Below are 57,671 nucleotides of genomic sequence, written 5' to 3'. Positions count from 1 at the left end.
ACGAAATTCGTAAACGCCCGCCCGCCCGCGACGTGTCGGAAATTATTCGTACCATGCCCGGCGTTAACCTGACCGGCAACTCCACCAGCGGCCAGCGCGGCAACAATCGCCAGATTGATATTCGCGGCATGGGCCCGGAAAACACCCTGATCCTGATTGACGGCAAGCCCGTGACCAGCCGCAACTCCGTACGTCTGGGCTGGCGCGGCGAGCGCGATACCCGCGGCGATACCTCATGGGTACCGCCGGAGCTGATCGAACGTATTGAAGTCATTCGCGGCCCGGCGGCCGCGCGCTACGGCAACGGCGCGGCGGGCGGCGTGGTCAATATCATCACCAAGAAGAGCGACGGCGAATGGCACGGTTCATGGAATACCTACATGAACGCCCCGGAGCATAAAGACGAAGGCTCGACTAAACGCACCAACTTTAGCCTCAGTGGCCCGCTGGGCGGCGATTTCAGCTTCCGCCTGCTGGGCAACCTCGACAAAACCCAGGCCGATGCCTGGGATATCAACGACGGACATCAGTCCGAGCGTACCGGCGCCTATGCCAATACCATGCCTGCCGGGCGCGAAGGGGTGAAAAATAAGAACATTAACGGCGTCGTGCGCTGGGATTTCGCCCCGATGCAGTCGCTGGAGTTTGAATCCGGCTACAGCCGTCAGGGCAACCTCTACGCGGGCGATACGCAGAACACCAATACCAACGATCTGGTGAAAGAGAACTACGGTAAAGAGACGAACCGCCTCTATCGCCAGACTTACTCCGTCACCTGGAACGGCGGCTGGGATAACGGCGTGACCACCAGCAACTGGGCCCAGTACGAACGTACCCGTAACTCGCGTAAAGGCGAAGGTCTGGCGGGCGGCACGGAAGGTATCTTCAACAGCAACCAGTTCAGCGATATCGACCTCGCCGACGTGATGCTGCACAGCGAAGTCAACATTCCTCTGGATCTGGTGTTCAACCAGAACCTGACGCTGGGCACCGAGTGGAATCAGCAGCGGATGAAGGATCTGGCGTCAAATACCCAGACCTTTATGGGCGGCGATATCGACGGCTATGACAGCACCGGCCGTAGCCCGTACTCGAAGGCCGAGATCTTCTCCCTGTTTGCCGAAGATAACGTGGAGCTGACCGACACCACCATGCTGACGCCGGCGCTGCGTTTCGATCATCACACGATCGTCGGCAACAACTGGAGCCCGTCGCTGAACCTGTCTCAGGGTCTGTGGGATGACTTCACGTTAAAAATGGGCATCGCCCGCGCCTACAAAGCGCCGAGCCTGTACCAAACTAACCCGAACTATATTCTCTATAGTAAAGGCCAGGGCTGCTACGCCAGCGGTAACGGCACCGGTTGCTACATGATGGGTAACGATGACCTGAAAGCCGAAACCAGCATCAACAAAGAGATTGGCCTTGAGTTTAAGCGCGACGGCTGGCTGGCGGGGGTGACCTGGTTCCGCAACGACTACCGCGATAAAATCGAAGCGGGCTACGCGCCGATTGCAAAAACGTCGAAAGGTAACGTCAAAACCGATATCTATCAGTGGGAAAACGTGCCGAAAGCGGTGGTTGAAGGTCTGGAAGGCACCCTGAACGTGCCGGTCAGCGAAACGGTGAACTGGACCAATAACATCACTTATATGCTGCAAAGTAAAAACAAGGAAACCGGCGATCGTCTGTCGATTATTCCGGAATACACCCTGAACTCTACCCTGAGCTGGCAGATTCAGCAGGATATTTCCGTACAGTCGACCTTCACCTGGTACGGCAAGCAGCAGCCGAAGAAATATAACTACAAAGGTCAACCGGCGGAGGGTTCTGAAACGGACGAAGTCAGCCCGTACAGCATCGTTGGCCTGAGCGCCACCTGGGATGTGACCAAAAACGTCAGCCTGACCGGCGGCGTGGATAACGTCTTCGACAAGCGCCACTGGCGCGCGGGTAATGCGCAAACCACCGGTAGCCTGACCGATGTTTCTTATATGGCTGGCGCGGGCGCCAATACCTATAACGAATCAGGCCGCACCTGGTATATGAGCGTCAATACCCACTTCTGATTGTCTACCGTTCCCCCGCCCTCTTCCCATAGAGGGCGGAAGGGAGAATCTGTTAACATTGCCTGATGCACATCCAACACTCGATCATTCAACTTGCCGGTCACTCGCTGCAGCGGGTGGATTTCGACCCGTTGACCTTCCAGCCTGAAGACCTCCTCTGGCTCCCGCATCATGCCCGGTTAAGCGGCTGCGTCCGCAAGCGGCAGTCCGAGCATCTCGCCGGGCGTATCGCCGCGGTTTACGCGCTGCGGGAAGTGGGTGAAAAAGAGGTGCCTGCCATTGGTGACCAACGCCAGCCCCTGTGGCCCGCGCCGTGGTACGGCAGCATCAGCCACTGCGAACGCAGCGCGCTGGCGGTTGTCTCCGCCGGGCCGGTCGGCGTTGATATCGAACGAGTCATGGCGCCTTCGCTGGCGGCGGAACTGGAAAGCAGCATCATCAATAGCGCGGAAAAAAGACGGCTGGACGCCAGCGGCCTGCCGCCTGAGCTGGCGCTGACGCTGGCGTTTTCGGCAAAAGAGAGCGCGTTTAAGGCCAGCCATTCGGCGATCCAGGCCAGGATAGGTTTCAGCGACTTTGAGGTTACATATATAAAGGAAGGAAACCTGCGGCTTCGGCTCTCCGCCGGGGAGTATCAGCTACAGTGGATTAAGGCAGGGGACTGCGTCATCACGCTCTGCGCGCCATAAAAGACGCGCCGCTGCGACAACCGGAGACGGATGGCAACCCGCTTTCAGCACCATAGCCGCATTTCTGCCGGGCGGCGGCTACCGCCTTGCCCGGCCTACGAATACCGCGCTACCCTCTCGCTGCACATTTGTTGCAGGCCCGGTATCACCGGGCACGCGCTTGCCACTCGCTGATATCAGCGCATTTTCTGCGCCAGTTCGGCGACGGATGCGGCATCGAAACCGTGATGTTTACGCAGCCAGCCGCGGTCCGCCGCCGCCGCATACTCGCCATCCGGGATCCCCAGACGTTTGAGCGGGATTCCCGCGCCGGCTTCGGCCAGCACTTCCGCCACCAGGCTCCCAAGGCCGCCGTTGACGTTATGCTCCTCCACCGTAATCACCGTCTTGCACGGCTTCAGGGCCGCCAGCAGCGCGGCGGTATCGCAAGGGCGAATAGACGGCACGCTCACCACTTTGGCCTGAATCCCCGCATCGGCCAGCATCTGCGCGGCATCGACGATTTCGTGCACCGTCGATCCGGTAGCGACCAGCGCGATATCTTCGCCTTCCCGCAACGTGATGACCGCTCCCGGCACAAAGCGATAGCTTTCGTCATACAGTTCCGGCAGCGCCTTACCGTCAAGACGAACATAGACCGGCCCCTGATAGCCGATGGCGTAATCGATAATCTGTCGACATTCGCGCGGCGAAGACGGGGCGAAAATCTGGATATTGCCGAAGCCGCGCATCACCGCCAGGTCGTCAATCGCGTGATGGGTGCTGGCCAGCGGTCCGTAACTGGCGCCGGCGTTAAGGCCAAATAGCTTAACGTTGGTGTTGTTGTAGCAAACGTCGACCTTAATCTGCTCATTAGCGCGGGAAATCAGGAACGGCGCGGCGTTACAGGTGACCGCCACTTTCCCCCCCAGCGCCAGACCCGCCGCCGTCCCGACCATGCTCTGCTCGGCGATGCCCACGTTCACCAGACGACCGGGGAACTGCTTAATAAACGGCGCGATTTTGGCCGTTGAGGTGGAGTCAGCGACGACCGGCACCAGATCGACGCCGCGGTCAACCGCATCAATAAAGGCCTGAACCATCACGCTCGCCAGGTGTTCTGCATTACTCATCTTTCAGTTCCTCCAGTGCCAGTGCAATCTCTTCGCCTTTCGGTACCCGGTGGTGCCACTCCGGACGCCCCTGGATAAAGGAAATACCGGCGCCTTTCGTGGTGTTGGCGATAACGACGTTCGGTTTACCTTCCTGCTTCAGCCCTTCCAGGGTCGCGACAACCGAGGCCATGTCGTTGCCCTGGCATTCGGTGACCGTCATCCCGAAGGCCTTCCATTTGTCGGCCAGCGGATCGGTATTCATAATTTCGCGCGTCGGCCCCGCCAGTTGGAGATTGTTCTTGTCATTAATAATGATCAGATTATCAAGGCCGTAGTGCGCCGCGGCTAGCGCCGCTTCCCAGTTACTGCCCTCCGCCAGTTCGCCATCGCCGGTAATTAAAAAGATGCGGCGGGAGCTGTTGCTTTTTTTCGCCGCCAGCGCCAGCCCCACCGCAACAGGCAAACCGTGGCCCAGCGCGCCGGTGTTGAGCTCAATGCCCGGCGTTTTCTGACGAACCGGATGACCGGGAAGATGGGAATTGGCATGCTGATAGGTGTCCAGCCAGTCAACCGGGAAGAAGCCCGCCTCGGCCAGCACGCAGTAGTAGCAGCCCACCGCATGGCCTTTCGACTGGATGTAAATATCGCGCTGATCGTCAGCAAGACGCTCCGGCGCGACGTTCAGAATGCGGAAATAGAGCGCGGTGAGCAGTTCAACCTGCGACAGGTCGGCGCCGGTGTGCCCGCCCGCAGGGCTGTTGGCGTTCAATCTGACGATATGGCGACGTACGGCGCGGGCTTTGCGCTCGAGTGCCTGGACATCATAGCTATAGGGATTCATTTAATACCTCTGAATTTATTTTCAACTTGGAATATTTATTCCGTCAGGGACTAAAAAAACCAGACATCCCCAGGCAACGCATCGTAAGACTTACGCCGCTGCATCATACTCAGGAACATTCTGCCTCCTTACCACCGGGCATGACGTCACCCGGGCACTTTTCAGTTGACCTGAAACCGCCATGAATATATATTCACTAACGACTCTTTATTCAATTATGCAGCTACTGTTCTGTTTTTGTCCATCGCTGATTTTGAGGATTGGCGAAAGTTAGATATCCATCACACTTAACTGTCTTTTCTTTTCGCGTATGATAATGAGCTCTAACATAATGGCTGCACGTAAATGATTTTCGGGGAAATATATGGCTAAGCAGGATGAACAACGGCTATTAGTTAAGATTGCCACGCTCTACTATCTTGAAGGACGAAAGCAGTCCGATATCGCTCAACTTCTCTCGCTTTCTCAGTCATTTATCTCCCGAGCGATCGCCCGCTGCCAAAAAGAGGGCGTGGTCAAAATCAGCGTTGTTCAGCCATCGAATATTTTCCTCAATCTTGAAAAAGGCCTCGAGGATCGCTACGGAATTAAACAGGCCATCGTCGTGGATACCGAAGACGACGCCAACGATCACACCATCAAGCGCGCCATCGGTTCCGCCGCCGCCCACTATCTGGAAACGCGATTGCGGCCGAAAGATCTGATCGGCGTCTCTTCGTGGAGTTCGACTATCCGCGCAATGGTTGATGAGGTTCACGCGCAAAACCTGAAGGCCAACGGCGTGATTCAACTGCTTGGCGGCGTGGGCCCAAATGGTAACGTGCAGGCGACTATCCTGACCCAGACCCTGGCGCAGCATCTGAACTGTGAAGCCTGGCTACTCCCTTCCCAGAGCATTGAAGGCTCCACTGAGGAGAAAAATCGCCTCGTGGCCAGCAAAGATGTCGCCGACGTCATTGCCCGCTTCGACGAAGTCGATATCGCCATCGTCGGAATTGGCATCCTTGAGCCTTCGCAGCTGCTCAAAACTTCCGGTAACTACTATCACGAAGATATGCTCCAGGTGCTGGCGGAACGCGGCGCCGTGGGCGACATTTGCCTGCACTACTACGATAAAAACGGCAAGGCGGTGTTGCGCGATGATGAAGATCCTGTGATCGGCATGGCGCTGGAGAAGGTGAAGAAGTGCCCTAACGTGGTGGCCCTTGCCGGTGGCAGCGAGAAGGTGGCGGCTATCAAAGGCGCGCTTTCGGGCGGTTATATCGATGTTCTGATCACCGATTATCCAACGGCCAGGCTGCTTATCGCCGGGTAATTTCCTCACTCAAACACTTTCCCACAGCCTTTACGCTCTCCTTCAGGCGTAAAGGCTTAGGCAATAAATTTTTATATTTCAATCGTATATAACCATCCAACCGCGCTCTTTTCCTCCGACATCCGGAAGCTTCACCAAACGGATAAGTGTGATTGCCAGCACAATTGATAACTTTTCCGGTAGCCCGACGGGAAGTTTCTGGCTAAGGTAACAAATAAATAATCACTATCGAATATATATTCAGTGATTAAAAAAGTGAAAACGAATTGTCACATCATGGCCTGCTAAGAAGCAATGCGATAAAGAGGAATACCGACTTCCCCCTCCGCGCCAGGACGAAGTGTGACTCAGGAGACTACCTAATGCAGGCAACACGTAAAGAGTTCATCATTGCGCTGGACGAAGGCACCACCAATGCCAAAGCCGTCGTACTCGATAGCCGCGGCCAGGTCGTGGTGAAATTCTCTCAGCCGCTGGCGATCCAGACGCCGCGTGAAGGCTGGGTCGAGCAGTCGGGAGAAGTCCTGGTTGACGCTTCGCTGGCGGTTATCGCGAAAGCGGTAGCGCACGTTGGCGCAGAAAACGTCGCGGCATTAGCCATCAGCAACCAGCGCGAGACCGCGATCGGCTGGTATCGCCAGAGCGGTAAGCCAATTAACGCCGCGATCACCTGGCAGTGCAGCCGCAGCGCCGCGTTTTGCGATGAACTGCGCCACAGCGATAAAGAGCAGCAAATCAAGGCCGTGACCGGCCTGCCGATCGCGCCTCTGTTTTCGGCCTCGAAAATGCGCTGGCTGCTGGAATCTCTTCCTGAGGGGCCCGCGCTGGCTGAGCGCGGAGAAATCTGCCTCGGCACTATCGACAGCTGGCTGCTGTGGAACTTAACCCAGGGCGATGCGTTCTACTGCGATTACTCCAATGCCGCGCGTACCCAGCTGCTGAACCTGCAAACCGGCCAGTGGGACGACGACATGTTGGCGCTGTTCCAGATCCCGCGCGCCGCGCTGCCGGAGATCAAGCCCTCCAGCGGATTGTTTGGCTATACCCGGGGGTTGAACGCTATCCCAGACGGTATTCCGGTGATGGCGATGGTCGGGGATTCCCACGCCGCGCTGTTTGGCCACGCGCTGGGCGAACTCGGCTGCGTGAAAGCCACCTACGGTACGGGGTCATCGGTGATGGCGCCGGTAAAATCCGCACAGTGCGATATCGACGCGCTGGCCACCACCATCGCCTGGCACGACGGCGACAGCATCACCTACGGACTCGAAGGTAATATTCCGCATACCGGCGATGCCGTAGCGTGGATGGCGGACAGCACCGGCTTGAGCGAACTTTCCGATGCTGAACTGGCGCATGAACTCAACACCCTGCCCACCTCCGTGGACTCCACGCTGGGCGTCTATTTTGTGCCGGCGTTAACCGGCCTGGGCGCCCCGTGGTGGGATGACAGCGCCCGCGGCGTGATTTGCGGCCTGAGCCGCGGCGTCAAGCGCGCCCATCTGATTCGCGCCGCGCTGGAATCCATTACCTATCAAATTGCCGATGTTGTGGTGGCGATGCGCCAGCAGGACGACTTCCACTTAACGGCGCTGATGGTCGACGGCGGCCCGACTAAGAACGACTGGTTAATGCAGTATCAGGCTGACCTGCTTGGCTGCCCGGTGATGCGCAGCGACGTTGCCGAGCTGTCGGCGATTGGCGCGGCCCTCCTTGCGCGCAAGGCCCTGAATCCGGGAACGGTCACCGACCTGAAAGCCTTTTTAACCGAACACAGCGAATTTATCCCCGATATGGCCCGCCACCAGCGCCTGCAGAAAAGATGGCAGGAGTGGCGCCATGCGGTGAACAGAACATTATGGAAACCGGCAACGTCCGCCTGACGCCCACCAGGGAATCGAACGCGTGACGCACCTTAGAGCCTATTCCCGTAGGCGTTATTGGCGCAGGCAGTTTGAATACGGACAGCGCTTCGATCCCGGAGCGTACACGTAGTACGTGAGGATTAACTCGCGATGCTCGCCCTCCGGGCCGCCCTGAAGGGCGTTCAAAATGGCCAGTAAAATAGCCCTAATGGATAGGCTCTTAATTATCAACAAAAGGAGACCCCCGGCCCATAAACTCGATTTGCAGGCCTTACGTTGTTTCACCGTACCCGACAATAACAACCAAGAGAGAAAATTGTCATGAAATTACGTTTAACGCTTTTAACCGCAGCCACCCTGACCGCCTTTTCTTTCGCTGCCCAGGCGGCAGAAAAAGGCACCATTATGATCATGGTTAACTCGCTGGATAACCCCTATTACGCCTCTGAAGCCAAGGGCGCCAGCGAAAAAGCCAAAGAGCTGGGCTACCAGACCACCATTTTGTCGCATGGCGAAGATGTCAAAAAACAGAATGAGCTGATCGATACCGCCATCGGTAAAAAAGTTCAGGGCATTATTCTGGATAACGCCGATTCCACCGCCAGCGTCGCCGCCATTGAAAAAGCGAAGAAAGCGGGTATTCCGGTGGTTTTAATCAATCGCGAAATTCCTGTCGATGATATCGCGCTGGAGCAAATTACCCACAATAACTTCCAGGCCGGTTCTGAAGTCGCCAACGTATTTGTCGAGAAAATGGCGGAGAAAGGAAAATATGCCGAACTGACCTGTAACCTTGCGGATAATAACTGCGTGACCCGCTCTAAATCTTTCCACCAGGTGATTGACCAGTACCCGGATATGGTCAGCGTCGCTAAACAGGACGCGAAGGGCACCTTAATCGACGGCAAGCGCATTATGGACAGTATTCTGCAGGCGCACCCCGATGTTAAAGGCGTAATTTGCGGCAACGGTCCCGTTGCTCTCGGCGCCATTGCCGCGCTGAAAGCGGCGAATCGTAACGATGTGGTGGTGGTCGGTATCGATGGCAGCAACGATGAACGCGACGCGGTAAAAGCCGGCACCCTGCAGGCCACCGTGATGCTTCAGGCACAGGCCATCGCCGCTCAGGGGGTGACCGACCTCGATAACTACCTGCAAAAAGGTGAAAAACCGGCCAAGCAGCGCGTGATGTTCCGCGGCATTCTGATTACTCAGGACAATGCAGACAAAGTGCAGGACTTCAATATCAAATCCTGATTTCGGGTTGTTGCGCCCCGTCCGGGGCGCACAGGAGCGTATTATGTATAAAAAAATCTCGCTGATGCTGGTCGTTCTCGCGCTCGGAGGCTGTCGTATCGTCTCTCAGCAGGAGCTGGCCGATCTTAAATCTCCGCCCAATCCGCATATGGCGGATATCGATCGGACATGGCAAGACCAGCTGGTTCCCCAGGTTGTGGCTAAAGCTCGCCCCGTTGCCGAGCTTATGACCGCCCTGCGCGCGGCGAAAGATATTGATAGCGCCTGCAAAGCGTTAGGCTATCGCGCTCAGGACGAAAACCCCTGCGTGTTTTACGTCAAAGTCGAAGGCAATATCAGCAAAATTGATTCCGCTTCGCGCAGCGGAAAAATGACGATTGAGGATACCCACGGCGGCAACGTGGTGGTGCAAATTGGCCCGACGCTGCGCGGCACATTATTACGCGACGGCTATCAGGGCGCCAGCTATCAGGACTTTAACGATCAGGTGCTGTTTGGCGAATATAGCCGGAAGATTAACGAACACGCGGTAAAAATGATCCAGACGGCGCAAGTGAAAACCGGCGAAGCGGTACAGGTGTACGGCGTGTTCTCGGCCTGGGATATTCCACATAATATTCCTGATATTACGCCAGCAAAAATTGTTCGTTTGGGAGGACAATAACATGCAGCGGCAAGAACTCGTCAATTCCCAACCAGTCGACTCTGAAGTTATTATCGAAACCCGCGAATTATCCCGTGTTTATCCGGGCGTCGTCGCCTTAGATAACGTGAATTACCGGGTCTATCGAAATAAAGTAAACGTTCTGATCGGTGAAAATGGTGCGGGTAAATCCACCATGATGAAAATGCTTGCTGGCGTTGAAACACCCTCGTCCGGTCAAATTATTCTTGATGGCGCTCCGGTGACCCTTAGCTCGACGCACCAGGCGGAAAAGCAGGGAATCAGCATCATATTTCAGGAGTTAAATTTATTCCCGAATATGAACGTCATGGATAATATTTTTATGGCTAACGAATTCTTTCAAAAAGGGAAAATTAACGAAAAATATCAATATGAGTTAGCCAAATCATTACTGGAAAGGCTGGAGCTTGATGTCGATCCCTACACCCAACTCGGCGAATTAGGCATCGGCCATCAGCAACTGGTAGAAATTGCGCGCGCGCTTTCAAAAGACACCCGGGTATTAATTATGGATGAACCCACTTCCGCGCTCAGCCAGTCGGAAGTCAAAATCCTGTTTAACGTCATTGAGCAGCTTAAACGTCGCGGCGTCACCATTATCTATATTTCCCACCGTCTGGAAGAGCTAATGGAAATTGGCGACCACATCACCATTTTCCGCGACGGGCGCTTTATCAGCGAGCGCGAGGTCAGCGACGCCAGTATTCCGTGGATTATCGAACAGATGGTCGGCGATAAGAAAAAACATTTCGACTACCGGCCGGCGCCGAAAGGCGAAGCGGTGCTTGCGGTTGAAGGTCTGACGGCGCTTCATTCCAGCGGCGGCTATAAGCTCAACGATGTGACCTTTACCTTAAGTAAGGGAGAGGTGATCGGCATCTATGGCCTGCTCGGCGCCGGACGCACGGAGCTGTTTAAAGGCCTGGTCGGTCTGATGCCCTGCCAGAGCGGGAACGTCCATCTCAACGGCGAAAATATCGACAAGGCGCCGTTCCAGGCGCGGCTTAAAAAAGGGCTGGCGCTGGTGCCCGAAGACCGTCAGGGCGAAGGCGTGGTGCAGATGATGTCGATTCAATCGAATATGACCCTCTCTGATTTCAGCCTGCAGGGCTTTCGCCGGGCGTGGAAGTGGCTCAATCCACAGAAAGAAATCGCCTGCGTCAAAGAGATGATTCGCGAACTGGCGATCAAGGTCAGCGACCCCGATCTGCCTATCACCTCGCTCAGCGGCGGCAACCAACAAAAAGTGGTGCTCGGCAAAGCGCTGATGACGAAGCCGGAGGTGGTGTTTCTCGACGAGCCCACTCGCGGTATCGACGTCGGCGCGAAAACCGACGTATATCACCTGATCGGCAAAATGGCCCAGCAGGGTCTGGCAGTGATGTTCTCTTCATCGGAGCTGGATGAAGTGATGGCGCTGGCGGATCGCATCCTGGTCATGGCCGACGGCCGGATTACTGCCGATTTACCGCGTCATGCGGTGACCCGCGAAAAATTAATCGCGGCTTCAACACCTCAAGATTAATCAGGCTGGAACCCATCATGAACCAGAAATATATGATTTATATGTACCTGCTGAAGGCCAGAACGTTTATCGCTCTGCTGCTGGTTATCGCGTTCTTCAGCGTGATGGTACCGAATTTCCTGACCACATCTAACCTGCTGATTATGACCCAGCACGTGGCCATCACCGGCCTGCTGGCCATCGGCATGACGCTGGTTATCCTGACGGGCGGTATCGACCTCTCCGTCGGCGCCGTCGCCGGCATCTGCGGCATGGTGGCCGGGGCGCTGTTAACCAGCGGCCTGCCCTTATGGAACGGCAGCGTTATCTTCTTCAACGTACCGGAAGTGATCCTCTGCGTGGCGCTCTTCGGCGTGCTGGTCGGCTTTGTGAACGGCGCGGTCATCACCCGCTTCGGCGTCGCGCCCTTTATCTGCACCCTGGGCATGATGTATGTCGCCAGAGGCTCGGCGCTCTTGTTCAACGACGGCAGCACCTACCCGAACCTTAACGGCATGGAAGCGCTGGGCAACACCGGTTTTTCCACCCTCGGATCCGGGACGCTGATGGGCATTTATCTGCCAATCTGGCTGATGATCGGCTTCCTGCTGCTGGGCTACTGGCTGACCACCAAAACCCCGCTGGGCCGCTATATCTATGCCATCGGCGGTAACGAATCCGCCGCTCGTCTGGCCGGCGTGCCTATCGTTAAGGCAAAAATCTTCGTCTACGCCTTCTCCGGCCTGTGCTCGGCGTTCGTCGGCCTTATCGTCGCCTCCCAGCTACAAACCGCGCACCCGATGACCGGCAATATGTTCGAAATGGATGCCATCGGCGCCACCGTGCTCGGCGGAACCGCGCTGGCGGGCGGTCGCGGTCGGGTGACCGGCTCAATCATCGGCGCGTTCGTCATCGTCTTCCTCGCCGACGGCATGGTGATGATGGGCGTCAGCGACTTCTGGCAGATGGTCATTAAGGGCGTGGTTATCGTCACCGCCGTCGTCGTCGACCAGTTCCAGCAAAAACTGCAGAACAAAGTCATCCTGATGCGTCGTCATGAGGAGAAGCTGGCTGCGGCAGGAGCCACCAGTTAATCACGTCTTTATTACCCCGCCGGACGCTCTGCCGTCCGGCCTCTATAAGGGATGAAAAATATGCAAAGAAATTTCACAAATAAAACGGTGGTTATCACCGGGGCCTGCCGCGGAATTGGCGCCGGTATTGCCGAGCGCTTTGCTCGCGACGGCGCGAATCTGGTGATGGTCTCTAACGCCGAGCGCGTCCACGAAACGGCGGAAACCTTACGCCAGCGCTATCAGGCCGATATCCTGTCGTTACAGGTTGATGTCACCGATGAAGCGCAGGTGCAGTCGCTTTACGAGCAGGCGGCGGCACGTTTCGGCGCCATCGACGTCTCTATCCAGAACGCGGGGGTGATCACCATCGACTATTACGATCGCATGCCAAAAGCCGACTTTGAAAAAGTGCTGGCAGTTAACACCACCGGCGTCTGGCTGTGCTGCCGCGAGGCCGCCAAATATATGGTCAAACAGAACCACGGCAGCCTGATCAACACCTCTTCCGGCCAGGGCCGCCAGGGGTTTATCTACACCCCGCACTATGCCGCCAGCAAAATGGGCGTGATCGGCATCACCCAGAGCCTGGCCCACGAGCTGGCGCCGTGGAATATCACCGTCAACGCCTTCTGTCCGGGCATTATCGAGAGCGAGATGTGGGACTACAACGATCGCGTCTGGGGCGAAATCCTCAGCACCGAGCAGAAGCGCTACGGTAAAGGCGAGCTGATGGCGGAGTGGGTCGAAGGCATTCCGATGAAGCGCGCCGGCAAACCGGAAGACGTTGCCGGGCTGGTGGCATTCCTGGCTTCCGATGATGCGCGTTATCTCACCGGGCAGACCATCAATATCGACGGCGGCTTGATTATGTCGTAGTTGGGCTGTTTCCTCGAGTTGCGGCTGACGCCTTACCCGGGCTACAGATCGGCACGGTTTGGTCACCTGGCGTGCCGCAGGATATTTATTCAGAGAGTGATAACTATGATCGCAAAAGATTTTGCCCAACAGCTATTTAATCTGCAGGACCGCGTGGCCTTTGTAACCGGCGCGGGCAGCGGCATCGGCCAAATGATTGCTTACGGACTCGCCAGCGCGGGCGCTCGGGTCGTCTGCTTCGATCTCCGCGAAGATGGCGGCCTTGCCGAAACCGTAAAAAATATCGAAGCCATCGGCGGCGAGGCCTGTTTCTACACCGGCGATGTGCGCCAGCTTAGCGACCTACGCGCTGGGGTGGCGTTGGCAAAAAGCCGCTTTGGCCGCCTTGATATCGCCGTCAACGCCGCCGGTATCGCCAACGCCAATCCGGCGCTGGAGATGGAAACCGAGCAGTGGCAGCGGGTGATCGATATTAACCTCACCGGCGTATGGAACTCCTGTAAAGCGGAAGCCGAACTGATGCAGGAAACGGGCGGCGGTTCGATTATTAATATCGCCTCGATGTCCGGCATTATCGTTAACCGCGGCCTCGATCAGGCCCATTACAACTGCTCCAAGGCGGGCGTGATCCACCTGTCAAAAAGCCTGGCGATGGAGTGGATTGGCAAAGGGATTCGGGTCAACTCCATCAGCCCCGGCTATACCGCCACGCCGATGAACACCCGGCCTGAGATGGTTCATCAGACTCGCGAATTCGAAAGCCAGACGCCGATCCAGCGTATGGCGAAGGTTGAGGAGATGGCCGGCCCGGCGCTGTTCCTCGCCAGCGATGCCGCATCGTTCTGTACCGGCGTTGACCTGGTGGTTGATGGTGGTTTTGTCTGCTGGTAGAACGGACCGAATACCGGTATGGATGTCAATATACTGGCAGCGACCGGCGAAGCAGTATGCAGGGTGGCGGCGCGATTGTTTTAACCGGTCGATGTTCTCTCGCCGTCCATCCTGCCCCATAAGCAGAAAAAAGGTGCCTTAAGGTGCCTTACCCAGCCTGCGGATAAGCGGGGATAGCTCCCCGCATACCGGCTACTTCTTCGTTTCGTAAGCGAGAACGGCCTTAAACTCCATACTACGTTCTTTGATGCTCAGCTCGCACAGCGAGTCGCGCCCCATTAACGTCAATCCCAGCGCTGTCAGACACAGCACGATGATTGCCACCAGGGCGTATTTTGTCAGCATCTCGTTGCCTCCATGCGAAGAAGAGGCTATTATCCAGCGTGCTAGGTTTGGATTGTAGGCCTCAGGTTGATGGGAACATCTCCTGAGGCTTCGTCTTTCTGAATCCTCACCTAAGCCTGAACGCAGAAAGCCTCAGGCACCCGCCGTCATCATACGCTTCCCTGCGCAATTCACTGTATATTTAACCAGCTAAATCCCTTTTTCAGAAAACGTTTAGACGGCCTACATTCCGGGGAAGGTCACGCTGTTGCCCGGCGCTTCGCGATGCAGGTGAATAAAGTTCAAATGACGCTCGTACTGGTCAAGAATATCGGTAATGACCTGTTCTTTGCTGTAGTCCATCAGGTCGTTGCCCTGACTCCCTTCCAGCAGGAAGGTCTCCAGACGATAGTAGGTCGACTTCCCGCTGCGCGCCCGGTAGGTAAAGCCGGGAATGGCGTACTGCTGCGGCCAGATCTGATAAACAAAGTTCTGCTCATCGCCCATATGCACCAGCAGGTCAAGATGGCCAAGGCTGTCTCCCTCTTCCGGCGGCAGGCTTTTCAGCTCGACGTAAGCGCCGCGCAGCTTCAGCTCCTGCGCCACCTCTTCCATCGCCGGGAAGCACACCGTCTCCATCATCTGGCGGGTATAGCGCGTGCCGGGGTAGTTCATCAGCCGCGACAGGCGCTTCTTCCAGCTCAGGCGATCCTGCACGCCGAGCGGTCGCGGGGCGGTGTCGCGGTTGGCGCTCTCGCGGCGATAATCCTCAACCTTCAGCGACTTATATAACCCCGCCATCACGAAGAAGATCACGAAGCTAAACGGCAGCCCCATAATCACCGTTGCGTTCTGCAGGGCGGAAATGCCGTTAGTCATCAGCATCCCCAGGGTCAGCAGGCCGATAACCACCGACCAGAAGATGCGCAGCCAGTTTGGCGCATCGCTGTTGATATCCTTCAGCTTCGAGGTGAAGTTACCCAGCACCAGCGCCCCGGAATCCGCGGAGGTCACATAGAACAGCAGGCCGGTAATGGTTGCCACCGAAGCGCTAAAGGTAAACGCCGGATACTGCGCCAGCAGGTTATAGAAGCCGCGCTCCGGGTGGGCGACCGCCTCGGCGGCGAAGGCCGCGTTGCCGTGGATGATTTCATACAGCGCGCTATTGCCGAACACCGACAGCCACAGCAGGGTAAAGGTGAACGGGATAATCAGCGTTCCCACCACAAACTGACGAATGGTGCGTCCACGTGAAATACGCGCCAGGAACAGGCCGACAAACGGCGACCACGCCACCCACCACGCCCAGAAGAACAGGGTCCAGTTATTCATCCACTCTACCGGCCGATCGAAGGCGAAGCTATTAAGGGTCATGCCCATAAAACGATTCACATAGTCGCCAACGTTGAGCACCAGCGCGTTGAGCAGAAACTCGGTGTCGCCCATAAACAGGATGAACAGGATCAGCCCGAGGGCCAGCACCACGTTAAGCTCGGAAAGAATACGGATGCCTTTATCCACCCCAGAGGTCACCGAGATAGTGGCGATGATCACCGACAGTACGATCAGCGCCGCTTTCGCCCCCAGCGAATCCGGAATATCAAACAGCACGTTGAGGCCGTAGTTTAGCTGCACCACACCAATCCCGAGGGTGGTGGCGATACCGAAGATGGTGCCGATAACGGCGGCGATATCCACGCTGTGGCCAATCGGACCATTAATCTTCTTGCCGAAGATCGGATAGAGCGCGGAGCGGATGGTCAGGGGTAAATTATAACGATAGCTAAAGTATCCCAGCGCCATCCCCATCAGGGCATACATCGACCATCCGGTCAGCCCGTAGTGAAACAGCGTCCACACCATCGCCTGGCGCGCCGCCTCCATGGTCTGCCCCGCCCCTTCCGGCGGCTGCATATACTGGGTCACCGGCTCGGCGACGGAGAAGAACATCAGGTCGATGCCGATACCGGCGGCGAACAGCATTGCCGCCCAGCTGAGCATGCTAAATTCCGGCTTCGAGTGTTCCGGCCCGAGCTTCACCGAACCGAAACGCGAGCAGGCGATGCACACCACAAACACAATATAGAGCGTCGCGGCCAGCAAATAGTACCAGCCGAAGGTGCGGGAAACCCAGTTCAGGGTACGGCCAATCCAGGCCGCGGAAAAATCGCTGAAGAAAAGAGTCATCAGGGAAAACAACAAAATCAGTCCGGCGGAAGTGTAAAAAACCACCGGATTGATTTTGTCCTTTTCTCTGCTCGGTGAAAGGTCTGTCATCCATTCTCCTTACTGTTTTTGCAACTATTAAAACAAAAATCCGCAACAATTAAGACACATTTTATATTGAACGTCCAATCAAAAACCGCTTTAATAGATAAACAAAGCTGATGAATGGAGTCTACGAAATGCCCAAACTGGGGATGCAACCGATACGGCAGCGGCAGCTGATTGACGCCACCCTGGCCGCCATCAATGAAGTGGGAATGCACGATGCCACCGTCGCGCAGATCGCCCGACGGGCTGGCGTATCGACCGGCATCATCAGCCACTATTTCAAGGATAAGAACGGGTTGCTGGAAGCGACGATGCGCGATATCACCGGCCAGCTGCGCCAGGCGGTGTTGAGCCGCCTGCACGCCCTGCCCGACGCCGGCCCGCAGGAACGCCTACGCGCCATCGTGGCGGGCAACTTCGACGACAGCCAGATAAGCAGCGCGGCGATGAAGGCCTGGCTCGCCTTTTGGGCCAGCAGCATGCATCAGCCGATGCTCTATCGCCTGCAGCAGGTCAGCAGCCGACGACTGCTGTCGAATATCGTCTATGAATTCCAGCGCGCCCTGCCGCGCGAAGAGGCGCAGGAGGCCGGATACGGTCTCGCCGCGCTGATCGACGGGCTGTGGCTACGCGCGGCGCTGAGCGGTAAACCGCTGGATAAAGCCCGCGCCGAAACGCTCGCCGAGCACTTCATCAGCCAATACCTGCCACCGACTTCTCAATAATGGAGGACCCATGTCCCGAATGGCCGAACAGCAGCTTTACATCGACGGTGGTTATGTATCCGCCACCAGCGGTAAAACCTTCGAGACGATTAACCCCGCCAACGGGGAAGTGCTGGCGACCGTCCAGGCCGCCGGGCGCGAAGATGTCGACCGGGCGGTAAAAAGCGCCCAAAAAGGGCAAAAAATCTGGGCGGCGATGAGCGCCATGGAACGTTCGCGCATTTTGCGTAAAGCGGTAGATATTCTGCGCGCTCGCAACGACGAACTGGCGCGTCTGGAAACCCTCGATACCGGCAAACCTCTGAGCGAAACCGCCGCCGTCGATATCGTCACCGGCGCGGATGTGCTGGAGTACTACGCGGGCCTGATCCCGGCGCTGGAAGGCAGCCAAATCCCGCTGCGCGACAGCGCATTTGTCTATACCCGCCGGGAACCGCTGGGCGTGGTCGCCGGGATCGGCGCCTGGAACTACCCGATCCAGATCGCGTTGTGGAAATCGGCCCCGGCGCTGGCGGCCGGTAACGCGATGATCTTTAAACCGAGTGAAGTTACCCCGCTCACCGCTCTGAAGCTGGCGGAGATCTACCGCGAAGCGGGCCTGCCGGCAGGCGTGTTTAATGTGCTACCGGGCACGGGCGCCGAAACCGGTCAGTATCTCACCGAGCACCCGGACATCGCCAAAATCTCCTTTACCGGCGGCGTCGCCAGCGGCAAAAAAGTGATGGCTAACGCCGCCGCTTCTTCACTGAAAGAAGTAACCATGGAGCTGGGCGGCAAATCACCGCTGATCGTCTGCGAAGACGCCAGCCTCGACCTCGCCGCCGACATCGCGATGATGGCTAACTTCTACAGTTCAGGCCAGGTCTGCACCAACGGCACCCGGGTATTCGTTCCGGCACGCCTGAAAGCGGCGTTTGAAGAGAAAATCCTCGCGCGCGTGGCGCGTATCCGCCCCGGCGATCTGTTCGCTGAAGGCACCAACTTCGGGCCGCTGGTGAGCTTTCCGCATCGCGATAACGTGCTGCGCTACATCGAGACCGGTAAGCAAGAAGGCGCGCGCCTGCTCTGCGGCGGCGAAGCGCTGAAAGGCGAAGGCTTCGACCACGGCGCGTGGGTCGCCCCGACGGTGTTTACCGACTGCGATGACCAGATGACCATCGTTCGCGAAGAGATCTTCGGCCCGGTGATGTCGATTCTGAGCTACGACGATGAAGAAGAGGCCCTCCGCCGCGCCAACGCCACCGAATATGGCCTCGCCGCCGGCGTCGTCACCCCGGATTTAAACCGCGCCCATCGCCTGATTCATCGGCTGGAGGCCGGGATCTGCTGGATCAACACCTGGGGCGAATCCCCGGCGGAGATGCCGGTCGGCGGCTACAAGCACTCCGGCATTGGCCGCGAAAACGGCGTGCAGACGCTGCACAGCTACACCCAGATAAAATCCATCCAGGTTGAGATGGGTCAGTTTCAATCCATATTTTAACCAGGAGGTCATTTTTGCAGTTTGACTACATTATTATTGGTGCCGGTTCCGCCGGCAACGTACTGGCGACACGACTGACGGAAGATCCCGATACCACCGTCCTGCTGCTGGAAGCGGGCGGCCCGGATTACCGTTTCGACTTCCGCACCCAGATGCCCGCCGCGCTGGCCTTTCCCCTCCACGGTCGGCGCTATAACTGGGCCTACGAGACCGAGCCTGAACCGCATATGAACAATCGCCGCATGGAGTGCGGACGCGGAAAGGGCCTCGGCGGATCCTCGTTAATTAACGGCATGTGCTATATCCGCGGCAACGCCATGGATCTCGACAACTGGGCCTCGGCGCCGGGGCTGGAGCACTGGAGCTACCTCGACTGCCTGCCCTACTACCGCAAAGCGGAAACCCGCGATATCGGCGCCAACGACTACCACGGCGGCGACGGCCCGGTCAGCGTCACCACGCCAAAGCTGGGCAATAATCCGCTGTTCCACGCGATGATTGAAGCCGGCGTACAGGCCGGCTACCCCCGCACCGACGATCTCAACGGCTATCAGCAGGAAGGGTTTGGCCCGATGGATCGTACCGTGACGCCGCAGGGACGCCGCGCCAGTACCGCGCGCGGCTATCTCGACCAGGCCCGCGCGCGTCCCAATCTGACTATTCGCACCCACGCGCTGACCGATCATATTATTTTTGCCGGCAAGCGCGCCGTCGGCGTCGAATGGCTGGAGGGCGACAGCGCCGCGCCGTCAAAAGCCACCGCCAATAAAGAAGTGCTGCTCTGCGCGGGCGCTATCGCCTCGCCGCAGATCCTGCAGCGCTCCGGCGTCGGCAACCCGGAACTGTTGCGCCAGTTCGATATTCCGCTGGTTCACGCCCTACCCGGCGTCGGCGAGAACCTGCAGGATCATCTGGAGATGTACCTGCAGTACGAATGTAAAGAGCCGGTGTCGCTCTACCCGGCGCTGAAGTGGTGGAATCAGCCGAAAATCGGCGCCGAGTGGCTGTTCGGCGGGACCGGCATCGGCGCCAGCAACCAGTTTGAAGCGGGCGGATTTATCCGCAGCCGCGAGGCGTTTGCGTGGCCGAATATTCAGTACCATTTCCTGCCGGTGGCGATTAACTACAACGGTTCAAACGCGGTAAAAGAGCACGGATTCCAGTGCCACGTCGGTTCCATGCGCTCCCCGAGCCGCGGGCACGTGCGTCTGAAATCGCGCGACCCGCACCAGCATCCGGCGATCCTGTTCAACTATATGTCGCATGAACAGGACTGGCAGGAGTTCCGCGACGCCATTCGCATCACCCGTGAAATCATGAGCCAGCCGGCGCTCGATAACTATCGCGGCCGGGAGATCAGTCCGGGCATTGAGTGCCAGAGCGATGCCGAACTGGATGAGTTCGTGCGCAACCATGCGGAAACCGCCTTCCACCCCTGCGGTACCTGTAAAATGGGCTACGACGAGATGGCGGTGGTCGATGGCGAAGGTCGGGTTCACGGGCTGGAAGGCCTGCGCGTGGTCGACGCCTCGATTATGCCGCAGATTATTACCGGCAACCTTAACGCGACCACGATTATGATTGGCGAAAAAATGGCCGATGCCATTCGCGGCCGCCAGTCGCTGCCGCGCAGTACCGCGACTTATTATGTCGCCGGGGATGCGCCGGTTCGCCGCTAAACGATCTATGCTGGGTGGCGGCGTCGCCTCACCCGGCCTGACCGCGATTTTCCCGGATTGCGCTACGCTTATTCGGGCGACTCATCGGCGCACGGCCTGAATTCAACGAAAATCTTCCAGCCGCTTTATCTGCCGTCCACCAGCATCAAAGTTCTCCGGCGCCAGCCACGCCCGCAGCGCCGCATCGCGCGCGGGCCATTCGCTATCGATAATCGACAGCATATCGCTATCGCGGGTGCGTCCTTTACGCACCATCCTCTGGCGAAGACGCCCTTCCCAGGTAAACCCCAGCCGTTCGGCGGCGCGGCGGGAGGCGAGATTCATCGAGTCGCACTTCCACTCCAGCCGACGATAGCCGTGAGCAAAACCATTTTGCAGCAGCAGCCATACCGCCTCGGTCCCGAGTGGCGTATTTTTCATCGCCCGCGACCAGGTGACGTGGCCAATCTCCACCGTGCCCATCGCCCGTTCAATCGCCATATAGCTGACCAGCCCGACGGCCCGCTCGGCGTGCAGATCGATAACCGCATACGGTACCAGCCCGTCGTCCATGACCTTGCCGGTGATCCAGTGCGCCGTTGACTCCACGCTCTGCGGGCAGTTGCTGGCCAGCCACGTCCAGTCGCTGTCATCGCCGAGGGCATAGGCAGCAAACAGATCCGCCGCGTGCCGCTCGGTATCCAGCGGCTCCAGCCGGCAAAAGCGGCCATTTAACGCCGTGCGGCGCAGAAGCCCCGCGCCCTGCCAGCCCGGCACGCGATCGTTAACCTGCTGACCAAATTCATTGATTTCCGGCACGCTTATCTCTCCCGTAGTGTTATCAGGTTGTTATATCAAGAAACCCGGATTGCAGGAAGATGCTGGCAGAATAAGCGACTGAGTTAAGATGGGATGAAAATCAGCCCCGCTTGCGCGAGGCTTAGCGGGGCTACGAGTGGATGGCCCGGTAAGGCGTTTACGCCGCGACCCGGGAAATCATCCTCTTACTTCGCCAGGCTCGCGAAGCGGGCGAATACCGCATCAAAAATCGCCAGCCCTTTTGTCACCTGTTCGGCGCTGATGGTGCACGGCGGCACCACGTGAATGCGATTTTCCACGACGAACGCCAGCAGGCCGGCTTCGGTCAACGCGCCTTTAATGGCCGCCATATCGGCCGCGCCCAGCGGCGTTTTATATTCGCGGCTGCTGACCAACTCCAGCGCCTGGAACAGACCGCGGCCGCGCACGTTGCCGATAATCGCGTGCTTCTCCGCCAGCGCTTCCAGCCCCGGACGCAGCACCTCATTGCCGATGGTCGCCGCGTTTTCCACCACCTTCTCTTCTTTCATCGCGTCAATGGTGGCGACAATCGCCGCCATCGCCAGCGGATGACCGGAATAGGTTAGCCCCCCGGCAAAGAAATGGTCATCAAAGTAGCGGGCGATCGGCTCGCTGATCAGCACGCCGCCGGCCGGGACGTAGCCGGCGTTAACCCCTTTAGCGAACGTCACCAGATCCGGCACTACGCCGTCCTGCTCGAAGGCGAACCAGCTCCCGGTGCGGCCAAAACCGGCCATCACTTCATCGAGGATCAGCACAATACCAAACTCGTCGGCCAGCGCCCGCACGCCCTGCATATAGCCCTCCGGCGGGACAAGAATCCCGGCGGTCCCCGGAATTGACTCCAGCAGAATCGCGGCAATCGCGTTCGGACCTTCACATTCGATCATCCGCCGCAGATGGGCCAGTGCGCGCTGGCACTCCTCTTCTTCCGTCGTGGCGTTAAATTCGCTGCGGTAGAGATAGGGGTTAAAGAAGTGAACGTGACCGCGCGAATACTCGTTCGGCACGCGCCGCCAGTCACCGGTGGCGGCAATCGCGCTGCCGGTATTGCCGTGATAGGAACGATAGGCGGAGAGCACTTTATCGCGCCCGGTATAGAGCCGCGCCATACGGATGGCGTTCTCGTTGGCATCGGCGCCGGCGTTGGTGAAGAACACTTTGCTAAAACCTTCCGGCGCCAGCTCGACAATCCGCTTCGCCGCTTCGCCGCGGGCGAGGTTGGCGGTGGCGGGCGCAATAGTCACCAGCTCTTCCAGCTGGGCTTTCATCGCCGCCAGTACGCGAGGGTGCTGATAGCCAATGTTGACGTTGACCAGTTGGCTGCTGAAATCGAGGTAAGTATTGCCTTCGTAATCCCACAGCTCGCAGCCTTTTGCCCCGGCGATCACCAGCGGATGTAAATTGCCCTGCATCGACCATGAATGAAACACATAAGCGCGATCCAGCTGCCGAACTTCATCATTGCTTATCGCTACATCGTTCTGTAGTGCCAGCTTCATACCCTGCCCTCTCTCATGTCGTTGTTGTTGGCCTCATCATTGGCCGTTCAGAGGAGAAACGGATAGAGCCAGTCAGGCGAAAATGATGTGACACCGTGTCACATCGCCGCGCGCCGACTGGCCCTGTGCCCGCGCGCGAAGGGTTTCTATAGTGGGAGCGACAACCTGCACAGGAGAATGAAATGGCAACGAGCAAAGTGGTGTTTATTACCGGGGCGACCTCGGGTTTTGGGGAAGCGGCGGCGCAGGTCTTCGCCGATGCGGGCTGGTCGCTGGTGCTGAGCGGACGCCGTTTTGAGCGGCTAAAGAAGTTACAGGACAAGCTCGCCTCGCAGGTACCGGTGCACATTATCGAACTCGACGTGCGCGATAGCGATGCGGTCGCCGCGGCCGTAGCGGCGCTGCCCGCTGAGTTCGCCGATATCACGACATTGATTAACAACGCCGGACTGGCGCTGTCGCCGCAGCCCGCGCAGAAAGTGGATCTGGACGACTGGAAAACGATGATCGATACCAACGTCACCGGGCTGGTTAACGTGACCCACGCGCTGCTGCCGACGCTGATTAACCACGGCGCGGGGGCGAGCATCATCAATATCGGCTCTATCGCCGGGCAGTGGCCCTATCCCGGCAGCCACGTCTACGGCGCCAGCAAGGCTTTCGTGAAGCAGTTCAGCTATAACCTGCGCTGCGATCTGCTCGGGACCGGAGTGCGCGTGACCGATCTCGCGCCGGGTATTGCCGAGACGGAATTTACCCTGGTGCGCACCAAAGGCGACCAGGCGGCGTCGGACAACCTGTATCGCGGCACCACGCCGCTGAGCGCGCGGGATATTGCCGAACAGATGTTTTATATCGCCACGCTGCCGGACCATATGAATATCAACCGGGTCGAAGTGATGCCGGTGCGTCAGGCCTGGCAGCCGTTCGCCATCGATCGGGATTAAGGTTTGGTTGTATCAGACACCGCGCCCGGGCCCGGTAGCCCGGACAGGCGCGTCAAGCGCCGCCTCCGGGAAAGTGTACAGGGGTTCCGTTCACTATTATTCCGCAGAAAATGTCTCAACGTGGTAGGTGAACGGGTAAAGGGGGAGAAAACCGTCTCCCCCTTTACAATCCCCGCGGTCCCGCAAAGAAATCGGTGCTGCGCACTGCGCTCACCTCCCGGTCCTCAGCCTGCGGTCGGCTCAACTCGACATCACTGTCTCGATTCGCCTCTGTCCGCCATCCCTGGCGGCCAGCCCTTGTCTTCGGTCCTCCGGTTCGCCGATTTCAGCGGGGGCCAGGGCATCGCGGCGTGTCCCATAGTTTCAGAAAGATACCAACAGCTGACGGAAAATCCCCCGGAGGCGGCGCTGCCGCGCCTGTCCGGGCTACCCAATCTGCCTCCCTCAGGCACCGGGCCCGGAAATCCCGGGTCGCGGCGTAAACGCCTTACCCGGGCTACTCCCCACTACCGTTTCGCAAACGGCTGGAAACCCGTAGCCCCGGTAAGCGCAGCGCCACCGGGGAGATTGACCGCTGATGCTTAGCGGCTGCTCTGCAAAAACTGCCTGACGCGTTCGGAATCCGGATTGGTGAAAAACTTCTCCGGCGGCGCCTTCTCTATCAACAACCCTTTTTCGAGAAACACCACCTCATCCGAGACCTGGCGCGCAAAATCCATCTCATGGGTCACCACCACCATCGTGTAGCCCTCGGCGGCCAGCGCCTTCATCACGCCCAGCACCTCGTTGACCAGCTCGGGGTCCAGTGCCGAGGTCGGCTCATCAAACAGAATGACCTCCGGCGACATCGCCAGCGAACGGGCAATCGCCACCCGCTGTTTCTGTCCGCCGGAGAGCGTAATCGGATAAACGTCGGCTTTATGCGCCATCCCCACTTTCTCCAGCTGCTGCATGGCGATGGTTTTCGCTTCATCACGCTTCATCCCCTTCACGTGCAGCAGCGCTTCGCTGACGTTCTGCTGCACCGTCAGGTGCGGCCACAGGTTAAAGCTCTGGAACACCATGCCAACCCGCTCGCGGATTTTCGATAGCTGGCGGTGGGACATCGCCCGGCCATTATGCTCATCAATACCCAGCCGCTGGCCGCTGATGCGGATCTCGCCGCGATCCGGCTGTTCCAGCCAGTTCATGCAGCGCAGCAGCGTCGATTTACCCGACCCCGACGAGCCGAGAATGCTCACCACGGTCCCCTTCTCTACCGTCAGATTGATATCACGAAGAACTTCAATGTTATCAAACTGTTTAGAGACGTTTTTGACGCTTACTGCAGTGGTATCAGACATGACTCATTCCTCTTCTGACTCCCCAGGCGCTCAGACGCTTAATCAGCAGCTCCAGTAGGATGCTGATCGCCCAGTAGAGCCCAATCGCGACGATAAAAGCGTTAAACGGGATAAAATAAGTAGCCTGCACGCTGTTAGCCGCAGCGGTTATCTCCTGGACGGTGATAATGCTGAGAAACGCGGTATCTTTCAGGCAGATAATCAGCTGATTGCCCATCAGCGGTAGCGCTGAAGAGAGAATATTGGGCAGAATAATGCGGCGGAATATTTTGTAGCGCGAAAATCCCTGCGCCACCGCGGCCTCGATATAGCCGCCGGAAAATACCCGGCGCTGGCTGCGCAAAATCTCAAAGAAATAGGCGCCATGGTAGATAATTAAGGCGATCAGGCCGGCGGTCCACGGTTCCATACTAATACCAACTTGCGGTAGCCCGTAATAGAGCAAATAGGCAAGAATCAAAAAAGGAATCGCCCGCATTAAGCTGACAAAGGCAATAATAAGCCGGTTAAGCGTTTTCTTTTGATATTCGGTTAAATAGCACAGGACCACGCCGATAATTAATCCGGCGATAGCCGCGGTAATAAAAAGCTCAAGGGTGGCGAGTAAACCGGCAATAAAGCTGTCGCGCACCGACCAGATAACGGCCCACTGATTCATAGTACCTCCTGTATTTATCGCGCCAGACGTTTCGCTTTACGCTCGGCCATCCCCTGCAGTTTCAGCAGCAGGCCAATAATCACCACGTACAGCAGACCCGCCGCCAGAATTGGCGAAAGAGGTTCATAGGTGACCGAAGAAATTCGGTTAGTGACGCGCGTCAAATCCACCACGCCAATCACCGCAATGGCCGGGCTACCCTTGATCAGGAACGACATCTCGTTAACCAGCGCGGGCAGGCTTTCAATCCACATCTGCGGCAGCATGATATAGCGGAAGTAGGCCCAGCGACGCATTCCTACCGACTCCGCCGCTTCCCGCTGTTCGCGGGGGAAGGTGCGAAAGGCGTTGCGCCAGATTTCGGCGTTAAAGGCCGAGGTATTGAGCGTCAGCGCCACAATCGCCGCGACGTTTTTATCGAGGTTAATCCCGACGGTCGGCAGAGAAAGAAACAGGAACAGCACCAGCGTGACCAGCGGCGTCGCGCGGGCAAGGCTGATATAGATCACCAGCAGCTGATCGATAACCGGGATACGCAGCATGCGCACCAGGGCGATCAGCAGACCAATCACTACCCCAAAGGCAATGGCGATGGCCGAAATCCAGAGGGTCGTCCATGCGCCTTCAATCAGTAACTGCCAGGAAATTGCATCCATGAAGCCCTCCTTCACCTAAACAGGCGGCGGTTTCCCGCCGCAGAACCCATTACAGACCGGCTAATTTATGGAACTGTTCCGGGCTGGTGATTGGCACGTCAGGAAGATCGTCATAGGTTTCGCCAAACCACTTTTTCTGTAGTTCCGCGAGCTTGCCGGTCTCCTTCATGTGATTCATAAACTTGGTCATATAGGCCAGCAGCTGCGGCGAGTTTTTCGGGATCGGCCACGCCATATAGCCCGGGCCGGATACCGCCAGACCTTTAGCGAACACCTTCGGCTTGGCCTTCGCCAGATCGTTGACCGAGATAACCACGTTAATCACGTAGTCCAGCCGTTTGTTGGCAAGGTCGGCGTAGGCTTCAGGATAGGAGGGATACTCCACTACCGGCCCCAGCTTACCGCCGGTTTTCTCCAGCATCGCTTTCAGCTCCGGCAGCCGCGCCAGCAGCGCGCTGCCCGCCTGGACGCCCACTTTTTTCCCGCTCAGTTCGGCAATGGTGTTCAGAGAATTATCGCCCGCGCGTTTAACAAAATAGTGCTGCGCTGACGCCCACGGCGGCGTGAAATCAAAAACCTTGAGACGATCATCGGTAATCACTGCGCCGGTTAACGCCATATCGTATTGCCCGGTAGACACCGCCGCCAATAATCCGGTCCACGGCAGAATGCTCTGGTCGACGTTGAATTTCGCGTATTTACGTAATTCATCGAGCATATCTTTGTTAAAGCCATCCGCCTGGCCGTTATTCATAAAGTTAAAAGGCGCGTAATCATCTTCGGTCGCGACTTTCAGGGTGCCGGATTTTTCTATTGCCGGAAGATCCGCGGCAGCTGCGTGATAAGAAAAGGCCATCGCCATGATGGCGCCCAGACAAATTGAACCTAATGATTTGTTCATTAATTCACCCCTAATTAATTCGCCAGACGTGTTCATTCCAGAACATGAAAAGGTTTTGCAAAATATGTGCCGACGGAAGTTCCGAACCGCGACTGATGAATACGTTTTTAGAGCCATCCCATCAGGCGTACATTCTTGCAGCCAGTTTGGACACGGACAGCGCGGAACACCCGAAGCGTACACGTCGTACGTGAGGAGTGTGAGCACTGCCCAGGACCAAAATGGCAAATAAAATAGCCTGATGGGGTCGGTTCTCACTGTAGGGACGGTTTTTAATTTCCAGATAGAGCCAGATTCACCGCGCGGATGTGTCAGTCATTCTCAGGGTGGTATGGAATTTGCTGCAGTTCCTGTACTGAGCGTTTGAGTAAGGAGCCTGGCATGATCCGACACCTGTTACACGTTGATTTCGACCCGCGCCGCGGTTTGCAGGAGCAGGTGCGCGAGACGCTGATTAACGCCATTCTGGGCGGCATTTTTTCCGCCGACACGCCGCTCCCCTCCTGCCGCCAGCTGGCCAGCCAGCTGCGGGTCTCGCGTAACACCACGGCGCTGGTTTTTGAGGGCCTGGTTAACGAAGGTTATCTGCTGAGCCGTCCGCGCAGCGGTTACTACCTGCACCCGGATTATCAGCACGCCAACCCCGCCGCCGCGCCAGAAACTGCACCCCAGGATGAGCGTTCTGCACCACGCTGGGGCACGCGGCTGCAAATCACGCCCAGCCAGCAGGAGTCGATTCTGAAACCGGCCGGCTGGATGAACTACCGCTATCCGTTTATCTACGGTCAGCCGGATACCCGCCAGTTTCCGCTGGCGACCTGGCGTTCGGCGGCGAACTGGCTGCACGGCGGCGTGCGCGACCCGGCGTGGGTGGTGGATCATATCGATCAGGACGTGCCGATGCTGATTGAGCAGATCCGCACCCGGGTACTGCCCAAGCGCGGCATTGTTGCCGCGCCGGACGAGATTCTGATTACCCTCGGTTCGCAAAACGCGCTTTACCTGCTGACGCGCCTGCTGATGTCATCCAGCACGCGCGTTGGCGTGGAGAATCCCTGTTTTCGCGAGGCTATTAACACCTTTCTGCTCGCCGATACCGATATCGTGCCGCATCCGGTGGATGAACAGGGGATCGTCCTGAATGACGCCTCCTGCGATTACTACTACGTGACGCCCGGACACCAGGTGCCAACCGGGGTGGCGATGAGTAAGGCGCGGCGCAGCCAGCTGCTGGAGCATGCCGCTCGCCATGACGCGGTGATTATTGAGGACGATTACGACTCTGAAAGTAACTTTATGCTCAACCCGCTGCCGGCGCTGAAGGCCAGCGATCGCTGCGGTAGAGTCATCTACGTGAGCAGCCTGTCAAAAGCGCTATCGCCAGGCCTGCGGCTGGGCTTTATGGTCGCTGACCCGGATCTGATTGATGAAGCCCGAGCGTTGCGCCGGCTGGTGTACCGTCATCCGCCGACCAATATTCAGTATCAGATGGCCCATTTCCTCGCCCAGGGCCACTATGAAACCCACCTGCGGCGCTACCATTACGACTCGGCCCAGCGCTGGGACCGGCTCAACAACGCGCTGCAGCAGCATCTGCCGGAGTGCCAAATCATCCCCGGCAGCGAACACGCCAACGCGTTCTGGCTGGCCACGCCGGAGCAAATCAACACCCAGCAGCTGACCTGGCGCGCCGCCCACGCCGGGGTACTGATTGAGCCCGGCGCGCGGCATTTTCTCAGCGACGCGCCGCCGGCTAACTTCTTTCGGATGGGGTTTCACGCCATTAATCCTGACGCTATCGAACAAGGCGTGGAGGTGCTGCGTGGTCAGCTGGCGCAGATGGGGTGAACGCAAGGCCCCTTGCCTTAACGCGGCGCCCTCACGATGATAGCGACAAATAAGGATGAACGGCGGATACAATGAGACCGACGGCAAAACACATAAAGACGATGCCACCAGTTTTATTCAGCTTAACGAAGGCATTTCCGGACGACATTTTCGTTTTTACGCTGTGTGCGAAAAGGCCGTAGAGTGAATGAATGACAACCACCAGAATACAGAAGGTTATCGACAGCACGCTGAACTGCGGAATAAAGGGCTGCTGCGGATGAATAAACTGGGGGAACAGCGCCATAAAAAACACAATGGGTTTGGGATTGAACAACGACACCAGTACTCCCTGACGAAACCGCTGACTGGCGGAAGGCATCGTTAAATCGGAAGAAGAGAGAGGTTGATTCAGCGCGCGGGGCACCGAGCGAAAGAGCTTTACACCCAGATAGATCAAATAGGCCGCCCCAACCCCCTTGACTATCAACAACGTCAGTTGAGAGGTAGTAATAATCACGCCAACGCTGCTGGCAGCAATAATCGATATGACGCCCATCCCCACCGCCACCCCAATAATCCCCGCCATCGCATTACGCAGATTATAATTCAGCGTGTTAGTCAGCGTCAGGAGTACACCGGGGCCGGGACTGGCAATGGTCAGGCTGGCGATCAGTATATAAAGGTAGAGCTGCTGCATTGAAAAAGGATCCTGTACAGAACAGGGCGCGGCTCCGCCCCTGAAATGATTAACAACGTCGTATCTTCAGGACGTGCACTTGCTCAGCGTCAACAGCACAACCGTACTTGATGTTTTATGTACACTACCGTAACAATTTTAAATTGTCATCAAATTTAAAATTAACCTTACAAATCATAATAATAAAAAACAAACATTTATTTAAACACTATTAAGCCGCCATTTACCCCATAAAAAGTGACTAACTAGTCACCTCATCGCTCGTCGTCGAAACGCTAGCGATATTGCTCATACTCCACGGCTTCGCGAACCTGGACCAGCGCCGCGCGCAGGCTATCCAGGGGAACCGAACCCAGGGCGATGCGGAGCGCCTGCGGCACGTTCGCGGCAGCGCAAAATGGTTCGGCGGTCGACACGGAAATGTGGCGATCCATCAGCATTTTCACCAGCCGATCGGCCCGGCTCTCCTCGCCCAGAGGCAGCCAGAGGAAGTACGAACTCGGATGGCTCACAACGGGAAGCGCGCCGAGCGCCTCACGCGCGAGCGACTGCCGCAGCCGCGCATCCCGTCGCTTCTGCGCCGCAAAACGCGCAACCGTCCCATCGTCAATCCAGGCGCAGATCAGTGAACTCATCAACGAAGGCGTATTCCAGGTCGTCGCCCGTATAGCACGCTCAATCGCTTGCCGATAGTAGGGTGGACAAATTACCGCCCCCACGCGTAGCCCGGTGGCAACGTTTTTCGAAAAACCGGCGATATAAACCGTTCTTTCCGGCGCATAGCTGGCCAGCGGCGGCGGCGGATTGCCGACCAGCCAGGCGTATGCGGTATCTTCAATAATCAGCAGGTCATGCAGGCGCGCGAGGTCCGTCAGCGCCTGCCGCTGGCGAGAAGTGAGCACCCAGCCGAGCGGATTGTGCAGCGTCGGCATGGTATAAACCGCCCGTATCCGCCGCTGCCGGCACAGCTGGTGAAGCGCTTGCAGATCCGGCCCCTCTGCGCGACAGGGGATCGCCACCAGTTCCAGATGATAAAGCGCGGCCAGGGCCTTAAAGCCCGAATAGGTCAGCGCATCAACCGCCACCACATCGCCGGGGCGCAGAAGACCCATCACGGTCACCGCCAACCCGTGCTGGGCGCCGCTGACGATCAGCACGTTTTCCGCGTCAGGCGCAAAGCGGTTACCGGTCAAATAGCGGGCGATAGTTTCGCGTTCGGAAAGCCGTCCGGCATGAGGCTGGTAGCGCAGATGAGATTCAATATCCCCCGCCATCGCCAGCCGCCTGAGCGCCTCGCGCAGCGCATCCCCCTGCGCCGGCAGCGAAGGATAGTTGAAGTTGAGATCGACTACATCGCCCGCCACCGCCTGCTGATCGACGCCGTGCCCCGGCGGCAGCGAGATATCCCGTACGAAGGTGCCGCGCCCGGTTTCACCGCTGACCAGCCCCATTGCTTCCAGTTCACGATAAACGCGGGTGGCCGTGGCCAGCGAGATGCGTTCGTCGGCGGCAAGGGTACGATGGGTCGGCAGGCGGGTGCCGGCCGGCAGCTGTCCGCGATGAATCGCCTGCGCGTAGCTGTCGACAATGGTTTTGTATCGGGCTTTCATCGGTGAATGTATCTATGACAATAATTTGATTGTATTAGATTAAGGACACTACCATCGCTTCAGACATTGCTCAAGCGGGCACTGCACAGCCAATATTGCGAGGTTAGCGTGGTAGATTCAGCGGTTCATAACACGGCGCCGGGGCCATGGTCCGGATGGCTTAATGGTTTGCTGGGCGTCATCATTTTTAGCGGTTCGCTGCCCGCGACGCGTCTGGCGGTGCTGGAGATGGACCCTTTTCTGTTGACCTTTCTGCGCGCCTCCATCGCCGGGCTGCTGGCCATCGTGCTGGTTGTCGGCTTTCGCCAACAACGCCCGCGCGTGTCGCAGCTTATGCCGCTGGCGATTGTCTCGTCAGGGGTGGTGATCGGTTTTCCGCTGCTCACGGCGCTGGCGCTGCGGCACGTCACTTCAGCACATTCGATCGTTTTTATCGGGCTTATGCCGCTGACGACGGCCATTTTTGGCGTGCTGCGCGGCGGCGAGCGTCCGCGTCGCGCTTTCTGGATCTTTTCGGTTATTGGCAGCCTGCTGGTGGTGGGATTCGCTCTGACGCAAAACGCGGCGGCGTCGCTCAGCGGCGATCTGCTGATGCTGGCGGCAGTGATCGTCTGCGGCCTGGGCTATGCGGAGGGCGCGAAGCTGACCCGGGAGCTCGGCGGCTGGCAGGTGATTAGCTGGGCGCTGATTATCGCCTTGCCTTTTATGCTGGTTGCCTCGTGGATAACCCAGCCAGCATCATGGAGCGCCCTGTCGGTATCGACCTGGGCCGCGCTCGGCTACGTGTCGGTTTTTAGTATGCTTATTGGCTTTATCTTTTGGTATAAAGGGCTGGCCGCTGGCGGTATCGCCGCCGTCAGCCAGCTCCAGCTCTTACAGCCGTTCTTCGGGCTTGGCCTGGCGGCGGCGCTGCTGCACGAAACCGTCAGCCCAGTGATGCTGGCCGCGACGCTGGGCGTGATTCTGTGCGTTATCGGTTCGCGCAAATTTGGCCGCTAGCCTGTGTTGCTTTGTAGCCCGGAAATCCCGGGTCGCGGCGTAAACGCCTTACCCGGGCTACCGCCCCGCAGATGGCTGGAAACCCGTAGCCCTTGTAGCCCGGACAGGCGCGCAGCGCCGCCTCCGGGACGGTGTTGAGGGATTCCGTTCACTATTATTCCGCAGAAAATGTCTCACCGTGGTAGGTGAACGGGTAAAGGGGGAGAAAACCGTCTCCCCCTTTACAATCCCCGCGGTCCCGCAAAGAAATCGGTGCTGCGCACTGCGCTCACCTCCCGGACCTCAGCCTGCGGTCGGCTCAACTCGACATCCCTGTCTCGATTCGCTTCTGTCCGCCATCCCTGGCGGCCAGCCCTTGTCTTCGGACCTCCGGTTCGCCGATTTCAGCGGGGGCCAGGGCATCGCTGCATATCACGTTGTTTCAGAGATATATCCGCTGCTGCATGAAAATCTCCCGGAGGCGGCGCTGCGCGCCTGTCCGGGCTACCCAAACTGCCTCCCTCAGGCACCGGGCCCGGAAATCCCGGGGCGCGGCGTAAACGCCTTACCCGGGCTACCGCCCCGCAGACGGCTGGAAACTCGTAGCCCCGGTAAGCGCAGCGCGACCGGGGAGGACGGTCGTTTATACTACCCGCGCGTACTGCAGCATCACCTGCAGCAGCACGTTCGCGCCGGCCTCAACGTGCTCCGGCGACGCGTACTCGATTTCGTTGTGGCTGATCCCATCCTTGCAGGGGATAAAAATCATCCCGGTTGGCGCCAGGTAGCTCATATATACCGCGTCGTGTCCGGCGCCGGAGACAATCTCCCGCGCGGGATAGCCCAGACGCTGCGCGGCGTCGGCAATCGCCGCCTGACAATCCGGGTGGAACGGCGCGGCCGGATAGTGGCTCACCTCTTTCAGCGCTACCTTCAGGCCGCTCTCCCGTTCAACGTCGGCGATAAACGCCCGCAGCTGACGGTCCATCTCATCCACCAGCGCATCGCTGAGATTGCGCATATCAATCGAAAACGTCACCTCCCCCGGCACCACGTTACGGCTGTTTGGATAGACCTGCACCCTCCCTACCGTACCGCGCCCTTCCTCGCTGCGCCCGGCGATCGCCACAACCTCCTGCATAATACGCGTCGCCACCTGCAGCGCATCCTGGCGCAGGCGCATCGGCGTCGGTCCGGCATGGGATTCCTGGCCGGTCACCACGCAGTCATACCAGCGGATCCCCAGCACGCCCTGCACGATACCGATAATTTTCTCTTCATCCTCCAGAATCGGCCCCTGTTCAATATGCGCTTCGAAGTAGGCGCCAATCGGATGATCGCCCGGCGTCTGGCTGCCGATATAGCCGATGCGCGCCAGCTCCTCGCCCACGGTTTTACCGTCCGCATCCTGCGCGGCATAGATGGTTTCCAGCGGGAAAACCCCGGCAAATACCCCGGAACCCATCATCACCGGCACAAAGCGCGATCCCTCTTCGTTGGTCCAGAACACCACTTCAATCGGCGCTTCGGTTTCGATATCCCGATCGTTCAGGGAGCGCACTACCTCCAGCGCCGCCAGCACGCCATAGTTACCATCAAATTTGCCGCCGGTCGGCTGGGTATCAATATGGCTGCCGGAGACAATCGGCGGCAGCGCCGGATTACGCCCTTCGCGGCGCATAAAGACGTTGCCGATTTTGTCGACGGTGACGCACATCCCCGCCGCCTGCGCCCAGCTAATCACCAAATCCCGTCCCTGGCGATCAAGATCGGTCAGCGTCAGACGGCAGCAGCCGCCCTTCGGCGTGGCGCCGATTTCCGCCAGCGTCATCAACGAATTCCACAGGCGTTCGCCGTTAATCCGGCAGTCGGTGGTTTCGGTCATCGGGGTAAAAAGGACATCACTGCTCATTTCGGTCTCCTTGCATAAACGCGGCGGCAAGCTCAACCAGTAGACGATCGCTGCCGCGCGGCCCTAAAAATGAGATCCCCAGCGGCAGACCGCCCATCTGGGCGACCGGCAGCGTCACCTGCGGACGTTGGGTCATCACGGAAATTAACAGCAGGTCGTGGGACAGGCGGCGGACCGCCTCTATCTCCTCGGCCTGCGCCGTCAGCAGCGGCGCGCCGTCAGGAACGGTCGGCATCACCAGTACCGCATCGCCCAGCTGCGCGTCCCACCAGGCGGCGAAACGCTCGCGCTGCTGACAGGCGGCGTCAAACTGCGCGCGGGTGACCGCTTTGCCCCAAAAAAAGCGCTCGCGGACGTCCGGCCCTAGCTGCAGGCCGTAGCGCTCAATGGTTTCGCCCTGCGCCTGCCACGCTTCATAGCCCTGTATCTGGCGAAAGGCGAGATAGATATCGTCCACGTCCGGCAGCGGCGCGGTGAGCGGGGTTACCGCGCCGAAAAAGCGCGCCAGCCGTTGGCGAACCGGCTGCAGCGCCTGCTGGCTGCGCAGCGGCAGGCGGGAAAACAGCCCATCATGACAGGCCAGCCGAACACCGCTCAGATCCGCGCGTTCATCGGCAAACAGACAGGCAGAGACGGCGGAAAAGACCTCCGGCGAGCGGGCAAAGAAACCGCAGGTATCCATGGTGGCACACAGCGGCTGGCAGCCGTCGAGGGAAAGACGGCCGTGGGTCGGACGCAGGCCGAACAGTCCGCAGTAGCTCGCCGGCGTCCGAACCGAGCCGCCGGTATCGGTACCGAGGGCAAAGTCGCACACTTCGTTCGATACCGCCGACGCCGAACCGGACGAAGAGCCGCCGGGAATATGATTCGGCGCGGCGCCGTTGCGCGGGGTGCCGTAATGAACGTTGTGCCCGCTCATCGAATACGCCAGCTCGCTGGTATGGGTTTTGCCGATAAAGCGCGCGCCGTTATCTAACAACGTTTGCACCACCGGCGCGGTGCGGTTTTTAATCCCGGATAGCGCCAGCAGATGCGGATTGCCGCCGCCGGTCGGGTAGCCCGCCACGTCGAACAGATCTTTGACCGCAAAGGTTAACCCGCTCAGCGGCCCGCTGAGCGCATGCGCCACCGGATGCGGCGGATAGGGCATAAACGCGCGAAGGTCATCCTGCATCGTGTTTTTCTCCTGGCTTCAGGCGTAAAGCGCCTGGTTTTCAACGGACGAGCTCAGCTCGCGCCAGCGATGGCAGCTCACCACGTGACGCGGCCCGGCCTGTTCGGTGGCCGGCTGGCTTTGCGTACAGGCGGGACGCGCGTGCGGACAGCGTTCGGCAAACGCGCAGCCCGGCGGCAGGCGCGAGAGATCCGGCGGTGAGCCGGGAATGCAGCGCAGCGCATCGCCCTTTTTCAGTCCCTCTTTCGGACGGCTGCCCAGCAGCACCTGGGTGTAAGGATGGCGCGGACGATACAGAATCTCCTCAATCGACGCCTCTTCGACGATGCGCCCGGCGTACATCACCGCCACCCGGTCGGCGATCTCCACCGCCGCGCCGATATCGTGGGTCACAAATATAATCGACAGATCGCGCTGCTTTTGCTGCTCGCGCAGCAGAATCAGGATCTGGATTTGCACCGTGGCATCAAGGGCGGTGGTCGGCTCATCCGCCAACAGCAGCTGCGGGTTACAGGAGAGCGCGAGGGCAATCATCGCCCGTTGGCGCATCCCGCCGGACATCTCGTGCGGGTATGCATCCAGCCGCCGCTCGGGGCTCGGAATACGCACCTGGCGCAGCGCCTCCAGCGCCCGCTCTCGCGCCGCCTGGCGCGACAGGCCTTCATGGCGACGCAACCCTTCGACGATCTGCTGACCCACGGTATAGACCGGGTCGAAGGCCAACAGCGGCTCCTGGAAAATCATCGCGCAGCGCGCGCCGCGGTAGCGCCGCAGCTGCCCGGCATTCATGGTCAGCACCTCGTCCTCACCGACCTTCAGGGTGCCGGAAAGCACGCTGCTTTTCGGCGGATGCAGCCGCATCAGGGCGCGCAGGGTCACGCTTTTCCCGGAGCCAGATTCGCCGATCAGCGCCATGACCTCGCCCTTTTGCACATCAAAGGAGACGCCGTTGACCGCGTTGACCGTCTGGCCGTCGCGGCGAAAATCAACCCGCAGGTCGCGGATATGGACGTAAGCTTCATGCGACATGGCTGACCTCCTGAATGGCGATATTTTGATGCCAGGGTGACGCGGGCTGCGCCATCAGGCAGGCGCTCTGGTGCCCCTCGCCGACGCTTTGCAGCGTCGGCTTCACCTCGGCGCACACCGCTCTGGCGTGCGGGCAGCGGGTATGAAAGCGGCAGCCGGAAGGCGGCGAAATCGGGCTGGGCGGATCGCCGTTCAGCGCAGAGGTTAAGGTGCGATTATGCGGGTCCATCGACGGCATCGAGCTTAACAACGCCCGGGTATAGGGGTGAGCCGAGGCGGTAAACAGCTGCTCCGCCGGGCCAATCTCCACCACCTCGCCGAGATACATCACCAGAATGCGGTCCGACAGCCAGCGCACCACGTGCAGATCGTGGCTGATAAACACATAGGTCAGCGCCAGCGTCCGTTTCAGCTCCTGCAGCAGCTGCAGCACCTGGGCTTCCACCGATTTATCCAACGCCGAGACGGCCTCGTCGAGGATCACCAGTCGGGGCTTCATCGCCAGCGCGCGGGCGATATTCACGCGCTGGCGCTGGCCGCCGGAGAGCGCATGCGGATAACGGTGGGCAAAACGTTCCGGTTCGAGGCCGACGTGCGCCAGCAGATAGCGGGCGTATTCGCTGGCCTCTTTGGCGCTGACGCCGTGTACCCGCTGGCCGAAGGCAATGCTCTCTTCCATGGTCATACGCGGGTTGAGCGAGGCGTAGCTATCCTGGAAGACCATCTGCACCTGGCGGCGATACGCTTTCATCGGCAGGCGCGATGAGCCCACCTCCAGACCATCGAAGATCAGCTCCCCGCTATCCTGTTTGAGCAGTTGCATCAGCAGCCGCGCGGTGGTGGATTTACCGCAGCCCGACTCCCCCACCACGCCGAGGGTTTCGCCTTTGATCACCGAAAAACTGATGTCGTCCACCGCCTGCACCACTTCGCGCGCTTTGCCGCCGCCAGCGGGAAAATGCTTCAGCAGGTTGTTGACCTTCAGCAACGGCTGCGCCGGTCCGCCGAGGTCGATATTGATAAAGGGTTGCATCGCTTACTCCTTAATCGCCATTGCCGCACGCAGGCGGTCCGCGAGGATATTGAACGAAATGGAGGTGATAAAAATCATCAGGCCGGGCAGCGCCGCCACCCACGGCTGGGTATAAATCGCCGTACGCAGGGTGTTCAGCATCAGCCCCCATTCCGGCTCCGGCGGGCGAACCCCAAGGCCGAGAAAAGAGAGCCCGGAGGCGAGGATCATGCACACCGAAATGAGTCCGGTGGAGAAGACGAAAATCGGCCCCAGCACGTTGCCCAGCACCTGCACGCGAATAATGGTGAACGCGCTGGCCCCGGTGGCCCGGGCGGCGTCGATGTAGTCCATATGCCGTACCTGCGCGGTGACGCTTTCGGCGATACGCGCCACTTGCGGCACGAACACCAGGGTCAGCGAGAGCAGCGCGTTACCGATGCCCGCCCCCAGCGCGCCGGAGAGCGCTATCGCCAGCAGCACCGAGGGAAAGGCGTAAAACACGTCCACGGTGCGCATAATCAGGGTATTGGTTCTCCCCCCCGCATAGCCGGCGATAATGCCGATCGCCCCACCGATAAAAAAGGCGAACACCACCGGGACAATCCCCATAAATAGCGATAGTCGGGTGCCAAGAATCAGCCTTGATAGCATGTCGCGCCCGAGCTCATCGGAGCCCAGCGGGAAGCCGTCGGTACCGATCGGCTTGAGGCGTAAAAACATCGACGTCTGATACGGGTCTTTGACGATAAGCCAGGGACCGAACAGCGCCAGCGTCAACAGCACGAGGATGATCGCGCCAACGAATACGCCCCCGGGGTCGCGCAGCAAGCGGCGAAACACGCCGCGCCAGTAGCCTTGTCTGGCCACCGTCGTGGCGGCGACGGCAATGCCTTTGGTCGTCACGGTATCCACCATCGTTAGCTCCTCTTAATTCGCGGGTCGAGACTGGTTTGCAGAATATCCACCAGCAGATTGAGCAGCACAAAGAACAGCGCCAGTACCCAGATGGTGCCCTGCAATAGCGGCAGGTCGCGCTGGAAAATGGCGGTGTTCAGCAGCAGACCGGTGCCGGGCCAGGAGAAAACGGTTTCCACCAGAATCGAGCCGCCCATCAGATAGCCAACCTGCAGTCCCATCACCGCCAGCGCGGTCGGCGCGGCGTTTTTCACCACGTGCAGAAAGATCCGCGACTCGTTGAGCCCCCGGGCGCGCAGGCCGACGATAAACTCCTGGCTGAGAATATCCGCCACCTGCGAGCGAACGGTGCGGGCGATGATGCCGGTCGGGATCACCGACAGCGTGAAGGCTGGCAGCAGCATAAACTGCAGGTGTTCATAGTCCCACTGCCAGCCCACCTCACCGATTGGCCCACCGCCGGTCGCCGGCAGCAGCGCGAATTTGACGCTAAAAACGATGACCAGCAGCATCCCCAGCCAGTAGTGCGGCACGCTGACGCCGAATACCGACAGCACCGAGGCCAGACGGTCAATAATGCTGTTACGAAAGTAACCGGCAACAAAACCAAACAGGCTGCCCAGCACAAATCCGATCGCCGTCGCCAGCAGCGCCAGACGCAGAGAGTAAGTGACCGCCGTCATCACCTCATCGATGACCGGACGCCCGGTAGCGACCGACATCCCCAAATCGCCGTGCAGCGCCCGCCATAGCCAGTGCACAAACTGCAGCGGCAGTGGTTTATCAAAGCCGTAGGCCTGCATTAAGGTCTGACGCAGCGATTCCGAGGCGTCCGGCGGCATCACCGATACCAGCGGGTCGCCCGGCGCTATCTGCACCAGCATAAAACAGATCACCGCCACCCCGAGCATGGTGGGGACGGCCAGCAGGATGCGATATAGCAGCGTATTGATCATCTCTTGCTCCCGTGTCGATTACTCTTTTTTGCTCACCAGACTAAGGTCGATAAACCAGCTTTGCGGCTGTACCACACCGGTGACGGCTGGCGATATCGCCCTTGGTCCGACATCGTGGGCGACGAACAGGAACGGCACCTGATCAACCAGCGCGGCGTGCAGTTCACCGGCGGCTTTATCCATTTCGGCCGGGGTAAACGCGTGCTTTACCGCCGCCGCCAGCTTTTCGGTTTCCGGGGTCGAGAAGTAGCCCCAGTTGGTCGCCACCGGCGGGAAGGCCTTCGCGGTAGAGAAACGGATCATGCCGAAATAGGGATCGTTAACCGCGGCGCTGACGTTGATCGCATCGATCCCTTTCGCGGAGGGATCTTTCGCCCCGAGGCGCCAGTTGGTAAACAGGGTGTTCCATTCGTTGACTTTAATATCGACATTAAAGAAGCAGCTTTTCAGGCTCTGCTGAATGTACTCGTTCATCGGCAGCGGCTGCATCTGCCCGGAGCCAGAGGCCGAGGTGGCGACCGTGACGTGCAGCGGTTTCCCGGCACTATAGCCGGCTTCGGTCATCAGCTTGCGGGCGGTATCCGGGTCATATTTGATCTGGAAGGTGGGTTTACCGCGCCACGGACTGCCAGCCTCGTAGACGCCGGTCGCTTCGGTCATATAGCCGCCGAGATAGCTTTTAAGCTCCGCGCGGTTCAGGCACAGGTTGGCGGCTTTGCGCACGCGAATATCTTTCCACGGCGAGCCCTCTTCAAAGGAGAACTGCCACGGCCACAGGTGCGGCTGGGTGTTGGCGTAGATTTTAAAGCCCTGGGCTTTAATTTGATCAACCGCATCAGGGGCCGGGGCTTCGATCCAGTCCACCTGCTTCGAGAGCAGCGCCGCGGTGCGGGCGTTGGCTTCCGGCAGCGGGATCAGCACCACTTTATCCACCCGCGGAATACGATCTTTGTTCCAGTAGTCGGGATTTTTATCGAGGATCAGCTGCTGGCGGGGAACCAGTTTTTCCATTTTGAACGGACCGCTGCCCACCGCGTGGGCGGCGAATTCGGTCCACGCCTGCTTACTGCGCGCGGCGGTATCGCCGGTGCCGGACGGCACCGCGTCGTACAGCTTCTGCCACGCGGTCGGCGAAACGATAAACAGGTTGGTGAGGTTATACGGCAGCAGCGCGTCCGGTTCGGAGGTGGTCAGCGCCACGGTATGGTCGTCAATTTTTTCCGCGCCGGTGAGGGTCGGCATGCGCGACAGCGTGTTGCCGATTTGGCCGGGCGCGTACTGCGGCGCGGCTTTATTCAGCACCTTATCCACGTTCCAGACGATGGCATCGGCGTTGACCGCAGAACCATCGTGAAATTTAACCCCCGGGCGCAGGGTGAAAATCCAGCGGCTTTGATTTTGCGGGTCAACGTGCCACTCGGTCGCCAGCCCCGGCACCAGGCCGCTGGGTTTCTCTCCCTGCGACAAATCCCATTCAACTAAGGCATCGTAAAGCGGAATGCCGGTAAAGCGGTTGCCCTCAAAACCCTGATCGGGTTGTCCGAGGGTTAACGGGATATCGGCGGCGGTCATGGCGATCCGCAGGGTTGAAGCCTGAGTCGGCACAGAGGCAAACAGCGCCAATGCCCCGCTAACAGCAACGGCGAGATGGCGTTTACGCGAAAGTAATTTTGTCTTCAGCATCACATTGTCCCTGTTAAATAAAAGTCGCTATTTAACAGGCAAGATACATACCAGTTCTGAATGCGCGGAAAATAAGTGTGAAATGGCTTATAAAATAAGAATGACTTATAACATCCATATGATTTTACTCGAAAAAATATAATCACCTTATCTTTTTGCACCACCGGCGGGAATTCTGTTGCAGGATTGCACCAGCCTTACTTTCTTTTTAAAGGGATAATCACGTGGCGTTATTTTCTATAAATTAAATTCATAATGTCCGACAAATCATCAGTTTGAGACGTTGTCTTCTATACTTTCTGATAAAGAGAAAGAGGGAGTCGCCATGCCGTTACCTGATTTTCACCGCTCCGAGCCATTTACCCTCGGTATCGAGCTTGAGCTCCAGGTCGTCAACCCGCCGGGTTTCGATCTGAGCCAGGACTCTTCCGCGCTGATTGACGAGGTGCAGGGCACGCTGAAAGCGGGCGAGGCCAAGCATGACATTACCGAAAGCATGCTGGAGATCGCCACCGGCGTCTGCCGCGATATCCACCAGGCGACGGCGCAGCTGAGCGCGGTTCAGCAGGCGGTGCTTCGTGCCGCCGCCCGCCATCATGTGAAAATCTGCGGCGGTGGAACGCATCCGTTTCAAAGCTGGCAGCGCCAGCAGATCAGCGATAGCCCGCGCTACCGGAAAACCGTCGAGCACTTTGGTTATCTGGCGAAGCAGGCAACGATCTTCGGCCAGCACGTGCACGTGGGGTGTCAAAACGGCGATGATGCCATTTATCTTCTGCACGGCCTGTCGCGCTTCGTACCTCATTTTATCGCGCTGAACGCGGCATCGCCCTGGCTCGACGGGACCGATAGCGGCTTTGCCTGCTCGCGGCTTAATCTTTTCGCCGCCTATCCTGATAACGGCCCGATGCCGTGGGTCAATAACTGGCAGGCTTTTACCGGTCTGTTTCGCCGTCTTAGCTATACCAGCATGATCGATAGCATGAAGGATCTGCACTGGGATATTCGCCCCAGCCCGCGCTTTGGCACTGTCGAAGTCCGGGTGATGGATACGCCGCTGACGATTAGCCAGGCGGTGAATATCGCCGGTTTTATCCAGATCATCGCCTGCTGGCTGCTGACGGAGCGGCCGTTTAAGCATCTGCCCGAGGATTATTTGCTCTACCCCTTCAACCGCTATCAGGCCTGCCGCTATGGGCTCGACGGGATCAATACCGATGTGAACAGCGGCGAACAGCGAACATTGCGTGAAGAGATTTTACAGCTGGCGGATAAGCTGGCGCCCAGCGCCCATAAGCTCAACGCCGGCAGCGCGCTGGAGGCGATGGTGCGCCAGGCGAAGCAGAATCGCAGCGAGCCGCAGCAGATGCGCGAGTTTGTCGCCAATGGCGGCTCGTTGATCGGGCTGGTACAAAAGCACTGCGAAATCTGGACGGCGTAGCGGCGATAAAACGCTATACTGCACGCTCTCTTTGGTAGTCTGGAACCCCGCCGTGCGCTTGTCATCGCTTCTGCCGCTGTTGCTGTTATCTCTGCCCGCCTTTGCCAGCGGGAAGTGCTCGCTGACCGACCCGTCCCTGACGCTGCAAAGCTATACCGTTGATCCGCATCGCGAACGCATCGTGATGTACTGGCAGAATGAGGACGGTAAAGCCTGGGGATCGCTGCGCTCGCTGCTGGGGGATATCAACCGCGACGGGCAGGTACAGATGGCGATGAACGGCGGAATTTATGATAAAGCTTACGCGCCGCTGGGGCTGTATATCGAGAATGGCAGGCAGCTGACCCCACTTAACCGCGCCTCCGGCGGTGGCAACTTTTTTATTCGTCCCGGCGGGGTCTTTTATCTGCGCGGGCAAAACGCGGGGATTGTCAGCATCAATAAATTCAGGCCATCGCCGGCTATCCGCTACGCCGTGCAGTCCGGGCCAATGCTGATTGAAAACGGCAAGATCAACTGGCGGCTGAAGCCGTCCGCCAGCTCGCGCAAGCTGCGTAACGGCGTGGGCATCACCGGCGATGGCAAGGTGGTCTTTATGCTCAGCGCGCGCGAAACCAATTTCTACGATTTCGCCTGCTATGCGCAGTCGAAGCTCAACGTGCGCCAGATGCTCTATCTCGACGGCACCATTTCGAAGATGTACCAGAAAGGCGGCAGCGTGCCGTGGCAGTACCATCCGTTCGTCACCATGATCGCGGTGGAGAGCAGGTAATCGGCAAAACATCGTCTCCGGGGGTGTTTCGCAACCCGGCAATATTCTGCAGCCGATTTCCCCGGTGGCGCTGCGCTTACCGGGGCTACGGGTTTCCAGCCGTCTGCGGAAGAGTAGCCCGGACAGGCGCGACGCGCCGCCTCCGGGAGATTTTCATGCCGCAGCGGATATGTCTCTGAAACAACGTGATATGCAGCGATGCCCTGGCCCCCGCTGAAATCGGCGAACCGCAGGCTGAGGTCCGGGAGGTGAGCGCAGTGCGTAGCACCGATTTCTTTGCGGGACCGCGGGGATTGTAAAGGGGGAGACGGTTTTCTCCCCCTTTACCCGTTCACGTACCACGGTGAGACATTTTCTGCGGAATAATAGTGAACGGAACCCCTACCACACCGTCCCGGAGGCGGCGCTACCGCGCCTGTCCGGGCTACCAAACCCGCAGCACATCTCCAGACACCAAACCCCAGTCCACCTACATCCGGCGGTGGGCCCACTCGCGCAGGCGCTGAAACAGCACGTACAGCGAAGGAATAAACAAAATGCCGATTACCGTCGCCACCAGCATGCCGCTGAACACCGTGGTGCCGATAATTCGCCGACTCTGCGCTCCGGCGCCGGTAGCGAGCATCATCGGCACAATGCCAATAATAAAAGAGACCGCCGTCATCATTACCGCGCGGAAGCGGCGGGTCGCCCCTTCGCGGGCGGCGTCGACGATCGACACCCCCTCTTCGCGCTTCGCCCTGGCAAACTCGACGATCAAAATCGCGTTTTTCGCCGCCAGCGCGATCAGCAGCACCAGGCCTATCTGCACGTACACATCGTTGGCATACCCGGCCCACCAGAGCCACAGCAGCGACCCGCCGATGGCGAACAGCACCGACAGCATCACGCTCGCCGGCAGCGTCCAGCTCTCATATTGGGCGACGAGGAACAGCCACGCCATCGCTACCGCCGCCAGCACAATCCACACCGCCTGGTTACCGGTCTGCTGCTCCTGCCAGGAAATGCCGCTCCAGGCGTAATCATAACCGTGCGGCAGATTCGCTTGTAAAATCTGCTCCATCACCGCCATTGCCGTCCGGCTGCTGACGCCTTCGGCCGCCGACCCGCTCACCGATACCGACGGGAACTGGTTATACTGCTGAATAAACGGCGCGCCCACCGTCGGCGTAATCGTCACCAGATTACTCAGGCGAACCCGCTCGCCGCTGTCGCTGCGCACGTACAGCTCGCTTATCTGCTCTGCTCGCTCGCGCCACTGCATCTCGTTTTGCATCACCACGTGGTAGACACGATTGTTGATGCTGAAATCGCCGGCGCGGGTGCCGCCAAACGCGGTTTGCAGGCTGCTGAAAATCCTCGCCACCGGTACGTTCAGCCGGGCCGCCTGGTCGCGATCGACCGTGAGCGTCAGCTGCGGCACGTTGCTGCTCCAGGTGGTAAATACCCGGCTCAGCTGCGGGTACTGGTTAGCCGTCCGCAGCACCTGATGCGTCACCTGCTCCAGCTCCGCCGGCGATTGTCCGGCCTGGGCCAGAATGCGTAAATTAAACCCGGAGGCGTTGCCCAGCCCCGGCAGCGTCGGCGGCGCAAAAGTCATGATTGTCGCCTCCGGTAACCCCATCAGCTGGCCCTGCACTTTTTCCATCACCGCCTCCAGCGGCGGCCGCTGGTGCCAGTCCTTCAGCATCACCGAGATAAATCCGCCGTTTGAAGCGCTGGTACCGTTGAGAATATTAAAACCGGACACCTGAATCACATCCTCAACCGCCGGATTCAGTTTCAGCAGCTCGCGCGCCTGGGCCATCACCGCTTCGGTACGCTCCAGCGAGGCGGCTTCGGGCAGCTGTACGCTGGCAAAGAAATAACCCTGATCTTCCTGCGGCAGAAACCCCTTCGGCATGGTGGTAAAGCTAAACACCACCACCCCGGCCGCCGCCGCTGTCGCCGCCAGCGCCAGCCAGGGGCGACGATTCATCCTCCCAACCAGACGCCCGTAACCATCGCGCACCCTATCCAGACTGCGGTTAAAACCGCGCCAGATGGCGGCTGGCTGCTGCGGCCGCGGACGCAGCAGCAGCGCGCACAGCGCGGGCGTCAGGGTCAGCGCTACCACGCTCGACAAGGTCACTGCCGTCGATAGGGTCACCGCGAACTGGCGATACAGCTCGCCGACGATCCCCGGCAGCATCGCTACCGGCACAAACACCGCCAGCAGCACCAGGGTGGTGGCGATCACCGGCCCGGCGATTTGCCGCAGCGCCTCGGCGGTTGCCGCGCCGCGCGCCAGTCCCTCCGCCATTTTGGTTTCCACGCTCTCTACCACCACGATGGCGTCATCCACCACCATCGTCAGGGCGAGAATGATTGCGAACAGGCTCAGGGTATTGGCGCTGTAGCCCAGCCCATAGAGCACGGCGAAGGTGCCGATAAGCGATACCGGGATCGCCAGAGCGACTATCAGCGTCGCCCGCCAGCTCTGCAGAAACAGCGAGACCACCACCACCACCGCCAACAGGGTCAGCGCCAGCGACACGCCGATCTCTTTGATCGTCGCCGCAACAAAGCGGGTGGTATCAAACTTCACTTCCCAGGTGAGATCCGCCGGGAAACGCGCGTGCAGCCGGGTCAGCTCAGCGCGTACCGCGCTGGCGACCTGCAGAGCGTTCGCGGTGGGCGTCGGGTAGATGCCGAGATAGGCGGAATCTTTGCCGTTGAGCTGCGCGCCGGAGCTGTAGCTGCGCGCGCCCAGCTCGATGGTCGCCACGTCGGACAGGCGCACCAGCTGGCCGCGGTCGCCGCTGCGAACCACAATCTCCCCGAAGCCGGCGGCGTCGCTCAGTCGCCCGATACCGTTGATGGTCAGCGTCTGCTGCTGGCCGTTAAATACCGGCGGCGTCCCCACCTGCCCCGCCGCGCCCTGCACGTTCTGCTCGCGTAGCGCCTGGGCAACATCGTCGGTTGTGATATTCAGCGCGTTCATGCGGTCGGGGCGCAGCCAGATGCGCATACTGTAGTCGCGCGCGCCGAACATCTGCACTTCCCCGACGCCAGGTAGACGCGCCAGCGCCTCGCGCACCTGAGTGCTGGCGTAGTTGCTGACAAACAACGGCGACAGCGTGCCGAGCGGCGAATAGAGACTCACCCCCATCAGCAGGTTCGTTGCCCGCTTGCGCACCTGCACGCCGTTCTGCTGCACGTCGGCAGGCAGCTGCGCCACCGCCTGCGACACGCGGTTCTGCACGTCGATCGCGGCTAAATCGGCATCGGTACCGGCGGCAAAGGTCAGGCTCAGGCTGTAGGTCCCCTCATCGGAGCTGGTGGACTCCATGTACAGCATATGGTCGACGCCGTTGAGCTGGGTCTCCAGCGGCGCGGCAATGGCTTCCGCCACGTCCGCCGCGCTGGCGCCCGGCCAGCTGGCGCTGACGTTGATGACCGGCGGCGTAATCTGCGGATACTGCTCGACCGGGATCAGCTTCAGCGAGACCGCGCCGACAAAGGTCATCAGCAGTGCAATCACCATCGCAAAGCGCGGACGACGGATAAAAAATGTGAGCATCGCCTCTCCCTTATTCACTCAGCAGCTGAACGGCCGCGCCGTCACGCAGGCGCTGGGCGCCTTCCGTCACTACGCGCTCCCCCGCTTTCAGGCCATCGGCCACCACGAAGCTCTGGCCATGCTGACCGGCGGGGGTCAAGCGGCGCATCGTCACGGTGTTGTCCGCCGTCAGTACCCAGCTGTAAAAGCCCTGCGCATCTTGCCGTAGCGCAGAAGCAGGGATCATCGGGCTCTCCTGAAGCTGCCGCGGGCGGAAGAAAATGGTGACGTTGCCGCCGGGCAGCAGGCGGTGCTGCGGGTTAGCGAATTCAGCGCGCAGCGCCACGCTGGCGGTGCGGCTATCAATACGGTTATCGACGGAGGTCAGAACGCCGTCTTCACGCCGTCCATCGACATCCACCTGCGCCAGCCACGCTTCCTTCAGCGCGGCAATATCCGTGTGCTGCCCCGCTTTGGCGAAAAAGGCGGTTTCATCCAGCGAAAACACCACCCGAATCGGATCGAGCTGGACCACATCGGCCAGTACCCCGCTGGCAGGGTTCACCAGGCTACCGACGTGAAAAGGACTATGGCCGACGCGCCCGGTGACCGGCGAGGTAATGCGGGTGTAGCCGAGCGTAATCTGCTGGGCGGCAATGCGCGCCCGGGCCTGCTCCACGGCGGCGGCGGCGACATCGCGCTGCATCTGCGCGGTATCAAGGTCGTTGCGGCCAATCGCGTGGTTATTGATCAACTGCCGGTAGCGGCTCAGCAGCTGCTGGGCCTGGCGTAGCGACGCCTGGGCGCTCTTCAGTTCAGCCTGGGCCAGCGCCAGTGCGGCTTTAGGCTGGGCGTCATCCAGCGTAAACAGCGGATCGCCCTGGTTGACGTACTGCCCATCCTGGAAGTGGCGCTGCACAATCTTTCCTTCGGTGCGGGCGCGAATATCGACGGAGTGAATGGCCTCAACGCGGCCGGAGATTTGCCGTTCGCCGGCGTGCGGCGCGTGTTCCACGGTGACGACGCGGACCGGAACGGCCGGCGCGGCGGCGGCGGCGGCGGCGAGCGCGTAGCCTGCCAGGCCGCAGGCCAGCAGGGCGGAGCGGATGATCTTGTTCATGGGGAATTCCTTACGACGATGCGGCGTCCCTTCCCCGCAGGAGAAGGGACGCCGGGCGAGTCAGTCACGCTACGCGGTTTTACGGAAACGACGGGTCAGGCGCTTCTCAACTTCCACCACCAGGAACATCGCGATACCGATGACCAGCGTAATGAACCAGTAGCGCAGCGGCAGCCCTTCGGTGCCAAACATCGTCTGCATCACCGGTACGTAGATGATGGCCAGCTGCATCAGCAGCAGCACGCCGCTCACCAGCCAGATGCCTTTGTTGCGCAGGAGCCCCATGTTGAGCGAGAAGCTGTCGCTGCTGCGGCAGTTAATCATGTACACCCACTGTGCGGTAACCAGCATCTGCAGCAGGACTGTACGAATAAACTCCGGGCTGTGGCCGCGCGGTGCCAGCCAGGCTTCAAGAATAAAGGCAGCCACGGCAATCATCGTGCCGACGAAGGCGACGCGCCAGACGGCGAAGGCGTCCATAACGTGCTGGCCGGTTTTACGCGGCGGGCGGTTCATGGCGTTGCGCTCGGCGGCTTCAAACGCGAGGCCGAAGGAGAGCGTGGCGGAGGTGGCCATGTTCATCCACAGAATCAGCACCGGCGTCAGCGGAATGATATTCCCCGCCAGCAGGGCGATAATAATCAGCAGCCCCTGCGCCAGGTTGGTCGGCATGATGAACAGAATGGTCTTCTTCAGGTTGTCGTAGACCCGACGCCCCTCTTTTACCGAACTGGCGATGGTGGCAAAGTTGTCGTCGGTGAGGACCATGTCGGCGGCCTCTTTGGTCACCTCGGTGCCTTTAATCCCCATAGCGATCCCGACGTCGGCCTGGCGCAGCGCCGGGGCGTCGTTGACGCCGTCGCCGGTCATGCCAACCACTTCACCGTTATCCTGCAGCGCTTTCACCAGGCGCAGCTTGTGCTCCGGGCTGGTACGGGCAAAGATATCGTACTCAACGGCGGCTTTCGCCAGCTCGGCGTCGTCCATGTGCTCCAGCTGATAGCCGGTCATCGCCTGGCGGCTGTTGGTGATCCCCAGCATCTGGCCAATGCTCATCGCCGTCTGCGGGTGGTCGCCGGTAATCATCTTCACGCGGATCCCCGCGTTCTGGCAGGCGTGGATAGCGTCAATCGCTTCCGGACGCGGCGGGTCCATCATTCCGGCAATGCCGAGGAACACCAGACCTTCGCGCAGATCGTCGTGGGTCAGCGTGGTGCTGCCGACGTTCGCCGGTTTGTAGGCGGCGGCGACCATACGCAGGCCCTGACGGGCAAAGCGCGCCATCTCCTCTTCCCAGTACTGCGGCTCGAACGGCACCGCCCCCTGCTTGCTCAACTGCTGGCGGCACAGGGCAAAAATCACGTCCGGCGCGCCGGTAATCAGCACCTGCTCGACGTCGCCCATTTTCTGGTGGGTCGCCATGTACTTATACTGCGAGTCGAACGGTATCTTCGCCACCAGGCGGGCATCGACGGGCGCAAGCTGCGCTTTCGCCGCCAGCACCTTCAGCGCGCCTTCGGTCGGCCCGCCGGTAATGCCCCACAGGCCGCGCTCGTCCTGAATCATCTGGCTGTCGTTACACAGGTCGATGGTGCGCAAATAGGTTTCCAGCACGCTGCCCGCTTTAATCTGCACCGGCTCGTTACTGCCTTCCAGGCAGATGTTACCCTGAGGCTCGTAGCTGTCGCCCTCGACGCGGTAGCAGCAGTCGGCGGTGATGATCGCTTTGACGGTCATCTCGTTCATCGTCAGGGTGCCGGTTTTATCCGAGCACACCACGGTCATGGCGCCCAGGGTTTCCACCGTCGGCAGCTTGCGGATAATCGCCCGCTGACGCGCCATCGCCTGTACACCCAGAGAGAGAATAATCGAGATAATCGCCGGTAAGCCTTCCGGCACGGCGGCCACCGCCAGGCTAATCAGGGAGAGCAGCAGCTCGCCGAGAGGAATGTCGCGCAGCGCGAGGCTGAAGACGAACAGCGCGGCCATCATCGCCAGGATGATAACGAAAATCGCTTTACCGAGCTTATCCATCTGCACCAGCAGCGGCGTGCGGTGCTTCTCAATGCCCGCCATCATCTGGTTGATGTGGCCGAGCTCGGTCTCCTGACCGGTTGCGGTCACCACGCCAACGCCGCCGCCGGCGCTGATGGTTGTGCCGGAGAAGAGCATATTGGTGCGGTCGCCCAGCGGCAGTTCGCCTTCCAGCGCGTCGGTGGTTTTATCCACCACCGTCGACTCGCCGGTCAGAATCGCCTCTTCGACCCGCAGATTATGGCTCTCAATCAGGCGCATATCGGCAGGCACGCGGTCACCTGCGCGCAGTATCACGATATCGCCCGGCACCAGGTCGCGGGTCGGGATGGTTTCATGCTTGCCGCCGCGCTGCACGCGCGCGTCGCTGGAGAGCATATTGCGGATGCCCTGCAGCGATTTTTCGGCGTTGCTCTCCTGGATATGACCGATCAGGGCGTTGATTACCGTGACGCCAAGGATGACGAGCGTATCGACCCAGTGGCCCATGACCGCGGTGAGCGCGGCAGCGGCCAGCAGGACAAAAATCAGGACGTCGTTAAAGTGGGCAAGGAAGCGCAGCCAGGCCGGCTTGCCTTTTTTCTCCGGCAAGGCGTTGGGGCCGAAGGTCTTCAAACGCTCGGCGGCCTCGGCGGCGCTGAGGCCGTTGGCATGGCTTTTATTCTGCGCCAGCACCGCATCAACCGTCTGCTGATATGCGCGGCGTGGCGCAGCATCCCCTGATGGGGTGGTATTATTAGTTTTGATCGTTTTGGTCAAAATATATCTCCCTTAAAATTCCGTGAGGCGGAAAGCCTGGAATCATTCCGGGCCAATGAGAAAAATTTTAAACAGCGGAGATAATTTAAGCTTGCGCAATATTTAATCTCTCGCAAATACAAAATTTGTGGTAAGTTAATTCTATAAATCAACTATTGCAGAATATTAATAAACCAAAACTAAACGAGGTCTACTATGTTTGGAATCTACCGCGGACGCCGTCTGGTACTGTACATCCTGCTGGCTATTATCATCGCTACTTTGGTGGGATATAGCACCTATACTTTTGTAAAAGCGCTGGCATAATAATGACGTTAATTTACATTGCAATGTAATTAACTTAATCACAAATATTACCAAAATAATTAACAAGAGAATAATTGAGGACGTTTAAATATAATATCCAATGCGTATTATGATTACGTACGAAACGATATTGCATTAATTCTCTTTTTACCGGACAATATGTTTTTAACTGATGATTAACAAATAATGAAACATCCGCTAGAAACGCTCCTCAGTGCCGCCGGCATTCTGCTGCTGGCTTTGCTCTCCTGCCTGCTGCTGCCGGCGCCCTCTCTGGGCCTGACGCTGGCGCAAAAGCTGGTTGCGACATTCCATCTGATGGATCTCAACCAGCTTTATACCCTGATCTTTTGCCTGTGGTTTTTAGCGCTGGGTGCGGTTGAATATCTGCTGCTGCGCTGGGTCTGGCGTCGCTGGTTTTCCCTTGAACGCTAAGCCAGCCAGGTCGCGCATGCCGCTGACCAGCGCTTCGCACCACGCGGCGTAATCGTGGCCGCTGGATGAGGGATGGAAGCTCACCGTATACCCCTTCTCTTTTAGCACCCGCTCAAATTCAAGCGTATTGGCATAAATGCCGCCGTCCGGCCCGCTGGTTTCGAATTTCCCCGCCTGCAGCCAGAAGCGCACCGGATAGCGCGGCGACTGCTGGTACTGGCGGGTCAGCCAGCTGGCCTCCTCCCCTTGCGGTGCCCACCAGTATGACCCGGACAGGCTTAATACGTTGCCAAACTGTCGCGGATAGCGCAGCGCTACCCAGGATGCGGCTAGCCCGCCGTAGCTGGAGCCGGCGACCACGGTTTTTTGCCGGCTCAGGCTGAGTCCCTGACGACGCAGCCACGGCAGCAGCTCATGGGCCATAAAATCGGCAAAGTGCGGATTTGGCGGCAGCTCCTTCGCCCGTCGCGAATGATCGAGACTATCGATAAACACCACGTTGATCGGCGGTAGCCGATGGCTGGCGATCAGGGCATCCAGCACGTTGGCGAGGCGGTACTCGTGCTGGTAAGTTTTGCCGTCAAAGAGCAGTAGGGTCCAGCGCGCGGGCTGCGGCAACCGCGGGCGATAAATCAGCACTTCCCGCGTATTTTGCAGAAAGTCGCTGCGCAGCTGATGGCGGGTTAAGACTCCGTAGCGTAGCGGCTGCGCCATACGCTGGGCGGTGCAAAAACGCGCGGCGTTGAGGGCCAGCAGAGAGTGGCGATTCCAGCGGTCGTGGGCGGCATTGATACTGTTCGGGTTGAGAGGGTCAGCCTGGGCGCTGACCAGAATTGCCCGCCGCTGTTCCCGCGCGCTGCCGTTTACCTGCGGCACGTCCGGGGCCAGCTTATACTGCATGAGGGTATCGGCGGGCACCACGTAGCTGCGAAACCAGACGTCAGAATCCCCGAGGCGAAACAGCGGATCGTGATCCCCCGCCGGCGAACCCAGAATAAACACGTTGCGGCTCGCCCCGCGCCACAGGAAAGTTACCCGCTTATGGCCGGCGTCCACCGGTTCCACCATTGGCGTCCCTTCCCGCTCGCGCTCCTGCCAGAAATGCGTCGTTGAACCTCCCGCCGCCAGTTCACGCTTTAGCCGCTGCAGGCGCGGGCTGACCGGATCCAGCGGCTGAATTTTGGCCAGCGCGGTGGTTTCCCGCATCTGCCACTGAAAGCGCCAGCGCGCCCCCTCTTCGCCGTGCAGCACCAGCGAGGAGGCGCGGTTTACCGGCAGAGAAAATAGCAGGGTTTGCTCGCCGTCCGCCGGACCGCCCGCCAGCAGCGTGCGCAGACGGCGGTTATTGTCATCCAGCAGTCGGGCATCGGTGACGCCGGAGAGGGTCGCCGCGACGTAGTTCTCGCCCAATGTCGGCAGGTCAAAACAGACCTCGCCGCTGGCGTCGAATTTCCCCTGTAGTTCACCCTGTAACGAGGGAGATTCGCAGTTCATTGCCGCCGCCGGTAGGGTACTCATGCCAATCAGCAGGCCGCTCCACGCCGTCTTCATTAGCCGATAGTTCCTTGTAAGAATTTGTTAATAACGCTAATGCAAACAATAACTATTTGCAATAACATTAACGCCGTTAATGTTAGCCGCCGGTCGATTCCCCTCGACGCGGGCGTTTTTTGATGGCGATTCAACCAAGGATAAAAAATAAACATGTTTAAATATAATAAGATAAAAGCTTTCTGGGCCGCGGGCGTGGCGGCATCTCTGTTTGGCGGGCCGGCGCTGGCGGCGGAGGAAACGATCGTCGTCACCGCCGCCAGCGGCGAGGATCCCACCGCGCCGCTGAAGGGAATAGTGGCAACAAAAACGCTGTCGGCAACAAAGACCGCCGCGGAAATCGTCAAAACGCCGCAGTCGGTATCGGTGGTCACCCGCGATCAAATGCGGGCGTTGGACGTTACCTCGGTTTCACAGGCGCTGCGCTATAGCGCGGGCGTTTTTACCGAATACCGCGGTTCATCTAACCGCAACGACGAGGTATTCGTACGCGGTTTCAGCTACGTGCCCAAATTCCTTGATGGCCTGAGCTATGGTGCCACCGCCTCGTCGCAAACCGGCACTTTCGATCCGTGGCTGCTGGAGCGCGTCGAACTGGTGCGCGGCCCGGCCTCGGTGCTGTTTGGGCAGGTCAACCCCGGCGGGCTGATTAGCATGACCAGCAAACGCCCGACCAGCCAGCCGATTCATGAGGTGCAGTTCCGTACCGGTAATAACCATCTCGCCGAAGGCGCTTTCGACATTGGCGGTCCGCTGAGCGATGACGGCCACCTGCTCTATCGCCTGAACGGGATCGCCCGCACCCAGAATAACCAGATCGATGACTATAAAGAGACGCGGATGGCTATCGCTCCCGCCCTCACCTGGTATCCTAATGACGCCACGCGCTTTACCCTGTTAACCAGCTATCAGAAAGATCCGGATGCCGGCTACCGTAACTTCCTGCCGCGTTACGGTACCGTGGAAAGCGTCGACGGCAGCTATATTCCGCGCGATTTTAACGTCAGCGATCCCAACTACAACCAGTCGTGGCGTGAACAAACGATGATTGGCTATGAATTTGAGCACCAGCTCAACGATACCTTGACTCTGCGCCAGAACGCCCGTTACGCCACCATTAAACAGAAGTATCGCTACCTGGTTTATTCCACCAGCGCCGCCAACAGCTCGGTACTCTCCCGCCGCGCCCAGCATGAACAGCGCCAGACCGATGAGTTTGGCATCGATAACCAGCTTGAAGCGCAGTTCGCCAGCGGTCAGGTGGCGCATACGGTGATTGGCGGTGTGGATTACAAAACCAGTAAGGATAAGCAGTATCTTGGTCGGGCCGGCGGCTCGCAGTACGATATCGACTGGCGCAGCCCGACCTACGGGGTTAACGTCGATGAAAGCGCCTTCAGTCCCGCCACTAATGAACAGCAAAATCTCGACCAGGCTGGGGTGTATGTTCAGGATCAGCTGAGCTGGCGAAACTGGGAACTGTTAGTTTCCGGGCGCTACGACTGGGCGGAAGTACGCACCACCGATTTTACCGACGCCAGCAGCACCCAGCAGAATGATAATAAGTTCACCTGGCGCACCGGCCTGCTGTACGCCTTTGATTCCGGTCTTTCCCCCTATATCAGCTACAGCACCTCCTTCGAACCTAACCTGCAAACCAACCGCGCGCCGGGCGTCGGACCGTTCGATCCCAGCGAAGGCAAACAGGTTGAGGTGGGTCTGAAATACCAGCCTAACCCAAACGCGTTAATGACCCTCGCGCTGTACGATTTGACGCAAAGCAACGTCGCGACCTACAACAGCGCGGCCGGGTGGTTTGAGAACAGCGGTAAAGTGCGCTCAAAAGGCGTTGAAGCCGAAGCGCACGCGACGGTCTTCGATAACCTCAATCTGATCGCGTCTTACACCTACACCGACGCGGAAACCGTCAATACCACTGTCGTCGGTACCGAAGGGAAAACGCCGGCACGCATTCCGACCCATATGGCTTCGGCGTTCACCAGCTATACCCTGCCGGACGGCGCGTTAAAAAGCCTGACCGCGGGCGTTGGCGTACGCTATATCGGCACCAGCTACGGCGATGCGAAAAACACGTTTAAGGTACCAGCAGTGGATCTGTACGACGCCATGGTCAGCTATGAGTTAGGCGAGCTGAATTCAAGCCTGAAAGGGGCGAAAGTACAGTTCAACGTCAACAATCTCGCCAATACCAAATACGTGGCCTCCTGCGCCAGCGATAGCGCCTGCTTCTACGGCATTGGCCGGACGGTGACGGCGACAGTAAACTACGCCTGGTAAGAAAAACGTCCGCCGGTCTTCCCCCGGCGGACGTTTTCAGTGCGCGCGGCTGTGATTTTCTTTACGGTAGGCGCCCGGCGGCAGGTTAAACGTGCGGGTGAAGATGCGGGTAAAGGTTTGCTGCGAGTCAAAACCGTATTTCAGGCAAATATCGTAGACCCGCTGATCGGTATCGCGCAGATCGCGCGCCGCCAGCAGCAGCTTACGCTCGCGGATATAGCGCCCCAGACTCTCCCCTTTATACTGTAAAAACAGTCGTTGCAAATGCCACTTCGAATAACCGGCGTGGCGCGCAATATCGTCAATACGTAGCGGCTGATGCAAATTATCATCAATCCACTCGACGATTGTATCAATGACCTGAGCGGAAATAGTCATATGTCCTCTCTCCTCCTGAACCACTCTCATCGTTAGCGCCACCAGGCGTTAAATGATTGCGTTTTATCGGCGACCCAAACCGGCTCACCCAACATTGGCGTCAGCAGTCGCCACGGTCGCCCTGTGCTGGCCTCCGCCAGCCTTTTGTACGGATCGTCCCATGTGTGTTTTGCCAGCACGAAGCGCCCGGCGTGACCCGGCAGCACCGCGCGTGCATGAACATCGTCAGCGGCTTGCGCCGTCTCTTCCGGCATCATGTGGATGTACTTCCAGTCCTGGTCATACTGACCGTTTTCCATGATCGCCAAATCCACTTCGCCAAACTGTTCGCCGATGGCTTTAAAGTGCGGTCCGTAACCGCTGTCGCCGCTGTAGTAAATTTTCTGCTGCGGGGTAACGAACATAAAGCTGGCCCACAGGGTCTGGTTGCGCTTGAGGCCGCGGCCGGAAAAGTGGCGCGCGGGCAGGACGTGTACCGTCAGCTCATCGCTCACCTGCACCGACTGATTCCAGTCCGCCTCGCTGATTATCGCGCTCTCCATTCCCCAGTAGCGCAGGTGCGACCCCACGCCCAGTGGCGTCACCACGCGCCTGACCTTCGGCATTAGAGCTTTGATGGTGGCGTAATCGAGGTGGTCGTAATGATCGTGCGAGATAATCAGCAGGTCGATATCCGGCATGCCCTCAGCGTGCCACGGGTAATCCCCGGCGAAGGCCTTATTAATAAACGAGAACGGCGCGGCATAGTTGCTAAATACGGGATCAATCAGGATGCGTTTGCCCGCCAGCTGCAGATACCAGGAGGAGTGACCGAGCCAGACCATCACGTCCTGCCCTGACGGCAAGCCCGCCAGATCGGTGTTCACCAGCGGCAGCGGCTGTGCAGGTCTGGCATTTTCACGTTTGGCGACCAGAAACTCCCACCACGCGGCCAGCATATTTTTTTGCCCGGTAAAGCCAGGCGTCGGAAGCTGATTGTGAAACTGACCGTCGTGATAGTGCGGCGACTGCTCCACCAGGCTGAGCTGCGCGCCCTGCGGCGCCTGACCAAATCCGGCATTTAACACAAACGGCAAAGTTGTTGCTGACGCTAATAACATGATGGCGACCACGCTGAAAGTGACACAGTTCATATCCTGACCTGGCGAAATCCTCCTTCCTGGAGGTTTTTGTTATAAGGCTTGATTATGAGTGAGTAAGCACTCATTATTAGGAAGAAGCTGAAAGTCGTCAAGACGATTTTCAAATTTTGACAGACAGCGTTGCAGTGCCCATGTCAGGCATGCTTAGATCGTGGTTTTATCATGTGTGAGGTAAAGTGTAGTGGCTCGTCCTAAGAGTGAAGATAAAAAGCAAGCGTTACTGGAGGCCGCAACCGCCGCCTTTGCCCAATCGGGAATCGCCGCCTCAACTTCCGCCATCGCCCGCAGCGCCGGGGTTGCCGAGGGTACGCTGTTTCGCTACTTTGCCACCAAGGACGATCTGCTCAACGAGCTTTATCTGACTATAAAAGCAGACCTGGTTAAGACAATGATCGCGGGTCTCAATCCGAACGAGACCGAGTCGAAAGAGAACACGCGCAATATCTGGAACAGCTATATCGGCTGGGGCGTGCGTAATCCCATGGAGCATAAAGCGATTCGCCGGATGGCGCTGAGTGAAAGGATCACCGACGAAACCCGCAACCGCGTCAAAGAGATGTTTCCCGAGCTCAATGAACTGTGCCAGCGTTCCATCAAGCCCGTTTTTCAATCCGAAGAATAC

General features: G+C 58.9%; 46 protein-coding genes (2 of these 46 only partly in view). 21 read left to right on the top strand and 25 right to left on the bottom strand.

Going from position 1 to position 57,671, the window contains the following annotated elements:
- Positions 1-2,069 carry the 3' portion of a TonB-dependent siderophore receptor gene (locus tag KCG39_RS25965; protein WP_112165462.1) on the top strand. Its footprint begins 181 nt before the window's first position, so only the last 2,069 of its 2,250 coding nucleotides appear in the window; its start codon lies off the left edge, out of view; the stop codon is at positions 2,067-2,069.
- A 65-nt stretch (positions 2,070-2,134) separates the two neighbouring features.
- Positions 2,135-2,758, top strand: coding sequence for an enterobactin synthase subunit EntD (gene entD / locus KCG39_RS25960; RefSeq protein WP_004130314.1), 624 nt, complete (start codon positions 2,135-2,137; stop codon positions 2,756-2,758).
- 176 nt (positions 2,759-2,934) lie between these two features.
- Here entD and KCG39_RS25955 read toward each other — a convergent pair whose 3' ends face one another.
- The gene (locus KCG39_RS25955; RefSeq protein ID WP_049113604.1) at positions 2,935-3,870 is read right to left on the bottom strand and encodes a transketolase family protein; all 936 of its coding nucleotides are present in this window, start codon (positions 3,868-3,870) and stop codon (positions 2,935-2,937) included.
- Positions 3,863-4,693 (bottom strand): transketolase, encoded by an 831-nt coding sequence (locus tag KCG39_RS25950; protein WP_004130310.1) that lies wholly within the window; start codon positions 4,691-4,693, stop codon positions 3,863-3,865. The genes KCG39_RS25955 and KCG39_RS25950 overlap by 8 nt, the downstream gene beginning before the upstream one ends.
- A gap of 364 nt (positions 4,694-5,057) precedes the next feature.
- Here KCG39_RS25950 and KCG39_RS25945 point away from each other — a divergent pair, with 364 nt between their 5' ends.
- The 8 genes from KCG39_RS25945 to KCG39_RS25910 all read left to right on the top strand — a co-directional run bounded on the left by KCG39_RS25945 (position 5,058) and on the right by KCG39_RS25910 (position 14,162).
- On the top strand, positions 5,058-6,008 hold the full coding sequence (locus KCG39_RS25945) for a sugar-binding transcriptional regulator (RefSeq protein WP_004130309.1): 951 nt from the start codon (positions 5,058-5,060) through the stop codon (positions 6,006-6,008).
- 362 nt (positions 6,009-6,370) lie between these two features.
- On the top strand, positions 6,371-7,891 hold the full coding sequence (locus KCG39_RS25940; RefSeq protein WP_087828689.1) for an FGGY family carbohydrate kinase: 1,521 nt from the start codon (positions 6,371-6,373) through the stop codon (positions 7,889-7,891).
- 303 nt (positions 7,892-8,194) lie between these two features.
- A complete protein-coding gene (locus KCG39_RS25935) occupies positions 8,195-9,130 on the top strand; it encodes a D-ribose ABC transporter substrate-binding protein (protein ID WP_004130307.1) in 936 nt (311 codons plus the stop codon).
- Between the two features lie 43 nt (positions 9,131-9,173).
- Positions 9,174-9,794: a DUF2291 family protein gene (locus KCG39_RS25930; RefSeq protein ID WP_142467821.1), complete on the top strand. Its 621-nt coding sequence runs from the start codon at positions 9,174-9,176 to the stop codon at positions 9,792-9,794.
- 1 nt (position 9,795) lies between these two features.
- Positions 9,796-11,340, top strand: a complete 1,545-nt coding sequence (locus KCG39_RS25925) for a sugar ABC transporter ATP-binding protein (RefSeq protein WP_004130303.1) — start codon at positions 9,796-9,798, stop codon at positions 11,338-11,340.
- A 17-nt stretch (positions 11,341-11,357) separates the two neighbouring features.
- Complete coding sequence (locus tag KCG39_RS25920; protein ID WP_004130301.1) at positions 11,358-12,413, top strand: ABC transporter permease; 1,056 nt, start codon at positions 11,358-11,360, stop codon at positions 12,411-12,413.
- Between the two features lie 60 nt (positions 12,414-12,473).
- Positions 12,474-13,271, top strand: a complete 798-nt coding sequence (locus KCG39_RS25915; RefSeq protein WP_004130299.1) for an SDR family oxidoreductase — start codon at positions 12,474-12,476, stop codon at positions 13,269-13,271.
- A gap of 105 nt (positions 13,272-13,376) precedes the next feature.
- On the top strand, positions 13,377-14,162 hold the full coding sequence (locus tag KCG39_RS25910; RefSeq protein ID WP_004130297.1) for an SDR family oxidoreductase: 786 nt from the start codon (positions 13,377-13,379) through the stop codon (positions 14,160-14,162).
- A 192-nt stretch (positions 14,163-14,354) separates the two neighbouring features.
- On the opposite strand, the gene KCG39_RS25905 is transcribed toward KCG39_RS25910, so the two are convergent.
- The gene (locus KCG39_RS25905) at positions 14,355-14,507 is read right to left on the bottom strand and encodes a Hok/Gef family protein (RefSeq protein WP_112165465.1); all 153 of its coding nucleotides are present in this window, start codon (positions 14,505-14,507) and stop codon (positions 14,355-14,357) included.
- Between the two features lie 222 nt (positions 14,508-14,729).
- Entirely contained in the window at positions 14,730-16,763 is a 2,034-nt protein-coding gene (locus tag KCG39_RS25900) for a choline transporter (RefSeq protein WP_142467822.1), read from the bottom strand.
- Positions 16,764-16,891: 128 nt separating this feature from the next.
- On the opposite strand from KCG39_RS25900, the gene betI reads away from it, so the two are divergent.
- The 3 genes from betI to betA are packed head-to-tail and all read left to right on the top strand — an operon-like array spanning position 16,892 to position 20,647.
- A complete protein-coding gene (gene betI / locus KCG39_RS25895) occupies positions 16,892-17,485 on the top strand; it encodes a transcriptional regulator BetI (RefSeq protein WP_004130288.1) in 594 nt (197 codons plus the stop codon).
- 10 nt (positions 17,486-17,495) lie between these two features.
- Complete coding sequence (gene betB / locus KCG39_RS25890; RefSeq protein WP_004130286.1) at positions 17,496-18,968, top strand: betaine-aldehyde dehydrogenase; 1,473 nt, start codon at positions 17,496-17,498, stop codon at positions 18,966-18,968.
- Between the two features lie 14 nt (positions 18,969-18,982).
- Positions 18,983-20,647, top strand: a complete 1,665-nt coding sequence (betA, locus tag KCG39_RS25885; protein ID WP_142467823.1) for a choline dehydrogenase — start codon at positions 18,983-18,985, stop codon at positions 20,645-20,647.
- A 102-nt stretch (positions 20,648-20,749) separates the two neighbouring features.
- Here betA and KCG39_RS25880 read toward each other — a convergent pair whose 3' ends face one another.
- Both KCG39_RS25880 and KCG39_RS25875 read right to left on the bottom strand, forming a co-directional pair.
- Positions 20,750-21,445: a GNAT family N-acetyltransferase gene (locus KCG39_RS25880; RefSeq protein WP_049122985.1), complete on the bottom strand. Its 696-nt coding sequence runs from the start codon at positions 21,443-21,445 to the stop codon at positions 20,750-20,752.
- A 185-nt stretch (positions 21,446-21,630) separates the two neighbouring features.
- Positions 21,631-22,968, bottom strand: a complete 1,338-nt coding sequence (locus KCG39_RS25875; protein WP_004130273.1) for an aspartate aminotransferase family protein — start codon at positions 22,966-22,968, stop codon at positions 21,631-21,633.
- Between the two features lie 182 nt (positions 22,969-23,150).
- On the opposite strand from KCG39_RS25875, the gene KCG39_RS25870 reads away from it, so the two are divergent.
- Complete coding sequence (locus KCG39_RS25870) at positions 23,151-23,915, top strand: SDR family NAD(P)-dependent oxidoreductase (protein ID WP_004130269.1); 765 nt, start codon at positions 23,151-23,153, stop codon at positions 23,913-23,915.
- 581 nt (positions 23,916-24,496) lie between these two features.
- Here the strand turns inward: KCG39_RS25870 and KCG39_RS25865 are convergent.
- Genes KCG39_RS25865 through KCG39_RS25850 form a run of 4 tightly spaced genes read right to left on the bottom strand, consistent with a single transcriptional unit; the run spans position 24,497 to position 27,473 of the window.
- Positions 24,497-25,258 (bottom strand): amino acid ABC transporter ATP-binding protein, encoded by a 762-nt coding sequence (locus KCG39_RS25865; protein WP_009653167.1) that lies wholly within the window; start codon positions 25,256-25,258, stop codon positions 24,497-24,499.
- Positions 25,251-25,916, bottom strand: a complete 666-nt coding sequence (locus tag KCG39_RS25860) for an amino acid ABC transporter permease (RefSeq protein ID WP_004130263.1) — start codon at positions 25,914-25,916, stop codon at positions 25,251-25,253. The genes KCG39_RS25865 and KCG39_RS25860 overlap by 8 nt, the downstream gene beginning before the upstream one ends.
- Positions 25,917-25,930: 14 nt before the next feature.
- Positions 25,931-26,572 carry an amino acid ABC transporter permease gene (locus KCG39_RS25855; protein WP_049113179.1) on the bottom strand — a complete coding sequence of 214 codons (642 nt, stop codon included), beginning with the start codon at positions 26,570-26,572 and terminating at the stop codon, positions 25,931-25,933.
- Positions 26,573-26,621: 49 nt separating this feature from the next.
- Positions 26,622-27,473 carry a transporter substrate-binding domain-containing protein gene (locus tag KCG39_RS25850; protein WP_004130261.1) on the bottom strand — a complete coding sequence of 284 codons (852 nt, stop codon included), beginning with the start codon at positions 27,471-27,473 and terminating at the stop codon, positions 26,622-26,624.
- Between the two features lie 381 nt (positions 27,474-27,854).
- Between KCG39_RS25850 and pdxR the strand changes: the two genes are divergently transcribed.
- On the top strand, positions 27,855-29,321 hold the full coding sequence (gene pdxR, locus KCG39_RS25845) for a MocR-like pyridoxine biosynthesis transcription factor PdxR (protein ID WP_049113177.1): 1,467 nt from the start codon (positions 27,855-27,857) through the stop codon (positions 29,319-29,321).
- Between the two features lie 31 nt (positions 29,322-29,352).
- Here pdxR and KCG39_RS25840 read toward each other — a convergent pair whose 3' ends face one another.
- A complete protein-coding gene (locus KCG39_RS25840; protein ID WP_004130257.1) occupies positions 29,353-30,000 on the bottom strand; it encodes a LysE family translocator in 648 nt (215 codons plus the stop codon).
- 275 nt (positions 30,001-30,275) lie between these two features.
- On the bottom strand, positions 30,276-31,610 hold the full coding sequence (locus KCG39_RS25835; RefSeq protein ID WP_049113176.1) for an aminotransferase-like domain-containing protein: 1,335 nt from the start codon (positions 31,608-31,610) through the stop codon (positions 30,276-30,278).
- 108 nt (positions 31,611-31,718) lie between these two features.
- Here KCG39_RS25835 and KCG39_RS25830 point away from each other — a divergent pair, with 108 nt between their 5' ends.
- Positions 31,719-32,609, top strand: coding sequence for a DMT family transporter (locus KCG39_RS25830; RefSeq protein WP_123828357.1), 891 nt, complete (start codon positions 31,719-31,721; stop codon positions 32,607-32,609).
- Positions 32,610-33,231: 622 nt separating this feature from the next.
- Here KCG39_RS25830 and KCG39_RS25825 read toward each other — a convergent pair.
- From KCG39_RS25825 to KCG39_RS25795, 7 genes are read right to left on the bottom strand one after another with little or no spacing between them, the layout of a single operon-like run.
- Positions 33,232-34,500 (bottom strand): Zn-dependent hydrolase, encoded by a 1,269-nt coding sequence (locus KCG39_RS25825; protein WP_142467826.1) that lies wholly within the window; start codon positions 34,498-34,500, stop codon positions 33,232-33,234.
- A complete protein-coding gene (locus KCG39_RS25820; RefSeq protein WP_211811498.1) occupies positions 34,490-35,674 on the bottom strand; it encodes an amidase in 1,185 nt (394 codons plus the stop codon). Before KCG39_RS25820 ends, KCG39_RS25825 begins: the two co-directional genes overlap by 11 nt.
- Positions 35,675-35,692: 18 nt before the next feature.
- Positions 35,693-36,703 (bottom strand): ABC transporter ATP-binding protein, encoded by a 1,011-nt coding sequence (locus KCG39_RS25815; RefSeq protein WP_142467828.1) that lies wholly within the window; start codon positions 36,701-36,703, stop codon positions 35,693-35,695.
- The gene (locus tag KCG39_RS25810) at positions 36,693-37,736 is read right to left on the bottom strand and encodes an ABC transporter ATP-binding protein (RefSeq protein ID WP_004130245.1); all 1,044 of its coding nucleotides are present in this window, start codon (positions 37,734-37,736) and stop codon (positions 36,693-36,695) included. The genes KCG39_RS25815 and KCG39_RS25810 overlap by 11 nt, the downstream gene beginning before the upstream one ends.
- Positions 37,737-37,739: 3 nt before the next feature.
- On the bottom strand, positions 37,740-38,633 hold the full coding sequence (locus KCG39_RS25805) for an ABC transporter permease (RefSeq protein WP_004130242.1): 894 nt from the start codon (positions 38,631-38,633) through the stop codon (positions 37,740-37,742).
- A gap of 2 nt (positions 38,634-38,635) precedes the next feature.
- Positions 38,636-39,589, bottom strand: coding sequence for an ABC transporter permease (locus KCG39_RS25800; protein WP_142467829.1), 954 nt, complete (start codon positions 39,587-39,589; stop codon positions 38,636-38,638).
- A gap of 18 nt (positions 39,590-39,607) precedes the next feature.
- Positions 39,608-41,272 (bottom strand): ABC transporter substrate-binding protein, encoded by a 1,665-nt coding sequence (locus KCG39_RS25795; RefSeq protein WP_004130238.1) that lies wholly within the window; start codon positions 41,270-41,272, stop codon positions 39,608-39,610.
- A gap of 325 nt (positions 41,273-41,597) precedes the next feature.
- On the opposite strand from KCG39_RS25795, the gene KCG39_RS25790 reads away from it, so the two are divergent.
- Both KCG39_RS25790 and KCG39_RS25785 read left to right on the top strand, forming a co-directional pair.
- Positions 41,598-42,713, top strand: a complete 1,116-nt coding sequence (locus tag KCG39_RS25790; protein WP_004130236.1) for a YbdK family carboxylate-amine ligase — start codon at positions 41,598-41,600, stop codon at positions 42,711-42,713.
- Between the two features lie 52 nt (positions 42,714-42,765).
- Complete coding sequence (locus KCG39_RS25785) at positions 42,766-43,485, top strand: phosphodiester glycosidase family protein (protein WP_004130234.1); 720 nt, start codon at positions 42,766-42,768, stop codon at positions 43,483-43,485.
- Positions 43,486-43,954: 469 nt separating this feature from the next.
- Here KCG39_RS25785 and KCG39_RS25780 read toward each other — a convergent pair whose 3' ends face one another.
- From KCG39_RS25780 to KCG39_RS25770, 3 genes are all read right to left on the bottom strand, one after another.
- Positions 43,955-47,047 (bottom strand): efflux RND transporter permease subunit, encoded by a 3,093-nt coding sequence (locus KCG39_RS25780; RefSeq protein WP_142467830.1) that lies wholly within the window; start codon positions 47,045-47,047, stop codon positions 43,955-43,957.
- A 10-nt stretch (positions 47,048-47,057) separates the two neighbouring features.
- The gene (locus tag KCG39_RS25775; RefSeq protein WP_142467831.1) at positions 47,058-48,146 is read right to left on the bottom strand and encodes an efflux RND transporter periplasmic adaptor subunit; all 1,089 of its coding nucleotides are present in this window, start codon (positions 48,144-48,146) and stop codon (positions 47,058-47,060) included.
- A gap of 69 nt (positions 48,147-48,215) precedes the next feature.
- The gene (locus KCG39_RS25770; RefSeq protein WP_004130228.1) at positions 48,216-50,939 is read right to left on the bottom strand and encodes a cation-transporting P-type ATPase; all 2,724 of its coding nucleotides are present in this window, start codon (positions 50,937-50,939) and stop codon (positions 48,216-48,218) included.
- A 492-nt stretch (positions 50,940-51,431) separates the two neighbouring features.
- Here KCG39_RS25770 and KCG39_RS25765 point away from each other — a divergent pair, with 492 nt between their 5' ends.
- Positions 51,432-51,680 (top strand): DUF1158 domain-containing protein, encoded by a 249-nt coding sequence (locus tag KCG39_RS25765; RefSeq protein WP_004848573.1) that lies wholly within the window; start codon positions 51,432-51,434, stop codon positions 51,678-51,680.
- On the opposite strand, the gene KCG39_RS25760 is transcribed toward KCG39_RS25765, so the two are convergent.
- On the bottom strand, positions 51,609-53,231 hold the full coding sequence (locus KCG39_RS25760) for an alpha/beta hydrolase-fold protein (protein WP_142467832.1): 1,623 nt from the start codon (positions 53,229-53,231) through the stop codon (positions 51,609-51,611). The two genes, KCG39_RS25765 and KCG39_RS25760, sit on opposite strands and share 72 nt — an antisense overlap.
- A 153-nt stretch (positions 53,232-53,384) precedes the next feature.
- Between KCG39_RS25760 and KCG39_RS25755 the strand changes: the two genes are divergently transcribed.
- Positions 53,385-55,529, top strand: a complete 2,145-nt coding sequence (locus tag KCG39_RS25755) for a TonB-dependent siderophore receptor (protein WP_004130223.1) — start codon at positions 53,385-53,387, stop codon at positions 55,527-55,529.
- A gap of 36 nt (positions 55,530-55,565) precedes the next feature.
- Here KCG39_RS25755 and KCG39_RS25750 read toward each other — a convergent pair whose 3' ends face one another.
- Positions 55,566-55,907: a RamA family antibiotic efflux transcriptional regulator gene (locus tag KCG39_RS25750; RefSeq protein ID WP_004130221.1), complete on the bottom strand. Its 342-nt coding sequence runs from the start codon at positions 55,905-55,907 to the stop codon at positions 55,566-55,568.
- A gap of 32 nt (positions 55,908-55,939) precedes the next feature.
- Positions 55,940-57,040, bottom strand: a complete 1,101-nt coding sequence (locus KCG39_RS25745) for an MBL fold metallo-hydrolase (protein WP_142467833.1) — start codon at positions 57,038-57,040, stop codon at positions 55,940-55,942.
- A gap of 190 nt (positions 57,041-57,230) precedes the next feature.
- On the opposite strand from KCG39_RS25745, the gene KCG39_RS25740 reads away from it, so the two are divergent.
- Positions 57,231-57,671, top strand: the 5' portion of a protein-coding gene (locus KCG39_RS25740) for a TetR/AcrR family transcriptional regulator (protein ID WP_004130217.1). The gene runs 141 nt beyond the window's last position; 441 of the gene's 582 nt are visible here — the first part of the coding sequence; the start codon lies at positions 57,231-57,233; the stop codon falls past the right edge of the window.

The sequence above is a fragment of the Klebsiella pasteurii genome (assembly GCF_018139045.1).
Lineage (GTDB): Bacteria > Pseudomonadota > Gammaproteobacteria > Enterobacterales > Enterobacteriaceae > Klebsiella > Klebsiella grimontii.
The sequence above is the reverse complement of the archived record's forward strand: the minus strand, read 5'-3'. Positions and strand labels throughout refer to the sequence as shown.

What these genes read in the sequence shown, in the direction of transcription:
- KCG39_RS25925 (WP_004130303.1), top strand. Translation starts at nt 9,796, where the DNA reads ATGCAGCGGCAAGAACTCGTCAATTCCCAACCAGTCGACTCTGAAGTT.
- betI (WP_004130288.1), top strand. Translation starts at nt 16,892, where the DNA reads ATGCCCAAACTGGGGATGCAACCGATACGGCAGCGGCAGCTGATTGAC.
- entD (WP_004130314.1), top strand. Translation starts at nt 2,135, where the DNA reads ATGCACATCCAACACTCGATCATTCAACTTGCCGGTCACTCGCTGCAG.
- KCG39_RS25915 (WP_004130299.1), top strand. Translation starts at nt 12,474, where the DNA reads ATGCAAAGAAATTTCACAAATAAAACGGTGGTTATCACCGGGGCCTGC.
- KCG39_RS25820 (WP_211811498.1), bottom strand. Translation starts at nt 35,674, where the DNA reads ATGCAGGATGACCTTCGCGCGTTTATGCCCTATCCGCCGCATCCGGTG.
- KCG39_RS25800 (WP_142467829.1), bottom strand. Translation starts at nt 39,589, where the DNA reads ATGATCAATACGCTGCTATATCGCATCCTGCTGGCCGTCCCCACCATG.
- pdxR (WP_049113177.1), top strand. Translation starts at nt 27,855, where the DNA reads ATGATCCGACACCTGTTACACGTTGATTTCGACCCGCGCCGCGGTTTG.
- KCG39_RS25850 (WP_004130261.1), bottom strand. Translation starts at nt 27,473, where the DNA reads ATGAACAAATCATTAGGTTCAATTTGTCTGGGCGCCATCATGGCGATG.
- KCG39_RS25835 (WP_049113176.1), bottom strand. Translation starts at nt 31,610, where the DNA reads ATGAAAGCCCGATACAAAACCATTGTCGACAGCTACGCGCAGGCGATT.
- betB (WP_004130286.1), top strand. Translation starts at nt 17,496, where the DNA reads ATGTCCCGAATGGCCGAACAGCAGCTTTACATCGACGGTGGTTATGTA.
- KCG39_RS25810 (WP_004130245.1), bottom strand. Translation starts at nt 37,736, where the DNA reads ATGCAACCCTTTATCAATATCGACCTCGGCGGACCGGCGCAGCCGTTG.
- KCG39_RS25905 (WP_112165465.1), bottom strand. Translation starts at nt 14,507, where the DNA reads ATGCTGACAAAATACGCCCTGGTGGCAATCATCGTGCTGTGTCTGACA.
- KCG39_RS25780 (WP_142467830.1), bottom strand. Translation starts at nt 47,047, where the DNA reads ATGCTCACATTTTTTATCCGTCGTCCGCGCTTTGCGATGGTGATTGCA.
- KCG39_RS25865 (WP_009653167.1), bottom strand. Translation starts at nt 25,258, where the DNA reads ATGTCTGATACCACTGCAGTAAGCGTCAAAAACGTCTCTAAACAGTTT.
- KCG39_RS25825 (WP_142467826.1), bottom strand. Translation starts at nt 34,500, where the DNA reads ATGAGCAGTGATGTCCTTTTTACCCCGATGACCGAAACCACCGACTGC.
- KCG39_RS25955 (WP_049113604.1), bottom strand. Translation starts at nt 3,870, where the DNA reads ATGAGTAATGCAGAACACCTGGCGAGCGTGATGGTTCAGGCCTTTATT.
- KCG39_RS25815 (WP_142467828.1), bottom strand. Translation starts at nt 36,703, where the DNA reads ATGTCGCATGAAGCTTACGTCCATATCCGCGACCTGCGGGTTGATTTT.
- KCG39_RS25805 (WP_004130242.1), bottom strand. Translation starts at nt 38,633, where the DNA reads ATGGTGGATACCGTGACGACCAAAGGCATTGCCGTCGCCGCCACGACG.
- KCG39_RS25930 (WP_142467821.1), top strand. Translation starts at nt 9,174, where the DNA reads ATGTATAAAAAAATCTCGCTGATGCTGGTCGTTCTCGCGCTCGGAGGC.
- KCG39_RS25875 (WP_004130273.1), bottom strand. Translation starts at nt 22,968, where the DNA reads ATGAAGCTGGCACTACAGAACGATGTAGCGATAAGCAATGATGAAGTT.
- KCG39_RS25765 (WP_004848573.1), top strand. Translation starts at nt 51,432, where the DNA reads ATGAAACATCCGCTAGAAACGCTCCTCAGTGCCGCCGGCATTCTGCTG.
- KCG39_RS25855 (WP_049113179.1), bottom strand. Translation starts at nt 26,572, where the DNA reads ATGGATGCAATTTCCTGGCAGTTACTGATTGAAGGCGCATGGACGACC.
- KCG39_RS25950 (WP_004130310.1), bottom strand. Translation starts at nt 4,693, where the DNA reads ATGAATCCCTATAGCTATGATGTCCAGGCACTCGAGCGCAAAGCCCGC.
- KCG39_RS25750 (WP_004130221.1), bottom strand. Translation starts at nt 55,907, where the DNA reads ATGACTATTTCCGCTCAGGTCATTGATACAATCGTCGAGTGGATTGAT.
- KCG39_RS25920 (WP_004130301.1), top strand. Translation starts at nt 11,358, where the DNA reads ATGAACCAGAAATATATGATTTATATGTACCTGCTGAAGGCCAGAACG.
- KCG39_RS25760 (WP_142467832.1), bottom strand. Translation starts at nt 53,231, where the DNA reads ATGAAGACGGCGTGGAGCGGCCTGCTGATTGGCATGAGTACCCTACCG.
- KCG39_RS25790 (WP_004130236.1), top strand. Translation starts at nt 41,598, where the DNA reads ATGCCGTTACCTGATTTTCACCGCTCCGAGCCATTTACCCTCGGTATC.
- KCG39_RS25870 (WP_004130269.1), top strand. Translation starts at nt 23,151, where the DNA reads ATGGCAACGAGCAAAGTGGTGTTTATTACCGGGGCGACCTCGGGTTTT.
- KCG39_RS25840 (WP_004130257.1), bottom strand. Translation starts at nt 30,000, where the DNA reads ATGCAGCAGCTCTACCTTTATATACTGATCGCCAGCCTGACCATTGCC.
- KCG39_RS25860 (WP_004130263.1), bottom strand. Translation starts at nt 25,916, where the DNA reads ATGAATCAGTGGGCCGTTATCTGGTCGGTGCGCGACAGCTTTATTGCC.
- KCG39_RS25945 (WP_004130309.1), top strand. Translation starts at nt 5,058, where the DNA reads ATGGCTAAGCAGGATGAACAACGGCTATTAGTTAAGATTGCCACGCTC.
- KCG39_RS25940 (WP_087828689.1), top strand. Translation starts at nt 6,371, where the DNA reads ATGCAGGCAACACGTAAAGAGTTCATCATTGCGCTGGACGAAGGCACC.
- KCG39_RS25795 (WP_004130238.1), bottom strand. Translation starts at nt 41,272, where the DNA reads ATGCTGAAGACAAAATTACTTTCGCGTAAACGCCATCTCGCCGTTGCT.
- KCG39_RS25775 (WP_142467831.1), bottom strand. Translation starts at nt 48,146, where the DNA reads ATGAACAAGATCATCCGCTCCGCCCTGCTGGCCTGCGGCCTGGCAGGC.
- KCG39_RS25745 (WP_142467833.1), bottom strand. Translation starts at nt 57,040, where the DNA reads ATGAACTGTGTCACTTTCAGCGTGGTCGCCATCATGTTATTAGCGTCA.
- KCG39_RS25935 (WP_004130307.1), top strand. Translation starts at nt 8,195, where the DNA reads ATGAAATTACGTTTAACGCTTTTAACCGCAGCCACCCTGACCGCCTTT.
- KCG39_RS25900 (WP_142467822.1), bottom strand. Translation starts at nt 16,763, where the DNA reads ATGACAGACCTTTCACCGAGCAGAGAAAAGGACAAAATCAATCCGGTG.
- KCG39_RS25910 (WP_004130297.1), top strand. Translation starts at nt 13,377, where the DNA reads ATGATCGCAAAAGATTTTGCCCAACAGCTATTTAATCTGCAGGACCGC.
- KCG39_RS25755 (WP_004130223.1), top strand. Translation starts at nt 53,385, where the DNA reads ATGTTTAAATATAATAAGATAAAAGCTTTCTGGGCCGCGGGCGTGGCG.